The organism is Micromonospora sp. NPDC002717 (genome assembly GCF_040295705.1).
Taxonomy (GTDB): Bacteria; Actinomycetota; Actinomycetes; order Mycobacteriales; family Micromonosporaceae; genus Micromonospora.
The window spans coordinates 561,542-618,432 of the sequence record NZ_JBEOVW010000001.1; the positions used below are offsets into that span (position 1 = coordinate 561,542).

The window sequence follows — 56,891 nt, forward strand, 5'->3', positions numbered from 1 at the left end:
CTCGACGCCCCCGACATCGACTCGGTGGTCGACGCCAACCGGGCCCTGGCCGGCCAACTCCTGGCCGCCGCCGACCTCTGGCTCTTCGTCACCACCGCCGCCCGCTACGCCGACGCGGTCCCCTGGGAGCTGTTGCGCGGCGCCCGGGCCCGGGGCGCGGTGATCGCCATGGTGCTGGACCGGGTGCCCCCGGAGGCGGCCGACGAGATCGCCGCCCACCTGTCGGAGATGCTCGCCGCGCAGGATCTCGGCGCGGCCCCGCTGTTCGTGCTGCCGGAGACCTGGGTCGACGGGCAGGGCCTGCTGCCCGACCGGGTGACCGCGCCGCTCTCCGCCTGGTTCGCCCGGCTGGCCGCCGACGCCGACGTCCGGGCGGCCGTGGTCCGGCAGACCCTCGACGGCGCACTCGCCGCGCTGCGCCCGGCGGTCGAGGGTCTCGCCGACGCCGCCGACGAGCAGGTGACCGCCGCCGACGCGCTCGACGAGCGGGTGCGGGCGGCGTACCGGGGGGCGCACCGGACCGTCGAGCAGGGGCTGAAGGACGGTCGGCTGCTCCGTGGCGAGGTGCTCGCCCGCTGGCAGGAGTTCGTCGGCACCGGGGAGTTCTTCCGCACGCTGGAGGCCCGGATCGGGCGGCTCCGCGACCGGATGGTGGCCGCCGTCACCGGCCGTCCCGCGCCCGCCTCCGAGCTGCGCGAGGCGATCGAGTCCCAGCTGGTGACCCTGCTGCGCGGCGTCGCCGCCGAGGCGGCGGAGAACGCGTACACCGGGTGGAAGGCGCATCCCGCCGGGGCGGCGCTGCTCGAACCGGAGCTCGCCCACCCCGCCGGCGACCTGCCCGAGCGGGCCGAGCGCCTGGTCCGGGAGTGGCAGCGCGGCGTGCTGGAGCTGGTGCGGGTCGAGGGCGGCGACCGGCGCTTCGTGGCCCGCACGGCCGCGTACGCCGTCAACGCCACCGGGCTCGCCGTGATGATCGCCGTGTTCGCCTCGACCGCGTTCATCCCGACCGGGCTGGAGGTCGCCACCGGGGCCGGCACCACGGTCGCCGCGCAGACCGTGCTCCAGGCGGTCTTCGGCGACCAGGCCGTGCGTACGCTCGCCGCCAAGGCCCGGGCCGACCTGCTGGAGCGGGTGCGGGCCCTGCTGGACGACGAGGCCGCCCGCTACCTGGCCCGGACGACGGAGGCCCGGCCCGCCGCGGACACCGCGGAGGCCCTGCGCCGGGCCGGCAACGGGGTGGAGATGGCCCGGCACCGCAGCGGCCTCGCCGACGCGGACGCCGCGCGCCTCCCCGGCACCGAGGGCGGAGGATCATGACGAACATCGTCGGGCGGATGCGCGAGGCGCTCCGTGGTGACCGACAGGTGGACGCCGACGCGCTGATCGCCCGCCTCGACGCCGTACGCCGGTTCCTCGCGGTCGTCGACGGCCACCTGCCGGATTCGCGACTCGTGCCGGCGCACACCCTGGTCGAGCGGGCCGGCACCCGGCTGGCGCTCTCCCGCGACCACACCGTGGTGGCCCTCGCCGGCGCGACCGGCAGCGGCAAGTCCAGCCTGTTCAACGCGCTCGCCCGGATGGAGCTCTCCCCGGTCGGGGTGCGCCGCCCCACCACCGGAGTCACGCACGCCTGCGTCTGGGGGCCGCTCGACGGCGGCAACCGGCTGCTCGACTGGGTCGGCGTGCTGCCCCGGCACCGGTTCGTCCGGGAGAGCGTGCTCGACGGCGACGACGAGTCCGCCCTGCACGGGCTGATCCTGCTCGACCTGCCCGACTTCGACTCGGTGCAGCGGTCCCACCGGCTGGAGGTGGACCGCCTGCTCGGCCTGGTCGACCTCGTGGTCTGGGTGGTCGACCCGCAGAAGTACGCCGACCGCGTCATCCACACCAGCTACCTGCGCGAGTTCCACCGGCACAGGGACGTCACGCTGGTCGTGCTCAACCAGGCCGACCGGCTGCCCCCGGCCGAGCTGCCCCGGGTGCTGGCCGACCTGCGCCGCCTGCTCGACGCGGACGGCCTGGCCGGCGTCCCGCTGCAGGCCACCACCGCCGTGGAACCGGCGGGCATGGTCGGGCTCCGGGAGGCGCTGGAACGGACGGTGGCCGGGCGGCAGGCCGCGCTGCGCCGGCTCCAGGGTGACGTGGACACGGTGGTGGCCGGGCTCGACGAGCTGGTCGGGGGCGGGTCGCCGGCCGCCGGGCCGGACGACGCCGCCGTCGCCGCGCTGCACCGGGCGCTGGCCGGCGCCGCCGGGGTGCCGACGGTCGCCGAGGCGGTCGAGCAGGCGTACCGGCACCGGGGCGCCGCCGCCACCGGCTGGCCGCTGGTCCGGGGCTGGCGGCGGCTGCGGCCCGACCCGCTGCGCCGGCTGCACCTGGCCGGCCCGGCCGGCGAGCGCGACGAGCCGGCGGAGAGCCTGGTCGCCGCGACCTCGGTGCCCGACCCCACCGCCGCGCAACGCTCCGCGCTCGGGCTGGCGATCCGGTCCGTGGCCGACCGGGCCGGGGCGGAACTGCCCGCCTCCTGGCCCGCCGCGGTGACCGCCGCCGCCCGGTCCCGCCTCGGCGACCTGCCGGACGCGCTGGACCGCGCGGTCGCCGGCACCGACCTCGGCATGGACCGGCGGCCGCTCTGGTGGCGGATCGTCGGCGGCCTCCAGTGGCTGGTGACCCTGGCCGCGCTGGCCGGGCTCGCCTGGCTGGCGCTCGGCTACGGGCTGCGCGCGCTGGGCCTGCCGGAGTTGGCCGACCCGACCGTCGGCGAGGTGCCGCTGCCCACCCTGCTGTTCCTCGGCGGCCTGCTCGCCGGGCTGCTGGTGGCGGCCCTGACCAGGCCGGCCGTCCGGTGGGCGGCCCGCCGTGCCCGCCGCCGCGCCGAGCACCGGCTCACCGAGCGGGTGACGACGGTCGGCGAGGAGCAGGTGCTGGCCCCGGTGCGGGCGGTGCTCGCCTCCTACGCCGAGGCCCGGGCCGCCCTGCGGGACGCAGCCGGCCGCTGACCCGGGCACACGTCGGCGGCAGCCGCAGGTCGGCGGTGGTGGGTGTCCACGACGCGGGCGATGCTCGGGTCGCTCGTGCCGTCCGGAGCCGGGCGGCAGCGTAGGGTCGGTGGATGGGAACGCCTCAGACCCCGTACGACGCGGTGCTGCACGCCGCCCGCGACGTGGCCAAGCTGGAGAACGCCCTCGACGCGGAGATGCTCGGCGCGGCCCTGCTCGGCAGCGTCTACGCGGTCGCGGAGACCGACCGCGACAGCGCGGTGCGGGAGTTCGTGGCCGGCTTCCTGGCCGCCACCTCCCGTCGCCGCTCGGCCGCCGCGACCACCGTCCGCTCGGTCTTCGCCGCGCTGGTGCCCGACGCCGAGGGTGCCGCCCGGGTCCGCCCCGGCGCCGCCACCCCCGCCTGGGCCGCCCACCTCGGCCGGGTCCACCTCACCGGCTGCTGGTCCTACGGCGACGTGTACGGCGACCAGACCTCCTACCTGGCGACCTTCGCGTACGACGACCCGGCCGGCGGGCCGGCGCACGCGGTGGTGACGCTGCTCGACCACAACATCGGCATCACCAAGGACGTCTTCGTCGGCGGGCCGCCCGACCGGATCCTCGACCAGGTGCGGCAGATGTGCGCCGGGGACGAGCTGACCTGGTTCCGCGACGAGGAGCCGGCCCGGATGCACGCCGAGGTGGGCCGGCACCTGACGATCACCGACGGCCTGAGCGAGCTGCCCGGGGAGGGCTCGCTGGCCACCGATCGCGCCCTGCTCGGCGCCCGGCTGGCGCGGTTGCCCCACCCCATCCGCGCCGTGCCCGCGCCCGCCGTCGAGCCGCTCTCCGCCGCCGAGCGTACGGAGTTGGTCCGCCGGTTCCTCGCCTCGCCGGAGGCGGCCCGGTTCGGCCTGGACGCCGTCGACGGGGCGGAGCTGGCCTCGCTGCACTTCTGCCTCAGCCTGCTGCTGGACCACGCGGCCAGCTTCCCGGACGCCGACCCGATGCGGTGGAGCCCGACCGTGTCCGGGCTGTTCCTGCTGGACTGGGTGCACCGGCGGGCGGTGCTGGACATGGACGACGCCGCCCTGCTGCCCCGGGTGCTGCGCGGCTGGGCCGCGTACGCCGCCCGCAAGCGCGGTCTGCCGAAGCGGGCGGCGGCGCAGACCGACACGGCGATCGAGGAGATGGTGCCGGAGTTCGCCCGCCTCTACAGCACGGGTGAGCGGCGCAGCCCCGCCACCGCCGCCGTGGCGCAGTTGATGGCCGACGGCGTCGACCCGGACGACCCGGCCGCCCTGGACGCCTGGATCGAGGCCAACCGCCACCGCCTGGCCGACGAGGGCGCCTGACCGATTCCGCGCAAAGTCCGCGTTGATCGTGAGGTCGGCGGCGGTCGGGACGATTCACCCCGCCACCGACATCGTGGCGGACGGCCGGGTGGGGGCCGGGCGGTGGGCGGAGGACGGGTCAGCGGAGGGGCGCGAAGACGATGCCCGCGATCAGGGCGCCGAGCAGGGCTCCCGCGACCACCTGGGGCACGGTGTGGTCGCGCAGGCGGACCCGGGACCAGCCGACGAGCGCGAGCAGCGGCGCGGTCGCCAGCAGCGTGGCGCCGAACGTCAGCACCAGCACCACCACCGTGCCGGCGGCCACCGCCGAGTGGATCGACATCTTCCACCAGTGACTGACGGCCACGGCGACCACCAGGCCGAGCAGCCCGGCGGCGGCCAGGGCCAGCACCGGACGGGGCGCGCCGAGGACCGCGAGCAGGGCCAGGCCGGCAGCGACCGAGCAGAGGCCGAACAGCAGCGGGACGCGGCGCTGCTCGCGGACGCCCACGTGGTGGTCGGTGAACCGGCCCCGGCGCACCCCGCCGACGATGTACGCGAACGGGATGCCGCTGACGAAGAGCGTGGCGAGCAGCCCCCAGGCCAGCCCGTGCGCGCCCCGGGTGCTGTGCCAGCCGACCGCCACGGTCAGTAGGGAGACCAGCACCGCGGGCGCGGTCAGCTCGGTGACGAGCCGGGCGAGCCGCAGTGTGGGGCCGGGACGCGGCACGGCGTCCGGGCGGGTCGAGGGCCCTGCGCCCGTGCCGTCCGCTCCGCTCAGCGCTCCGCCTCTGCTCCGCCCCGGGCCGCGCCCGGAGCCACCCCGTCCACCCACCGGCGGCCCGACCCGCGCTGCGCCGTCGGGCGGCTCACCTGCCGTCGGCCGTCACCGTACCCGTGGCCGCCCGGCGCCGGCCCGCACTCCGGCGGGCTCGACCGTAAGGCGGGAAGCCACGCCGGTCGGGGACGAGGTCGGCGTGGGACCGGGGGTCGGCGTGGGGTCGGTGGGCGGCGGCGAGCCCGTGCTCGTGGGCGCCGTCGACGGTCCCGGGGTCGGCGAGCCGGTCGCCGTGATCACCGGGGACGGACTCGGCGAGAGGGTCGGCTCGGGCGAGGGCGACGTGGACGGGGAAGGGGACGGGCTCGGTGAGGGCAGCGGAACCGGCCGGCCGCCCGGCGGGCGCGACGGGACCACCGCGGGCGGGGGCGCGGGCCGCACCACCGACCCCGGGCCCGGCGCCGCCACGACCGGCGTACGCGGGGCCGGCGCGGCGGGCCGCCAGGTGCTCGGGGTCGCCACCGCGGGGGACGGGGTCGGCGGGGCGACCGCCGGCTGGTTCGTCGCCGGCACCGGGATCACCACCGGGCCCACGGAGGGCGTGGGCAGGAACGGGGTGCCGCTGTCGGGCAGGGCGCTGCTGCCGACCGTGGCGGAGCCGGTGCTGATCGCGGCGAGGATCGGCATCGACGCGGTGCCGGCGAGCAGCGCCACGGTGAACAGGTAGCCCCGGGGCGGCCCGCCGGACCCGGGCGCCCGGTGGGCGCCCACCAGTCGGCGGTAGCCACCGGCCGCACGGTGCCGACCGAGGAACGGGGCACCGGGGCCTTCGACTGGATCGGACACCGCGCACTCCTCCTCGTTGGCCTCCCGCCGACCGGGCCAGCGGCCGCCCCGCTCCGCCCGCGACCACGGCCGCATCGTCGACTCCGGCACCCACGACGACCTGCTGGACGACCGTCGGCTTCGCGACCGTTCGCCGGCCCGACGATCAGCGGGACACCGCGACGGCGTCCGACCCGATCCGCCCGGCGGCACCCACATCGCCGAGAGGAACCGGCAAACCGCCCGACCTGGGCCATCCTCCCGCCAATCAGCCTGCCCAGTGACGCACCGTCAGCCAACCCCCTACCGCGTGTCGACACGCGTATCTGCCCGAACGGTGACGAACCATCGCCGGATCGGCCGCGCGCCAATGGAACGGACACCCGGCGCTCCGTGTAACGAAGCGGGCCGCCCTCGCGGTGCGGGGCGGGCGTACTGTGGGCGCGCTCACGTGTGATGCGAATATGGACCACGACGGCAACGCAGCCTCGACCTCCGCGCACCCCCGCGGCAGGCGCGGCTGGGCGCCGGCGCTCCCGAACCGGGTTCGGCCAAGAATCCGGCTTCACGCCGCGCGGCAACCCCCACCGGGGCTAGGCGCGGCCGCCAGGAACCGGTCCGGCACCAGCCGGACAGGCGCACGAGTTGCGCGGCCGGGTGACCCCCCGGTGCCGACGCAGACAGACAGGGAGAGACGGATGGCAAAGGGCGACCCCGGGGTCTCCAGCCGCGGCCGGCGGGCCGCACCCCGCTCCAGGAAGGGCGCGACCGGCGACCCGCAGCTGGTGCAGTTGCTCACCCCGGAGGGTGAGCGGATCGAGAGCGCGACCGGCCCGGACGGGACGGAGTACCGCGTCGACTTCACCGACGAGGAGTACCGCGGGCTCTACCGCGACCTCGTGCTGGTCCGCAAGCTCGACGCCGAGGCCACCGCGCTGCAGCGCCAGGGCGAGCTGGGCCTGTGGGCCAGCCTGCTGGGCCAGGAGGCCGCTCAGGTCGGCTCGGGGCGTGCGCTGCGCACCCAGGACATGGCCTTCCCGACCTACCGGGAGCACGGCGTCCTCTACTGCCGGGGCATCGACCCGATCATGCCGCTCGGCCTGTTCCGGGGCGTCGACCAGGGCGGCTGGGACCCGAACGAGTTCAAGTTCAACATGTACACGATCGTGATCGGGGCACAGACCCTGCACGCGACCGGGTACGCCATGGGCGTCAGCATGGACGGCAAGACCGGGACCGAGGACGGCGAGGCGGTGATCGCCTACTTCGGCGACGGCGCCACCAGCCAGGGCGACGTCAACGAGTCGTTCGTCTGGGCCAGCGTCTTCAACGCCCCCCTGGTGTTCTTCTGCCAGAACAACCAGTACGCCATCTCCGAGCCGCTGGAGCGGCAGACCCGTGTCCCGCTCTACCAGCGGGCGGGCGGCTTCGGCTTCCCCGGGGTGCGGGTGGACGGCAACGACGTGCTCGCGTCGTACGCGGTCACCCGGCACGCGCTGGACAACGCCCGGCTCGGCCAGGGCCCCAGCCTGATCGAGGCCTACACCTACCGGATGGGCGCCCACACCACCTCCGACGACCCGACTCGCTACCGGATCGCCAGCGAGGTCGAGGCCTGGCAGGCCAAGGACCCGATCGCCCGGATGAAGGCGTTCCTGACCCGGCAGCAGATCGCCGACGCGGACTTCTTCGCCGACGTCGACGAGCAGGCCCGCACCGAGTCGGTGCACCTGCGCGAGCGGGTGCTCGCCATGCCCAACCCGGAGCCCGTGACGATGTTCGACCACGTCTACCCCACCGGGTCCCCCGAGCTCGACGAGCAGCGGGCGCAGTTCAGCAGGTACATGGAGTCGTTCGAGGGGAGCGCCCACTGATGGCCACGGAGACGCTCACCCTCGGCAAGGCCCTCAACACCGGCCTGCGCAAGGCCCTGGAGAACGACCCGAAGGTCGTCATCATGGGCGAGGACGTCGGCAAGCTCGGCGGCGTCTTCCGGATCACCGACGGCCTCCAGAAGGACTTCGGCGAGCAGCGGGTGATCGACACCCCGCTCGCCGAGTCCGGCATCATCGGCACCGCGGTCGGCCTCGCCATCCGCGGCTACCGCCCGGTCTGCGAGATCCAGTTCGACGGCTTCGTCTACCCCGCGTACGACCAGATCGTGTCGCAGGTGGCGAAGATGCACTACCGCTCGCAGGGCAAGGTCAAGATCCCGATGGTCATCCGGATCCCCTTCGGCGGCGGTATCGGCGCGGTCGAGCACCACTCGGAGTCGCCGGAGGCGTACTTCGCCCACACCGCCGGCCTCAAGGTGGTGAGCTGCGCCAGCCCGCAGGACGCGTACACGATGATCCAGCAGGCCATCGCCTCGGACGACCCGATCGTGTTCATGGAGCCGAAGCGGCGCTACTGGGAGAAGGGTCCGGTCGAGCTGGACGCCCCGCTGGCCGAGGCGTACCCGCTGCACTCCGCCCGGGTCGCCCGGGCCGGCACCGACGCCACCCTGCTGGCGTACGGGCCGATGGTGCGGACCTGCCTGGACGCGGCGACGGCCGCGGCCGAGGACGGCCGCGAACTGGAGGTCATCGACCTGCGCACGATCTCCCCGCTGGACCTGACCGCCGCGTACGAGTCGGTGAAGCGCACGGGCCGCTGCGTGGTCGTGCACGAGGCCCCGGGCAACCTGGGCCTGGGCTCGGAGATCGCGGCCCGGATCACCGAGGAGTGCTTCTACTCCCTGGAGTCCCCGGTGTTGCGGGTGACGGGCTTCGACACTCCCTACCCGGCCTCGCGGGTGGAGGAGGAGTACCTTCCCGACCTCGACCGGGTGCTCGACGCCGTCGACCGCACCTTCGGCTGGTGAGCGGCATGTCGCGGATCAAGGAGTTCAACCTTCCCGACCTGGGCGAGGGCCTGACCGAGGGCGAGATCCTCGCCTGGCTGGTCAAGGTCGGCGACGTCATCGAGCTGAACCAGCCGATCGTCGAGGTGGAGACGGCCAAGGCGGCCGTCGAGATCCCGGCGAAGTGGGCCGGCCAGGTGCAGGCGATCTTCCACCCGGAGGGGACCACGGTCGAGGTCGGCACGCCGATCATCGCGATCGACACCGACCCGGGCGCCGGGCCGATCGAGGCGTCTACGACCGGTGCGCCGGCCGCCGACCTGCCCGCCCCGTCGGCGGCGTCGCTGGCCGCGGTCGAAGTGGCGCCGGCCGAGGGCGCGGTCGAGCCGGGCCTGATCGGCGGTCCGGCCCCGGGTGGGCGTACCGCCGTGCTGGTGGGCTACGGCCCGCGGACCACGGCCGCCAAGCGGCGCCCGCGCAAGGGCGGCACCCCGGTGCCGGCGCAGGCGGCGGCCCCGGCCGCTCCGCCGGCTCCGGCCGCTCCGGTGGCTCCGGCCGCCCCGGTCGCGCCGACGCCGATCGCGCCGACGAACGGCCACGGCCGGGCCGGCGGCCCGGTGCTGGCCAAGCCTCCGGTCCGCAAGCTCGCCAAGGACCTCGGCGTCGACCTGTCCGCGCTGACCGGCTCGGGCCCGCTGGGCTCGATCACCCGGGAGGACGTGCAGCGGGCGGCGAGTGGGACCCCGGCGGCGGCCGAGCCGCTGACGGTGGCGGCCCCGGCCACGGCGGCGGCGAGCTTCGGCGCGGACCGCGAGCAGCGCATCCCGGTCAAGGGGGTACGCAAGCTCACCGCTGAGAACATGTCCCGCTCGGCGTTCACCGCCCCGCACGTGACGGAGTTCCTGACCGTCGACGTGACCCGGGCGATGAAGGCCCTGGACCGGCTCCGCGGCCGGCGGGAGTGGCGCGACGTGCGGGTCTCCCCGCTGCTGCTGGTCGCCAAGGCGGTGCTGTTGGCGGTCAGGCGCCACCCGATGGTCAACTCGACCTGGGCCGGCGACGAGATCGTGGTCAAGGACTACGTCAACCTGGGCATCGCGGCGGCCACCGAACGGGGGCTGATCGTGCCGAACATCAAGGACGCCGGCCGGCTCTCGCTGCGCGAGTTGGCGGACGCGATGACCGACCTGGTGCAGACGGCCAAGGCGGGGAAGACCTCCCCGGCCGACATGTCCGGCGGCACGCTGACGATCACCAACGTGGGTGTCTTCGGCGTGGACACGGGCACGCCGATCCTGCCCCCGGGTGAGTCGGCGATCCTGGCCTTCGGCGCCGTACGCGAGATGCCCTGGGTGCACAAGGGCAAGGTCCGCCCGCGCCAGGTCACCACGCTGGGCCTGTCGTTCGACCACCGGATCATCGACGGCGAGTTGGGCTCGAAGTTCCTGCGTGACATCGGGGACTTCCTGGCCGACCCGGAGGCGGCGCTGCTCGCCTGGACCTGACGGGTCTCGACACCAGCCACGGCCGGTGTGCCTCGGGTGAACGCCCGGCACACCGGCCGTGTCCGTTGGGATACAGAAACATCGGCTCCCGGGGCGGTTTGACCTTCGATTGTTCGGCTCGTGTCCCAGCTCACCTAATAATCGATGGAAGTTGGGGCCGTTCTGAGGTTCAATAGAGACATCAAGGGGCTGACAACCGAATAGCCAGGAGGAGAGACCACCATGAGCATGATCGAGCGAATCCGTAACCGCCGCGACGCCAACCGCCGCGCCCGTGCCATCGAGCACGCGCTGCGCTCCGCCAACTCGCCCGCGGTCCGCGAAGAGATCCTCGCCATCGCCCAGCGTCACATGAGCTGACGCCCAGATCGTTCCTCACCTCCTCCAGATCGATGGCCCGCCCGGTCCGCCCGGGCGGGCCATCGGCGTTTCACACCCATTGACACCGGGATTCCACCCCGCCGCAGCGCCCGGTACGGTGGGCTTCGGTCGTCGTCCGCCGACCGGGAGCAGGTCGAGTCGATAGAAGCCGCTCGACACCGCCCGGCCACAGGGAGTGACGGCCGGTGCTCCCCGGAAGCCCTCGGGCAGTCACCGGATACGGTGCGGGGAGCCGGCACGGTCGGCACACCGGCGACGCCGGCCACCATGCCGAGCAGACCGATCGGCAGCGGCGGCCGACAGGTGATGGAGGAGGCGCACACGCATGACGTCCGAGGGCACGCACCACCCCGGCCAGCAGCCGGACGAGGTGTCGCCGGGCGCCGGCGGACCGGCGCCGTACGGCGACCGCCCGGCGCAGCAGGGCAACGGCTACGGCGGTGCCCCCGACCTGGGCTGGGCGCCCCCGCCACCGTCTGGGCAGCCGAACCCTCCCGCCTGGGCCAACCAGAACGAGCAGCAGGCGGCCCCCGCCTGGGGCACCGGCCAGGCTCCGCAGCAGGCCGACCCCGCCCCGCCCGCCTCCTGGGGACCCCCCGGCGGGTCCCCACAGCCGGCGTGGGCCGGCGCGCCGGGAGAGCAGCCCGGTCCCGCATGGGCCGCCGCCGCCCCGCCGCATGCCGCCCCCGACCAGCCCGCCTGGGCCCAGGCCGAGCAGCCCTCCCCGGCGTGGGCGCAGCCCGAGTCCGCCGCGCGCGGCGCCGCCCAGGTCCCGCAGGCCGCCCCGGCCCCGCAGCCCTGGCCCGCCCAGGACGACCCCGCCCGCTCCGGCGGCTGGAACACCGAGCCCCCGCAGGACCCCACCCGCTCCGGCGGCTGGGCCGCCGGGCAGCAGCAGGACGACCCGAACCGCTCCGGCGGCTGGACGGCCGGACAGCAGGACGACCAGGCCCGCTCCAGCGGCTGGGCCGACGACGCCACCCCCGACGACCGGCCCCGGCAGGACGGCTGGGCCGCCCAGCAGGATGACCCGAACCGTTCCGGTGGCTGGGTGGGTGGCGTCCCGCAGGACGAGCAGGCGTCCCCGGCGTGGGCGCAGCCCGAGCCCGCCGCGCGCGGCGCCGCCCAGGTCCCGCAGGCCGCCCCGGCCCCGCAGCCCTGGCCCGCCCAGGACGACCCCGCCCGCTCCGGCGGCTGGAACACCGAACCCCCGCAGGACCCCACCCGCTCCGGCGGCTGGACCGCCGGGCAGCAGCAGGGCGACGAGTGGCCGGGCCGGGACGAGCCGGCCTCGACCCGAGGCGCGGCCTCGGTGCCGCAGCAGCCCGAGGACCCGAACGGCTGGGGCACCTCCGCACCGACCTCCACCCCACCCGGCCGGGCGGGCGTTCCCGCGTCCGGCGACGGCGGGACGCCGCCGTGGGGCCCCGCGGCCGAGAGCCTGCCGCAGCGGGTCGGCGGCCCGGCCGTACCGGACGTCGAGCCGTGGTCGGCGGACGAGGCGTGGGGCCGCGCCGGGGCGGGCGAGCCCGCCGCCAACCGGGCCGGCAACGGCTGGGAGACGGACCGCGCCGAGGAGCCGCCGATCTACCAGCCCCCTCCGGGCCCCGGTATCTCGCCGGCCAACGCGGTGCCGCTGCCGCCCCAGGAGCAGCGGGTGCCCGGCGCCAGCCTGGCCGCCGCCCCGCCGGCCGACTACGTTCCGCCGGCCCAGTTCGCGCCCGAGCAGTCCGCCCGGGAGGGCGGTGTGCCGGCGTACGGGCAGGAGCAGCCGGGCTGGGCGCAGGCCGGCTCCCGGCACGAGGAGCCGCAGTCCACCGCCGGGCCGGTGGTGCCCGCTCCGCGTACCTCGCCGGAGGGTGCCGAGGGGGCGGCCGGCAGCGTCTCGGCGAGCGCCGCGGTGCCGCTGGCCAGCCGGGTGATGCCGCCGGCCGACCAGCCCCTGCAGTCGGGTGGCACCCCCGCGCCGCAGCCCCGGGTGTACGGCCGGCCGGCTCGCCCGGAGCCAGCGGACGAACCGGCGCAGGACGAGCCGCACGGGCACCGGCCGGAGCAGGCGCCGCCGCCGCGGTTCGACCAGGGGCCCGAGATGCGGTTCGACCAGGGCACGCGGTTCGGCCAGGGCCCGGACGCCCGGTTCGACCAGGACACGCGATTCGGCCAGGGCCCGGACGCCCGGTTCGACCAGGGTCCCGACGGCCGGTTCGACCAGGACACGCGGTTCGACCGGGCTCCGGAGCCGCGCTTCGACCAGGGGCCGGAGCCCCGCTTCGACGACCGGGACCAGGGAACTGCCGCCTTCGGCGCCGCCACTCCCGTCGCGCCCGCGTCGCCGGCCGCGCCCCCGGCCTTCCCGCCGGGCGTGCCGTCCTTCGTCGACGCGCCGGCCAACGGCCGGCCCGTCAACGGGGTCCGGCCGCACGATGGCGCGGACCGCCCCGCCGAGCACTTCGGCACCCCGGCCGCCGGCGCCGCTGGCGGCGCGGCACCCGGCTACGGGCCCGCCCCGATGGCCGACTCCGCACCAGGCGACGCCTTCCCGCCGGCGTTCCCGCCGCCCGGGCAGCAGCCCGGCCCGTCCTCCTGGGACCAGGGCGCTCCGGAACAGGACCAGGGCCGGTTCGACTCGTTCAAGCCCATCGCGGAGCCGAAGACCGAGGCGCCCACGCCCAAGGTACGCAACGGGCGGGTGCTCGCCGCGGTGCTCGTCGCCGCGGTGCTGATCCTGGCGGTGCCGCTGGGCCTGCTCATGCTGCTCGGCAAGGTCGGCGGCACGGAGGAGGCCCCGGCCTTCGACCCGGCGGTCGGCAGCTGCGTCAAGCAGTCGGGCGAGGGCGCGGCGGCGGCGAACTGCGGTGAGGCGGGTGCCTTCACCGTGGTCTCCAAGGTGGACGCGAAGGACAAGTGCGCCGACCCGGCCCAGCCGCACGTGGTGCTCCCCGGCGACGGGGCGAACCGGGTGCTCTGCCTGAAGCCGGCCGGCAAGTAGCCACAGCACGGGGGCGGGGCCACGGGAGACCGTGGTCCCGCCCCCGTTCCGCCGGTGGGATGTGATCGAGCCCGCGCGGGGTGCCGCCCGGCCCGACCCGCCGCGTCCGGCAGACTGGGCTCATGAGCGCACGAGTACGGGCCCCCGAGCTGCGCGGTCGAGGCTGGCTGAACACCGGCGGGCGGGACCTGAGGCTGTCCGATCTGCGCGGCAAGATCGTGATCGCCGACTTCTGGACCTTCTGCTGCATCAACTGCCTGCACGTGCTCGACGAGTTGCGCCCGCTCGAGGAGAAGTACGGCGACGTGCTCGTCGTGATCGGCGTGCACTCGCCCAAGTTCGAGCACGAGAAGGACCCGGACGCGCTGGCCGCCGCCGTGGAGCGGTACGGCGTCCACCACCCGGTGCTCGACGACCCCGAGCTGGACATGTGGCAGCAGTACGCGGCCCGCGCCTGGCCCACCCTGTCGGTGATCGACCCCGAGGGCTACGTGGTGGCGACCATGGCCGGCGAGGGCCACGCCGAAGGGCTCGCACGCCTCATCGACGACCTGATCGCCACCCACGAGGCGAAGGGCACCCTGCACCGGGGCGACGGCCCGTACGTGCCGCCGGCCGAGCCGGAGACCACGCTGCGCTTCCCCGGCAAGGCGGTGCTGCTGGAGAACGGCAACCTGCTGGTGTCGGACTCGGCCCGGCACTCGCTGGCCGAGCTGGCCCCGGACGGGGAGACGCTGGTCCGCCGGATCGGCGCCGGCACCCGGGGGCGGGCCGACGGTCCGGCCGGGGCGGCCACCTTCTCCGAACCGCAGGGGCTCTGCCTGCTGCCCGCGCACGCCGCCGAGGTGGCCGGCTACGACCTGGTCGTCGCCGACACGGTCAACCACCTGCTGCGGGGCGTACGCCTGGCGGACGGGGAGGTGGTCACGGTCGCGGGCACCGGTCGGCAGTGGCGCTCCACGGTCGACGACCACGCGCACGACGCGCTCTCGGTCGACCTCTCCTCCCCCTGGGACCTGGCCTGGTACGACGACAGGGTCGTCATCGCGATGGCCGGCATCCACCAGCTCTGGTGGTTCGACCCGGTGAAGCGCACCGCCGGCATGTACGCGGGCACGACGGTGGAGGCGCTGCGCGACGGCCCGCTGGCCGAGGCGTGGATGGCGCAGCCGTCCGGCCTCTCGGTCTCGGCCGACGGCGCGCGGCTCTGGATCGCCGACAGCGAGACCAGCGCGATCCGGTACGTCGAGAACGACGTCATGGGCACCGCCGTCGGGCAGGGGCTCTTCGACTTCGGCCACGTGGACGGGCCGGCGCCCTCGGCGCTGCTCCAGCACCCGCTGGGCGTGTGCGCGCTGCCGGACGGCTCCGTGCTGATCGCCGACACGTACAACGGGGCGGTCCGCCGCTACGACCCGGAGGACGACCGGGTCTCGACGGTCGCCGACGGGCTCGCCGAGCCGAGCGACCTCGTGCTGACGCCGGCCGGCGAGGTGCTGGTGGTGGAGTCCGCCGCGCACCGGCTGACCCGGCTGGCGCCGGGCGCGCTCTCCGCCGCGGGGGCGAGCACCGTGGACGGCCCTCGGCACCGCACCGAGCGCAAGCCCACCGACCTGGCCGCCGGCGAGGTGACGCTGGACGTCGTCTTCACCCCCGCGCCGGGGCAGAAGCTGGACGAGACGTACGGCCCGTCGACGCGGCTGGTGGTCTCCGCGTCCCCGCCCGAGCTGCTGTTGGAGGGCGGCGGCACCGGCACGGAGCTGTCCCGCCGCCTGGTGGTGAACGGCGACGTGGCCGGCGGCGTGCTCCAGGTGACCGCCCAGGCGGCGACCTGCGACGCGGACGTCGAGCACGCGGCCTGCCACCTGACCCGCCAGGACTGGGGTGTCCCGGTCCGCGTGGTCGACGGCGCCGCCGCCCGGCTCCCGCTGGTCCTCCGCGGCCTCGACGCCTGACCGGTCGCGCTCGGCGTCAGGACGGCCTTCCCGCCGAGGCAGGCGTACGGCTGCTACGCGAACGGAGTGAGCGGCACCCCCGCGTCGATCAGGGCGGCGCGGACCAGCTCGGCGCAGCGGACCGCGCCGGGGGCGTCGCCGTGCAGGCAGATCGACTCGACCGGGCACGGAACGACGCTGCCGTCGACGGCGACGACGGTCCGCTCGGTGGCCATCCGGACGGCCCGGGCGGCCACCTCCTCCGGGTCGGTGACCAGCGCGCCGGGGGCGGTGCGCGGCACCAGCGAGCCGTTGGGCAGGTAGCCCCGGTCGGCGAAGCCCTCGGCGACCACCCGCAGGCCCGCCCCGGCGGCGAGTTGGGCGAGGACCGAGCCGGGCGAGCAGAGCAGCGGCAACCGGTCGTCGTAGTCGCCGACCGCCGCGACCAGCGCCGCCGCCTGGGCCTCGTCGCAGGCGGCGGCGTGGTAGAGCGCCCCGTGCGGCTTGAGGTAACGGACCCGGCTGCGGAACACCCGGCAGAACGCGTCGAGGGCGCCGAGCTGGTAGGTGACCTCGTCGCGCAGCTCCGCGAAGGCGTACGCGATGTGTCGCCGGCCGAAGCCGGCAAGGTCGCGGTAGCCGACCTGGGCGCCGACGGCGACCCCGCGTCCGGTGGCGGCCTCGCAGACCCGGCGCATCGTGGACGCGTCGCCGGCGTGGAATCCGCAGGCGACGTTGGCGGAGGTGACCAGGTCCAGCAGCGCGGTGTCGTCGCCGAGCCGCCAGATGCCGAATCCCTCGCCGAGGTCAGCGTTGAGGTCCATGGAACCTGACCGTAGTCCCTGGGCGCGCCTGCGCGAGGGGGGTCACGTCGTCCACCACCCCGACGACGGGGTACCCGCCGGTGGTCGGATGGTCGGCGAGGAAGATCAGCGGCTGGCCGTCCGCCGGCACCTGCACCGCGCCGAGCACGATTCCCTCGCTGGGCAGTTCCCCGGCCACCGCGCGGGGCAGCACCGCGCCGGTGAGTCGCGCGCCGACCCGGTTGCTCACCGGGCTCACCGCGTACGCGGTGCGGAACAGCCGGTCCAGCGCCGCCGGGGTGAACCAGTCGTCGCGGGGGCCGAGCCGCAGCGTCAGCCGCAGCTCGGTCGGCGCCGGCGCCACGACGGTGATGTCGACCGGGGCGGGTGGCCCGGTCGGCGCGCCCAGGGGCAGCAGGTCGCCGTCGCGCAGCGGCGGCGGGCCGAGCCCGGAGAGCGTGTCGGTGGCCCGGCTGCCGAGCACCGGCTCGACGGCGATCCCGCCGCCGACCGCGAGCCAGTTGCGCAGGCCGTCGCGGGGCGGGTCGATCCGCAGCACGGCGCCCGCCGGCACCGACAGCGGCCGTCCCACGTCCCCGAAACGGCGGCCGACCCGGACGGCGGTGGCCGTCCCCGTCACCGCGACCGTCGCGGCGCGGGGGAACCGCAGCTCGCAGCCGGTCAACGTAATCTCCAGGCCGGCGGCGGACTCCGGGTTGCCGACGAGGCGGTTGGCCAGCCGCAGCGCCGCCGGGTCGAGCGCGCCCGACCGGGGCACGCCCAGGTGCGCCCACCCGGCCCGGCCGAGGTCCTGGACGGTGGTCAGCGCCCCGGCGCGGAGCACCTCGACCGCCGGCCCGGTCACGCGGCCACCAGGCGCACCTCGGTGCCGGGGGTGAGCCGGGCCGGCGGGTCCGCGTGCACGTCGAAGAGGGCCGCGCCGGTCCGCCCGACCAGCAGCCAGCCGCCGGGCGAGGCCGCCGGATAGATCCCCGCGTACGGGCCGGCCAGGGCGACGGAGCCGGCCGGCACCCGGGGGCGCGGGGTGGGCAGCCGGGGCACCGCCAGCGCGGCGGGGAGCCCGGTGAGGTAGGCGAACCCGGGGGCGAAGCCGCAGAAGGCCACCCGGAAGGCGGTACGTGTCAGCCGCTCGACCACCGCCGGCACGTCCACGCTCCAGTGGCCGGCGACGACGGACAGGTCCTCCCCGTCGTACGTGACGGGGACCTCGACCGTTTCGGCGGCGGCCGTGCCGGCGGGGGCGGGTGGGCGGGGTGTCCAGGTGGCGATTCGCGCGGCGGTCGCGGCGGGGTCGGGCACGCCGTCGAGCAGGACGGTGGTGGCCGCCGGCACGATCTCGACGGCGCTCAGCTCGCCGCGTTCGCGCCGCCGCCACAGCGTTGCCCGCCATCCCTCCACCTGGTCGGCGTCGTCACAGTCGATCAGCAGGGCGTGCGCCCCGACGGGTCGGATCCGCATCCCGCCATACTCCACGACCGACCCGGGGCACCAGGGTCGACGGTCGCCGTCTCGCGTGACCGGACGCACTACTTACAGGTAACCTACGGTGCCGTAACCTGATGTCGTGACCACCTCCGCCCCGCTTCGACTCAAGCCGGTCGACATCGGTAAGCCCCGGATGCGGGGCTGGCTCCACACGTACGCGTTCTTTGTCGCCCTGGTCTGCGGGATCGTGCTCAGCGCGATCGCCGCCTCCCGGCCCGGCTGGGCACCCCTGGTGAGCTGCGTGATCTACAGCCTGACGGTGTGCGGGCTGTTCGGCACCAGCGCCCTCTACCACCGGCGGGTGTGGTCCGAGCGCGGCTACCAGGTCATGCGCCGGATGGACCATTCGATGATCTTCGTGTTCATCGCCGGCACGTACACGCCGTTCTGCGTACTGCTGCTGGAGCCCCGGCCGGCCACGATCATGCTGTCGCTGGTCTGGGGCGGCGCGCTCGCCGGGGTGGCGCTCAAGCTGGTCTGGCCGCACGCCCCGCGCTGGGTCTCCGCGCCGCTCTACCTGGCGCTCGGCTGGGTCTCGGTCGCGATGCTGCCCGACATCCTGCACCAGGGTGGCGTCACCGCCCTGGTGCTGCTCATCGTGGGCGGGGCGATCTACAGCGTCGGCGCGTTCTTCTACGCACTACGCCGGCCCAACCCGTGGCCCACGGTCTTCGGCCACCACGAGTTCTTCCACGCCTGCACGCTGGTGGCGGCGCTCTGCCACCACATCGCCATCTACTTCGCCCTCTTCGCCTGACCCACCGATCGACGCACCACCCGCGCTCCCGGCTGCGCACACGACGACGGGGCCCCGCCACGCCGCGGAGCCCCTCGATCGGCGTCGGGACGTCAGACCGTGCGGCGCGGCCGACGCACCTCGCGGTACTCCTCGACGACCCGGTCGTCCTGCACCGGCACGACCCGCTCGGCGACGACCCGGTCCTCGGCCACCGGGCGGGCGACGACGGTACGCCGGCGCGTGTTCCAGAAGTGGAGGGTGACCAGCAGGCCGGCCAGGCCGGCGAGCATCAGCACCCAGCCGACGACCGCCAGGTTGAGCCAACCCAGATCCGCCTCCACGGCGAACGCGAAGATCGCACCCAGCGCGATCAGGAAGATGCTGCCACCAAAACCCATGTCGTCGCCTCCTCGGCTGTCCCTGGCGTTTGCCTCCGCCGCGGCCATCGGTGAGGGTGCGGCATCCATCGACTTACCCAGGCGCTCTGATCGCCAATCGGGCAAGCTGGGGCCATGACGGACGCTCACGCCGCAGGACGGACACTGGTGCTGCTCCGGCACGCCAAGGCCGAGCAGCCGGGGGATGTGCCGGACGAACGCCGCCCACTGGCCGCCCGGGGGCACGCCGACGCGGCGGCGGCCGGCGCCTGGCTCGCCAAGCACGCCCTGCTGCCGGACGTCGTCATCTGCTCGACCGCCCGGCGCACGCGGGAGACCTGGCACGGCGTGGCGATGGGCATGACCGGGTCACCTCCCGAGGGCGGCTCGGCCGGCCCCGCCCCGGTCGTACGCTACGAGGCGGAGGCGTACGAGGCGCACATGGAGGACCTGTTGACGCTGGTCAGGCGGGTCGATCCGGCCGCCCGCACGGTCCTGCTGGTCGCCCACAACCCGGGCATCTCGCTGCTCTCCGCCCTTCTGGACCCGTTACGCGCGGACCAGGACGGCATGCGTACCAGCGACGTCGTCGTGCACCGGCCCGAGGTCGGGTGGGCCGACCTCGACCGGGGACGGGCTCCGATCACCGACCACCACACCGCACGCGGCTGAGCCATCCGCCGGTGCTGGCGGATGGCTGAGGGGCCGCTCTAGGTGCCGGTCGTGCCGCCGGTCGTCGTACCGCCGCTCCAGGTTGGCGGCACGACGGCGTCGGCTCAGGACGACGGTGCCGGCTCATGACGACGGTGCCGGCTCAGGACGGTGGCGCCGTCGGCGGCGGCGGATCGGGCGGCGGTGGCATCATCGCGGTCGGATGCGAGAGCCGGTTCTCCTCCACGATCAGGGTCCGCGCCCGCTTGCGGCGGTCCTGCCAGAACCAGAGCGTGGTCAGCAGTACGGCGAGCCCGGCCAGGATGAACACCCAGCCGACCGCGCGCAGGTCGACCCACCAGACGTTGGCCCTGATGGCGAAGGTGAGGATCGCGCCGATCGCGATCAGGAAGATCCCGCTACCAATGCCCATGTGCGCTGCACTCCCCCGTGCGATGGCTTCTGGGCGTTCTCTGCCGTGGTCCTGCGACGGTTACCCGCCACACCGCCCGGCTACCTGACTGAGGCCACCGAATAGCCGAGGCGCCCCCTCTTCCGGAAGCTTCTTCGGGCGGGGGCTCGCCCTTCCCAGTGGCAATCGCCATCCGGACACCCGGGCATGCCGCCCCAGCTCGCCCATGACGTCGAGGCCGACCACGTCGCGCCCGAGTGCGGAGCGTGACGGACCCGGAAGAATTTGAGAGCTTCACGGAGAGTCATGATCAGGCCGCCCGTCACCCAACCCGAGGCCGGCACGAATCGGAATAACAGGACGAGACCGGCACAGCTCGCCGCCGCCAGCCCCAGGCCTCCGCGTCGCCTTTGCTCTGCATCCACGGACGCGACGGACACCGAGAGTGTCTGGCGCCTCCGTGGGCGCAGAGCAAAGGGCGGAGGAGGGCGTCCCTCGTCGGCACGCTGACCGCAACGCTGCGTGATCGATGTGGTGACCGCGGGCCGATCGGCGGGCACGGCACCTCCGGGGACACCGACGGCCGGCGGGCTGCTGCCCGCCGGCCGTCGTGCTGACCTCTGCCGGGTCGTCACCCGGCCCCATCGCCGCGCCGCAGCGCGGGCGTGGCGTGACTCAGAAGGCCTCCTCCGGAATGTCCATGATGTCCAGGTCGGTGCCCTCGATGATCCGCCGGTCGGCGCCGATGCGGGGCAGCACCTCGCGGGCGAAGAACCGGGCGGCGGCCACCTTGCCGGTGTAGAACGCCTTGTCGGCGGCGGAGACCTCGCCCACCAGGGCCTTGAGGGCCACGTCGGCCTGCTTCTGCAGCAGCCAGGCGACGACCAGGTCGCCGACCGCCAGCAGGAACCGGCGGCTGGCCAGTCCGACCTTGTAGAGCGCCCGGGCGTCGCCGCCCTGCGCCTCGCCGAGCCAGCCGGTCAGCACCCCGAGCATGTTCTGGATCTCGACGAGCGCCTTGCCGAGCGCCTGCCGCTCCTCCTTGAGCTGGCCGTTGCCGCCCTCGGTGGCGATGAACTCCTGGATCTCACCGGCGACGACCATCAGGGCCTTGCCGTTGTCCCGGACGATCTTCCGGAAGATCAGGTCGAGGCTCTGGATCGCGGTGGTGCCCTCGTAAAGGGTGTCGATCTTCGCGTCGCGGACGTACTGCTCCAGCGGGTAGTCCTGGAGGAAGCCGGAACCACCGAAGGTCTGCAGCGACTCGTGCCCGAGCAGCTCGTACGCGCGCTCCGAGCCGACGCCCTTGACCAGCGGCAGAAGCAGGTCGTTGACCCGCTTGGCCGTCTTGGCGGCCTTCTCGTCACCGGCCGTCTCGGCCAGGATGATCTTGTCCTGCCAGCTCGCCGTGTAGCAGACGAGCGCGCGCAGGCCCTCGGCGTACGACTTCTGCAGCATCAGCGAGCGGCGCACGTCCGGGTGGTGGGTGATGGTGACCCGCGGCGCGGTCTTGTCCGCCATCTGGGTCAGGTCGGCGCCCTGCACCCGGCTCTTGGCGTACTCGAGGGCGTTGAGGTAGCCGGTCGACAGGGTGGCGATCGCCTTGGTGCCGACCATCATCCGGGCATTCTCGATGATCATGAACATCTGCCGGATGCCCTCGTGCTTCTCGCCCAGCAGCCAGCCCTTGGCCGGCACGCCGTGCTCACCGAAGGTCACCTCGCAGGTGTTCGAGACCTTGAGGCCCATCTTGTGCTCGACGTTGGTGGCGAAGACGCCGTTGCGCTCGCCCAGCTCGCCGGTGTTCTCGTCGAAGTGGTACTTCGGCACCACGAACAGCGACAGGCCCTTAGTGCCCGGGCCGCCGACACCCTCGACGCCGACCGGGCGGGCCAGCACGTAGTGGATGATGTTGTCGCTCAGGTCGTGCTCGGCCGAGGTGATGAAGCGCTTCACGCCCTCGATGTGCCAGGAGCCGTCGGGCTGCGGGATGGCACGGGCCCGGCCGGCGCCCACGTCCGAGCCGGCGTCCGGCTCGGTGAGCACCATCGTGGAGCCCCACTGCTTGTCGGCGAAGAGCTTGGCCCACTTCTTCTGCTGCTCGGTGCCCTCGACGTGCAGCACGTGCGCGAAGGACGGGCCGGAGGAGTACATCCAGACCGCGGCGTTGGCGCCGAGCACCAGTTCGGCGAGGGACCAGACCAGCGCCCGCGGCGCGTTGCTGCCGTCCAGCTCCGCCGGGAGCTCCAGCCGCCAGAACTCGGAGTTCATGAACGCCTGGTACGACTTCTTGAACGACTCGGGCAGCGGCGCGGTGTGCGTGGCCGGGTCGAAGACCGGCGGGTTGCGGTCGCTGTCCAGGTAGCTGGCGGCCAGGTCCTCCCGGGCGAGGCGGTCGACCTCGGCGAGGATGTCGCGCGCGGTGTCGACGTCCAGCTCCGTGTACGGCTCCTGGCCGAACGCCCGGTCCGCCCCGAAGACCTCGAAGAGGTTGAACTCGAGGTCCCGAAGATTGCTCTTGTAGTGGGTCATGCTCGCTGGCCCCGCTTCCGGACAGGTGTTACCGATCAGTAACCCCGACTCTATTACTCGCGGGTAGGAAGCGACAAGCCGATCTCGGAAGTGACAGCGATTACACAGGTCCCGTTCTGGTTGCCGCGACCACCCCGACACCCTCCCGCGACGGCCGCCGGCCTCAGCTCTCGGCCGCGCCGACCTCCCAGCTCGGCACGGCCGCGGTCGCGGTCGTGCCGCCGCGCGAGCCCGTGTACTCCATCAGGACCAGGGCGATGTCGTCGTCGAGCCGGCCGTGCACCCATTCCTTCAGAGCGGTCTCCAGCGAGGCGAGCCCGTCGGCGACGGTGCCGTGGCCGAGCAGCCGCCAGGCCCGGTCGGCGGTCGGGAAGAACTCCCCGTCCCGGCGCGCCTCGCCGAGCCCGTCGGTGAAGAGCAGCAGCCGGTCGCCGGGCTCCAGCCGCTCGACCCGGGGCCGGACCACCGGCATGAAGCCCAGCGGCGGGGCCGGGGCCGGCGGTTCGAGCGGGATGACGGCGCCTCGGCGCAGCAGCAGCGGCGGCGGGTGACCGCAGTTGACGATGGTGAGCGTGCCGCCCCGCTCCTCGACCAACGCGGCGGTGACGAAGTCCTCGTCGCCCACGCTCCGGGCCACCGCCCGGTCCAGGTCGGTCACGATCGCCCGTAGGTCGGCCCGCTCGTACGCCACGTGCCGGTACGAACCCAGCACGATGCTTGCCAGCCGGACGGCGTCCAGTCCCTTGCCGCGCACGTCGCCGATGATCATCCGCACCCCGTACGGCGTGTCGATCGCCTCGTACAGGTCCCCGCCGATCTCGGCGGTGGCGGTGGAGGAGATGTAGCGGGCGGCGACCGAGAGACTGCCGACCTGCGGCCCGAGCGGGCGCAGCACGGCCTGCTGCGCCACCGCCGCCAGCCGGGACAACTCGGCGATCTGCTCGGCCTGCCGTTGCCGTACGGCCGCCGTGGCCGCCGCGATCCCGGTGCCCAGCGCGATGCACGTGACGGCTACCGCGGTGGAGAGCGACACGGTCTGCTCGCCGAGGGCGAAGCCCGCCCCGAGCGCCGTGGCGGCGGCACCCACCCCGAGCACGATCCGCCACGACGCCAGCGCGGCGGCCAGGAAGGGCGCGGCGACCATGAGCGCGATGTAGTTCGCCGACCGCCCGTCGGCCAGCTCGACCGCCGAGACGATCGCGAGCAGGACGACGGCCGCGCCGAGGCCGGCGCGGGATCCGGGGCTCAGTGGGCCGCGGCCCGACTGGAAGGGTTTCGTGCGTACGAGGGACAGCATGCCTGATGGACGTGAACGGGTGAATGAAGCTGGCCCGTCGTCCGAGGATGTTCTGGCCGCGCGGATCACCCCGGCGGGCCGATCGCGGCCCGGCGAGGGCTCAGCCGAGCACCTCGTAACGGACCTCGACGTGACCCGCGTCCAACGAGGCGATCTCGGCGAACGCGGCCCGGGACAGGTCCAGGCAGCGCCCCTCGACGAACGGGCCGCGGTCGTTGATCCGCACCGTCACGGACTTGCCGTTCGCCGGGTTGGTGACCCGGACCCTCGTGTCGAACGGCAGGGTCTTGTGGGCGGCGGTCAGCTCCGACGGGTCGAAGGTCTCGCCGTTGGCGGTGAGCTGCCCCTCGGAGTAGAAGGAGGCGCCGCACGAGCCGCTGCCCACCACCGGCCGGGCGGTGCTGGTCTTCTTCGTCGCCGTGGGCTTCGGCGCGGCGGTGCGCGGCTTGCTCCGGGATGGAGCCTGGGGCGACCGGGTCGCCGTCGGGCTGGCGGCCACGCTCGGCGACGCGCTGGCGCTCGGCGAGGCGGCCGGCGAGCTGGGGGCCACGCTGCTCGGCACGCCGGTGGGTGACAGGTCCACGGCGGCCGGCCGCGCGGACTCCGAACCGGAGGTCAGCTGGACAGCGCCGACCGTGCCGCCGACGGCGAGGGCCAGCCCGACCGCCGCGGTGGCCGCGATGGCGGCCGGCGAGGAGAACCTGCGGGTACGGGAGTGCCTGCCAGCCACCGGTCCGGTCCTTTCGTCATCTGACAAACCGGGTCGGACCATAACGAGAGAAACACTTCCGAAGTCAACGTGATCATATGGGTTTGCCCGCAATTATGGCGATACGTGTAGCCGATCATCCGACCCGAGGTGGGCCGGGCGGCCCGGGCGAGCCACGGCCTGCGCGGGCCGCGTCGGTTGCCGCAGGATGGGTGGCATGCCCCCCGAGCTGAGCGGACGCCTCGCCGAGTTGGTCCGGTGGATCGATCCCGGCCCCGGCGCCAGTCACCTGGTCAGCGACGTCTCCGGCTGGTGGCGCGACCCCGAGGTGCTCGCCCGGCTCGGGCCGGCCCTGGTGGAGCCGTTCCGGGCCGCACGGCCCACGGTGGTCGTCGCGCCGGCGGTGACGGGGTTCCTGCTCGGTCCGCTCGCCGCCACGGCGCTCGGGGTCGGCTTCGTGCCGGCCCACAAACCGGGCGACGGCCGGCTGCCCGCCGGGCCGCTCACCTGGGCGCAGAGCCCGCCGGACTTCCGCGGCAGGCGGGTGGACCTGGCCGTCCGGGACCACGGCCTCGACCGCGGCGACCGGGTGCTGGTGGTGGACGACTGGGTCGCCACCGGAGCCCAGGTCCGTGCGCTCTACGAGATCTGCGCCGCGCGCGGCGCCGAACCGGTCGGCACCGCCACCGTCGTGCTCGACTGCCCGCCAGCGGTCGCCGCCGAGCTGCGGATCCGGGGGCTGGTCAGCGGCGACGACCTGACGTGACCCGGACGAACTCCTCGACCACCGCGCGGACCCGGCCGAGCACCTCCGCCGAGCGGGCCATCGGGCCGGGCACCGTCAGCGCGTGACCGGCCTGCTCGCTCTCCAGCACGTGCGGGTGAACCGGCGGGCGACGGAGCCCTCCCCAGGATCGGTCGCCCGTGCCGTCCACCAGCAGCAACGGCACGGTGGCGCCGACCGTACCGGCCAAGGTCGCCGGCAGGCGACAAATGCGCACGCACGAGATCAACGACGGCGGTAGCGTCGGCAGGATGTGGCCTCGGATCGGTGAACTGCGCACCCTCGCCCTCGGCACCCCCGGCGACCTGCGGAGGCGACTGAACACCCTCGTGCTCGGCGGGGTGAAGACGGCGACCGCCGGCCTGCTCACCGAGTACGCCGAGGAGGGCGAGGAACTGGAGCGCGTCGGCGAGCGGCTGGCCCTCGTGGACGACGGGGACTCGCTGGTCGGCGTCGTCGAGGTCACCGGCGTCGAGGTGGTCCGCTTCGCCGAGGTGACCTGGGACTTCGCCCGGTCCGAGGGCGAGGGTGACCGCTCGATCGAGGAGTGGCGCGAGGGGCACGCCGCCTACTGGGCGCGGGCCGGCACCCCCGTCACCGACGACAGCGAGGTCGTCTGCATCCGGTTCCGGCTGGTCTCGACCGGCGACGGCGGCGTCCCCACCGGGGACCTCGGCACCTGAACGGGCGCGCCGGGGACGTCAGCCCCGGCGCAGCTCGGGCAGCAGGCGGGTGGCCACGTCCACCAGGACGGCCTCGTCACCGGCGTACCAACTGCTGGCCCGGGGCCAGTGCGTGACCACGTCGGTGAAGCCGAGGGCGGCGGCCCGGCCGACCTGGTCGGCGAAGAACTCGGCGCTGTGCAGCGAGAAGACGGGCGCCGAGTCCAGTAACAGGTAGCGGTCCAGGGTGCCCGGGTCGCGGCCGGCCGCGGCGAGCGTCTTGTCCATCCGGGCGCAGAGCTCGGCCACCCCGTCCCACCAGCTCTCCAGGTCGTCCCCGCCGGGGCCGGTGGTGACCCAGCCCTGACCGAACCGGGCCGTCAGCCGCATCGACCGGGGCCCGTTGGCGGCCACCACGAAGGGCACCCGGGGCGTCTGGACGCAGCCCGGGTTGTTGCGCGCGTCGACCGCCGTGAACCAGTCCCCGCGCCAGGTGGTGCCGTCCTCGCGCAGGATGAGGTCGAGCAGCTCGGTGAACTCGGCGAACCGGTCGACGCGCTGGCGCGGCGGCAGCGTCTCCCCGCCGAGCACGGCCGAGTCGAAGCCGATCCCGCCCGCGCCGAGGCCGAGCAGCAGCCGCCCGCCGGAGACGTCGTCGAGCGCGGTGACCTGCCGGGCGAACGCCGCCGGATGCCGGAAGTTCGGCGAGGCGACCAGCGTCCCGAGCCGGATGCGGGTGGTCACCGTCGCGGCGGCGGTCAGCGTGGTCATCGAGTCGAACCACGGCCCGTCGACCAGGTCCCGCCAGCCCAGGTGGTCGTACGTCCAGGCGTGGTCGAAGCCCCACTCGTCCGCCTGCCGCCAACGGCGCTGCGAGTCGGACCAGCGCTGGTCGGGAAGGATCACGATGCCAATCCGCATGATCGCCAGCCTAACGGCCGGCGCCGGCCCGGCCCGCACCACGCGGGGCGCTTGCCATGTATCGATGATCTGAATATAGTACGCCCGTGACCGCGATGCGCGAGCCGACGTTCCTGATCCTCACCGCGCTCGCCGGTGGCCCCCGGCACGGCTACGGCATCATCCGGGACGTCACCGCCCTCTCCGCGCAGCGCGTCACCCTGCTGCCCGGCACCCTCTACGCCGCGCTCGACCGGCTGCACGCGCAGGGGCTCGTCGCGCCCGACCGCGAGGAGACCGTCGACGGCCGGCTCCGCCGCTACTACCGCCTCACCCCGGACGGCGTCCACGCCCTCGACGCCGAGACCGCCCGGCTGCGCCAGCTCGCCGCCGCCGCCGAGACCCGGCTGCGCGCCCTGCGCCCCAGAACCGCCTGACGGCCCGCACGCCTTCGACACCACCGCACCGCCTCCGCACGCCTCCGCACCCCAGCACCGCCGCCGAGCCAGCTCCACACCACCGCGCCAGCTCCGCACCACCGCACCGCCGCTCCCACCCGAACCGCTCGCGCGATCGCACCGCCGGATCCGCGCGTACCGACGAAAGGACGGCCATGCCGACGAACGGCGACCCGCTCGCCCGCCGCTACCGGCGGCTGCTGTTCTGCCATCCGCGCGCCTACCGGCGTGACCGGGCCGACGAGATGGTCGGGGTCCTGCTGGACGCGGCGCCGGCCGGCCGCACCCGGCCCACCGCCCGGGAGGCCGGGAACCTGATCCGACACGGCCTGCGCTGCCGGCTGGGACGGCCGGCAAGCCGCACGGTCGGCGTCTGGGCCACCCTCGCCGCCGTCGTCTGCGGGCTGTTCACCGCCGCCCTCGCCACCCGGGGCGCGTGGGAGACCTCCCGGCCGCTGCCGGACCGGGCCGAGACCGCCGCCGTCGTCGCCGCCGTGCTGCCCGGCCACGACCTCGGCGACGTCGACCTGGCGCCCGCGCTCTTCACCTTCTACACCCAGCGGCTCACCGCGCGGAACATCGACAACCTGGTCTTCGGGGACGGCGGCGAGTACCAGGCGAGCAGCGTCGTGGCCGAGGTGACCGCGTCACCGCCGATGTCCGCCGACGAGACGCTCGCGCTCGCGCAGCGGCGCCTGCGCGAGACCGGCTGGCAGCTGTACGAGCCGACGGTCGGCCGGTACTCCGGTTGCGCCGACAAGTTCTGCTCCCGGATCACGGACACCACCGAGACGGCGGTGCCGGCCCGGCGCGGCGACACCGAACTCACCCTCGAGGTCCGCGCCGAGTCCCCCGGCGACACCGTCCAACTCTGGCTGAATCTGCGCCGGACGACCCCGCCGGCCGTGCTGCCGGCCGGCGTCGTCGGCGGCCTGCTCGGCGCGGGCCTCGGCTGGCTGGCGTTCGGCTGGGCCAGTCGCCGCACCGAGGCGTCGCACCCGGCCCGGGGCGCGGTCACCGTGCTGTACGCGCTCACCATGGTCCTGTGGTGGGCACCCGTCCTGCTGACCGTGCCGACCCTCCTCCGCCACCACCTCGACGAACCGCACCCGACGTGGCACCCGCTGTGGGAGTGGCTGGGCCAGCCGGCGGCCCTGCTGTTGTTCCTGGCCGGTACGGCGACCGCACTGCTCGGGCTGGCGCTGGCCGCCGCGCCCCGCCGCGACCCCCTGCCCACGACCGCCGTCGGCTGACCGGCGCCGGCCCGGCGCCACCGCCGGTGGAGGGCGCAGCCTCATTCCGTGCCGGCCCGCTGGGTCGGGGCCGCCCTCAGTCCCACCAGAACGACCAGGAGTGCGCGCCCAGGATTCCCTCGGCGTAGGCAGTCAGCGTGCCGGCGCCCTGCCAGATGTTGTCAGGGCAGAAGGCGAAGTGCTCGGCCGCCACCTGGCAGGCGTGCTCGATCGAGGTCGGCGGGGCGGCGACGCTGAGGTGGAGGGTGTCGAATCCGACGCCGACAACTCGTACCCCGAATCGATCCTCCCAGCTCCGGACCACCGCCGAGATTTCTCCGGTGTCGCTTGTGTGGTTCAAGGGACCGGACCAGCCGCTGACGGCGAGTGTGTCCGCGCCACGAGCGGCCGGCACGAGCCCGAGACGTGCCGGCTTGAACAGGAGGAACTCCGCGTACTGGTCGGCGAAGTCATCGGGTGGCGCGGAGGCGTCACCGGGCACGGCGAGGCCGGGCCAGCGCTCACCGAAGGGGGCGGTGACGGCGGCGTGTTCGGCCGCTGCCCGCATGTCGTCCTCGTCGATCCTCGTGTGCGCGGTCCACCATCGGGCCAGCAACTCGGCTGCGTCATGGCGGTCCGGCGAGGACATGCCGGCCGGGAACACCTCTCCGTCAGCCCACGGACGAGTCTCCTCGCTCGACAGCCCACTCAGCAGCAGCGGCCACAGCCCGGATTGCCGGTGCTGTGACCGCAGCCGCGACCAGAGCGCAACTCCGACCGGGGCCTCGCTCAACCAGTACGGCGGCGATCCGCCGTCTCCTGGCTCGACGAGGCGGCCGGGCGGCAACGTCCTCGGTGGGAACGATCCGAGCAGGCGCGGCAGGTCCGTGATCATGGCGGGAGCGTAGGAGGCCCGTACGACGAACTTCCGACCCGCCGAGTCGGGCGACGCGGGCCGGGGTCGGAGTTGCCGCCCGCACGGCACGGGATCCGTAGTGGATGGGGCCGTCCCGGCGCCGCTTCGACTGCTAAGCTCCCGCCACTTGTCTGGGGTTGCCGGCCGGCGCGGATTGCTGATGTGTGACCTGCCACCGCATCGATGCGCCGCAGGAACAGCCTCCCGGCGAGACGTCGCCCGGCCGTGGCCGGCACCCCTTCATCCTCTGTCTTGCAGGGAGGACGAGCGTGGTCCGAGGCTCGCTCATCCGCGCCGGCATCGCGGCCGCCGTGTCGTTCACGCTCGCCGTGGGCCTGACCCCGTTGTCAGCCGGCAGCGCGCGGGCCGAACCGGTCGCGGGAGAGGTGGTCATCCCGGCCTCCTACGTCCTGGCCCCCCGGACAGAACTGTTCAGCGCGGGACCCTCGGGCTTCCTCCGTCACGAGTCCACGCTCGGCTACCTGTGGACGAGCTACGCCGGCGTCGACACGAAGCTCGACGGGTTCGCCCCGGACACGAGCCTGGTCCCGGGCCTCGGTGCCGGCTCGGACGTCATCGCGGAACTCGACCACCCTAGGACCGTCACGCTCCGGGACATGGCGACCGGCCGATCGCGTACGGTCACGATTCCCGTCGGCCACACCTACGTCAGCACGCTGGGGTCGACGGTCGTGACCAAGGCGCAAGACGGGTCCGACGGCGACTACACGTGGCACCTCTTCGACTCCCACGACGACGGATCCGTCAGCCGGCGCACCGTCGCGGGCGTCCCCGACGGGGTCGTGGTGCCGGGCGAGGCCGAGGCACCGCTGGGCGACGCGCGCGGACAGGTCGTGCAGTACCGGGAGAACAACACGTTCCGCACCGGATTCCTCGACGTCGCACAGGGCCGCCTGATCCCGCTTCCGTATACCAACTGGATCGGCAACGGCGGCGTCGTCGTGCTCACCTCCACCCACCTGCTGTGGACGCGCGACGGCACCGTCTTCGTCCACTCGCGCGACGACCTGACCGCCACCCCGCGGACCGTGCCACTGCCCGGCGACGCGCAGGTGCTGGGGATGGTCGGCGAAACGCTCGTGGTGGGCCGGCACGACCCCTCGCTGGGCCCCCGGAACTTCCTGGAGCCGGTCTGGCGGGTCGAGGCGGTGGGCCTCGACGGTCGTACGGTGAGGACGCTGCTGGCCAGGACGATGGGGCTTGCCATGCCGACCCCGGACGGCAGGCTCCTGGTGCAGGGCGGCCCCGACACGGACCGGTGGGGGGTCTCCCTCGTCGAGGCCGCGGCCGGCGGCGACGTGACGATCCGCAAGATCGCCGAGGCGTACCCGCAGAAGATCCAGACGGTGTCCGGGCTGACCTTCACCCAGGGGCGGCTCACCACCCTGGACGACAACGCGGCGCAGAGCCGCCGCTACCTCCACACCCGGGAGATCGGCGTCACCGGCTCCCTCACGATCGGGCCGCGTACCGCCCGGGGTCCCGCACCCGCCAGCTGCGACACCACGGCCTGCCCCGACCTCCACGACACCGGTGACGGCCGGACGGTCGTCTCGGGCCTCAGCTACGGGCGTACGGACGACGACCGGCAGCCCCACCTGCTGGCGCCGAACCAGCCCATGCCCGGAACCCGGATCGACAGCTCCCGCACCTACCACTCCGTCGCGGCTGTCGGCGGCCGCTTCGCGGCACTCACGACGGCCGGCGACACCGGTACGGCGACCCGGGTCGTCGATCTCGACACCGGGAAGGCGGTGTTCACGACCACGGCCGGTGTCGAGGCGCTGTGGGGCACCACCCTGTGGGTGCGGGACGGCAATAACGCCGTGGCCCCCGTCGACGTGCTGACCGGGCAGCGGGGCGCTCAGGTGTGGTTCGGCCAGGGGTGCCTCCTGGAGGACCTCCAGGCCGTCGGGCGGTGGCTGCTGTGGACCTGCGTGGGCTCGGCGTCGGGTCAGGGCGTCTACGACACCGTCAAGCGGACGAACCTGCGACTCGTGTCCGGAGACGACTGGTCGAGGGCCAAGCTCGGCGACGGCTTCGTCGCGTCCGAGGTGGACGGGCAACTGAAGGTGACCGACGTCCGCGACGGGACGCCGAGGTCGCACACCGCCGGGGCGTTCGCGTCGTGGCGGCCCTGGGACGTCGACCCGTACACCGGCGTCATCGCCCACCTCGGCGCCGACGACGGCATCCACCTGGTCCCCAGCGGCGTCCCGGTCTCGCCCCTCGCCCAGCTCGACGCCACCGTCGCCACGTCGGCACACGTCAAGGACGCCACCGGGCACTGGAGCCCGAAGTGGTGGCTGTCCAAGCCGGCCGTCTCCTGGACGCTGGTGATCAGGAGTCAGACCAGCGGCGCCGTCGTCCGTACCCTCTCCGGCGGGCTGACGCGCGGTATGGTGGCCACGGCATGGAACGGCAAGGACGACCGCCGCCGCGTGATGCCCAACGGCACCTACACGTGGACTCTGACCGCCACGCCGGCCGACGGGCAGGGCGCGGCCCTCACCAGGTCGGGGACCGTGCGGCTCAGCCACGAGTGCCACATCGGCGACCGCCCGCAGCTGGTCGTGATCAGGTGCTCCTGACATGACCGCGCCGGACGATGCTGTCCCCGGGCGTTCCGCCCGGTTCGCCGCCCAGCTCGTGGCCACCGTCGCCGCTCCGCTCGACCCCGCGTCGGCGGACGCCCCGCAGGTGCTGCACTGGCCGGGGCGCAGGCTGCTGGTGCAGCGCGGGGACACCGAGCTGGCCGTCCGCGACCTGGACGGAGAGGGGACGGAGATCCACTTCCCCGCGCCCTGGCCCCGCCGGTACGGCTCGACGGCGGTCTCTCCCACGGGCGACGTCGCCGTGTTCGTCGGCGTTCACGCGTTGCGAGCGGTGGATCCGGCCGGCGCCGTGCGGTGGGAGATCCGGCACGGTTGTTGGTCCGCCGCCGTGTGCACCGAGGCCCACGCCTCCTTCTCCGAGTACGCCGACGACCACCACCACGGCCACGCGGACAGCGGCTCGGCGGCCTTCTCCTCGGACGGCAGGCTCCTCTGGGCCCACATCCGCAACAACGCGGAGGGCGACATCCAGGAGGAATGGCTGATCCTCGATCCCGCCGACGGCACGGTGCTGACCCGGGCCGAGACGACGACCGTGGCATCGGGCTCCTACCACTTCCCCCATCCGGACCCGGCGTACATGGGGCTGACTGTCGCCGAGGGCGATGAGGACTCGCCCGTGCTGTGGGGGCACTGGAATGGCGCGACGCTCACGGTCCAGCAGTTCGCCGAGGAGGTCTTCCTCGCCGTGAGCCCGTCCGGGGAACACTTCCTGACCACGGATCCGGGGCAGTGGTCCCTCTACCTGCACCGGGCGGAGGACGGCACGGAACTGCGGCGGCTGTACGCCGAGGAAGCGGTGCCCCCTCCGTCAAGCAAGGACAACGACCGCGCATGTTGGGACTACGAGGCGGCATTCCCGTACGACGACAGCGCCGTGGTCGGCACCGAGTACCACGCGGAGGAGCCCCGCCACTGGCTGGTCGACACACGCACGATGGCCCTGCGCGGCCGTGTCGCCTACCCCTTCCCCGTCTCGGGATCTCCCCGCTCGGCGGGGCAGGGCGCCTGGTACACGGTCTCCAGGGACGGGACCGCCGTCCATCTGTGGAGCCTGCCGCACGGCGAATGAGCCAGCGGCACCTCATCCCCGGTTGGTCACCCGGCCCGGGGTTCAGGCATTGACGGACTCCTCGTCGGGCTTCGGGGGCCGTGCGTGGGATGTGTGCCTCCGTCGCCACCACCGGCGCAGCAACGGGAACAACCTCTTCACGGACTCCGGCAGCAGGAACGGTCCGTCAGCAGTCACGGCGCTGACCGCTGCCTTGATCGCTGACGCCCGGGAGGCGGCTATCGAGGTCCTCACCCTGGACGCCCGTGGCGACAACACCAATGCCCTGCACCTCTACCGGTCGCTGGGCTTCACCGAATACGGCCGCCTGCCCGGCTTCGTCGCCGTCGGCGAACGCCGCTACGACAAGGTCTTCTACATGCTGGACTTCCGCCTGCAAGGCTGACCGCTGCGTTACCGACCCACGCTCCTCAGGCGGTCGACGGCTCCGTCCATGGTGTGGACCGCATCGCGACCGGCTGATAGGCGCTGGCTCGATCGACAACCTCGGCCGGCGTCAAATCCGGCGTAACCGTGAAGATCAGATCCGAGATGTCCGGATAGCCCAGGTCGCGTTCGAGCTGGTCAGCCAGTCGTTCAACTCGGCGTCGTCTGCGTAGTCGAGCCGCATGATCCGGTCAACGAGGTGGATCGCCTCGTCCCGGGTCAGCTTCGCAGGCAAGCCGCCCCCCCTCCGACCGGGGCCAGTGGCACGCCGCATGATCCTTGACCTTGGAACATCGAAGGCCCCGACCGGGACTCACGTCCTGGCCAGGGCCTTCGAGTTGGAGCGGGTGACGGGAATCGAACCCGCACTGTCAGCTTGGGAAGCTGATGTTCTGCCATTGAACTACACCCGCAGGCGGCACCACTGTACCTGAGACGTCACGCCGGTGCACCCAGGCACCCCCTCCGATGCCGCACCGTGTCGCGCGGCGGGCCCCCGGATGACTCGCGGCCACCGCCCGGGAGCTGGCCCCGCCACGGCGGCCATGATCTGTTCTGTGCCGTGGCCGGCACCCACCGGCGGACCGGTACCCGAAGATCGACGCCAACGCGCCGTCGGGCGGCGCGAGTCGCTACCGAGAATCACCGTTTCATCGCCAATTGTCGATCACGAGCCGGCGCCGGCCAGGAAAAAGTTTCATCCCTGCAATACATGGCCGTTCTCAAATTCGTCGATCGGTTGTAACGTCTGCCCAACGTTCTCAGCCACTGCGTGACATACCCCCTGTCGCGCCGGCCAGAAAGAGGTGGGCCCATGGGACTCCGTCCCAACCTGCTGACCCGGCGTACGGCCGGCGTCGCGTCGACGACCCTCGCGCTGCTGCTCAGCACCGCCGCCGTGGGCGTCGTACCGGCCGCGTCGGCCTTCTCCGCCGCCCCGAGCGAGGTCTGCGTCGAGCCGGCCGACGTCCACTCGGACTCCCGCATCAAGGCGGGCGGCGCGGCCAAGCACGAGCCGAACGAGCTGACCCTGGCGGAGACCCGCGAGCGCGAGGCCGACCTGGCCGCCGCCCTGCGCGAGCGCGCCCGGTTCCGCACCGGCGCCGGCGCCTCCGTCACGGCCACCGTCACCGTCCCCGTCGTGGTGCACGTGATCCAGCGGGACGGCACCCGGGCCGGCGGCAACATCCCGGACTCGATGATCGCCTCGCAGATCAACGTGCTGAACCAGTCATACAGCGGGGCGACCGGCGGCGCGGCCACCGCGTTCAGCTTCCAGCTCCAGAAGATCAACCGGGTGACGAACCCCTCGTGGTACCCGATCGTGCAGGGCTCCTCGGCCGAGCGGCAGATGAAGACCTCGCTGCGCGAGGGTGGCAAGAACACCCTCAACGTCTACCTGGGCGAGCTGAGCAACGACCTGCTCGGCTGGGCGACCTTCCCGACCCGGAAGCTGAGCAGCATGGACGGCGTCGTCGTGCTGAGCGAGTCGCTGCCGGGCGGCACGGCCACCAACTACAACCAGGGCGACACCGGCACCCACGAGGTCGGCCACTGGCTGAACCTCTACCACACCTTCCAGGGCGGCTGCTCCGGCTCGGGTGACAGCGTCAGCGACACCGCGCCCGAGGCATCCCCGGCGTTCCAGTGCCCGACCGGCCGGGACACCTGCACCGCCCCGGGCGTCGACCCGATCACCAACTTCATGGACTACACCTACGACTCCTGCATGTACCAGTTCACCGCCGGGCAGGCCAGCCGCATGCTGACCGCCTGGAACGCGTACCGCGCGGCATAGTTCCCCCCGCACGACCGGTGCCGGCTCCGCTCGACGGGGCCGGCACCGTCGTCTTCGGGGCGGGGTGGGGGGCGGTGCGGCGCCCCGGACGGGGACGGCCCGGGGCGCCGCACCGCGTCTCAGGCGGCCGGGCGGGCGGCGAGGCTGTCGCCGCTCCCCGACCGCGCCTCGGGAACCGCGGCGGTGCCGGCGGCGGTCGCGCCGGGGTCGAGCCAGACCTGGACGGCGGGCCGGCCGTGCCCCTCGCCGGCGCCGCCTGCGACGCCCGGCTCCCGACGGGCGAGCATCGCCACGTCGACGGTGAACTCGAACAGCCGCCAGTCGACCTGCGGCGCGGCCCGGTGGCTGCGGGCCAGCCGGGCGACCCGGGCCGGGTCGGTGACCGGCCGGGCGTGGCCGGCGACGTAGGCCTCGTCGTCACTCTCCTCCGGCGGGAAGGAGTGCAGGGCGTAGCGGCCGTCGCGTTCCAGGTCGCGCCGCTTCGGCGAGTCGACCACGAAGCAGAAGAGCCCCTCGTCGGTGATCACCGGAGAGACGGGATGGACCCGGGGCCCGCCGTCGGCGCGGACGGTGGCCAGGTAGCCGAAGCCCGGCCCGTACTGCTGCATGAGGGAGCGGATCCCGTCGGCGAGGCGGGGCTCGTCGGCGGCGAATTCGGACCAGGAAGCCATGCCGACATTCTATCGAACACGTGTACGAACAGGTAGTCCGACACGCAGGTCACGCACATCGCTCGCTAAGGTGGTGCGATGCTGCTCTCCGACCGCGACCTGGTCTCCGAGATCAAGGCGGGCACGCTCGCGCTGGAGCCGTTCGAGCCCACGCTGGTGCAACCGTCCAGCATCGACGTCCGCCTGGACAAGCTCTTCCGCGTCTTCAACAACCATCTCTACACCCACATCGACCCGGCGATGCAGCAGGACGACCTGACGTCGATGGTCGAGGTGCCCGAGGGCGAGCCGTTCGTGCTGCACCCGGGCGAGTTCGTGCTCGCCTCGACGCTGGAGGTGATCTCCCTCGGCGACCAGCTCGCCGGGCGGCTGGAGGGCAAGTCGAGCCTGGGACGGCTCGGCCTGCTCACCCACTCCACCGCGGGCTTCATCGACCCGGGCTTCTCCGGCCACGTGACGCTGGAGCTGTCCAACGTGGCCAACCTGCCCATCACCCTCTGGCCGGGCATGAAAATCGGTCAGCTCTGCATCTTCCGGCTCTCGTCGCCGGCCGAGCACCCGTACGGCTCGGCCGTCTACGGCTCGCGCTACCAGGGGCAGCGCGGCCCGACCCCGAGCCGCTCCTGGCAGCACTGGCGCACCTGGCCGACCCGCTGACCCGACAGTCGCCGTGAGGACGGGCCCTTCCGCGCCAGGAAGGGCCCGTTCCTCACCCACTCAGCCGGGGCGGCCGTAACTGTGGATCGGGCCGTCGTCGACCTTCTTCATCTTCACCGGCACCCCGGCTCGGGAGGCGTGCACCACCCAGCCCCCGCCGACGTACATGCCGACGTGGTGCAGGTCGCTGTAGTAGAAGACCAGGTCTCCCGGGCGCAGCTCGCCCCCGGGTGACGGTCGCGGTGACGCGGCGCTGCTGCGCGGCGTTGTGCGGCAGCGAAACCCCGGCCTTCGCCCAGGCGGCGAGCATCAGGCCCGAGCAGTCGTACGCGTTCGGGCCCTCGGCGCCCCAGACGTAGGGCTTGCCGATCTGGGCGCAGGCGAACTTGACCGCAGTGCCGGCCCCGCCACCCGGGTAGCTGGCCGGGCAGGGGGCGGGGCGCAGCGAACCGCCGCCGCCGCTGCCGTAGATCCGCAGCCGCAGCTTCTGCAGCCGGTCGATCTCGGCGTTGATCTGCTTCTTCTTCGCGGCGAGCTGGGCCTCCGTCCGGCCGAGCTGGACGACCATCTCGTCGAGCGGGGCCTTCTTCTCGGCCAGCCGGTCGCGCAGCTCGGCGACCTGCCGCACGTCCTGCTGCTGGTGCTGGGCGAACCGGTCGAGCAGTTCGAGTTGGCCGACCATCTGGTCGGGCGAGCGGCTGCCCAGCAGGGCGTTGACGGCGGAGACGTTCTCGCCCTTGTAGGCGCGGACGGCCAGCGCGCTGACCTCCTCCATCGCCTGCTCGACCTGCCGTTCCAAGGGCTTGATCTGCTTGGCGAGGGCGTCGGCCTGCCTGCGTTTGGCGGCCAGGTCCTGGCGGGTGGCGTTGTGCCGTTCGATGATCGGTTCGAGTTTGTTCCAGTCCTCGTCGATCTGGCGCTCGATCTCGGCGACCGTCGGTTCGGCGTGGGCCGCCGTGGCGCCGCCGGTCAGGACGACGGCGAACGCGGCCAGGGCGGCGAGGGCGGTGGTGCAGCGGTACCAGCGTGGGCGCGGCGCAGCCGTCGTCGGGCCGGCGGGTGCCGACCGTGGCGACGGTGGCCGCGGGGCATGGTGTGCCACCGGGCTCCGTACTCCTTCTTCCCGTACCGCCTACCGGGTTAGCTGACGGGTTCGGGCGGGAAGGGGACGCCCTACCGCAGGTGCTGCGGATTCACCCCGGGGTACCTGGGTCCCCGGCTCGCTCGGGAGCGACTCGGCGGTGTCGGACCGTTACCGCCCCGGATGGGCGGACTGTCGCCGGCCGACGAATGACCAGAGTAGAGACGGTCGTTATCGATCCGCAACCCATCGCACCGTGACACACCGTATTCGTACGGACCGGTGGGAGCGCGCAACTCCGGTCGACGAAATTTTCCTTCTTCAGTAAGTGACGCATGGAAAGGTATTGACCGGAGGTGGCGCCCGGGGCGAAGGTGGCCCCACATTCGCCCGTCCGACCTGGGGGTCTGATGCACCTGTCAGCGACATCGAGGAGCAGACGCGTCCTGCTGGCCGCCGCCGTGGCGGCCGCCCTGGCGGCGACGCCGCTCACCGCCGCCGGAACCGCCGCCGCCGCGCCGACGACCGACCGGCAGCAGCAGTACGCCGCCGCGGCCGCGGAGTACGGCGTGCCGGAGAGCGTCCTGCTCGGAGTCTCCTACCTGCAGTCCCGCTGGGACACCAACGCCGGAACGCCGAGCACCAGCGGCGGCTTCGGACCGATGCACCTCACCGACGCCGAGTACGTCGCCGCACTGCCCGGGGGCACCCACCACGACGAGGGCACCGAGGACCCGCGGGGCGACGACTCCCGCCTGTCCCTGGCCGGGGCGCACGAGCCGCCGGCCGCCCAGCCCCCCGCCGAAGCCTCGCTGCGGACGCTCGACGCCGCCGCCGGGCTGACCGGAGCCAGCGAGGAGGCGCTGCGCACGGACGTCACGGCCAACATCCGGGGTGGCGCGGCGCTGCTGGCCGCGTACCAGAAGGAGATCGGCGCCCCGGTCGGCGCCGACACGGACCCGGCGGCCTGGTACGGCGCGGTGGCCCGCTACTCCGGCGCGGACAGCGCCGACGCCGCGGCGGCCTTCGCCAACGAGGTGTACGCCACCATCGCCGCCGGCGACAGCCGGCTGACCGACGACGGGCAGCAGGTCACCCTCGCCGCCCGCGCGGTGCAGCCGGAACGCTCCTGGCTGGACCGGCTGGGCCTGCGCAAGGTCGCCCGGCCCGACGGGCTGGAGTGCCCCGACACGATCTCCTGCGAGTGGATCCCGGCGCCCTACGCGCAGTACGGCCCGACCGTGGGTGACTACGGCAACCACGACCTCGCCGACCGGCCGACCCAGCAGAAGATCGAGTACATCGTCATCCACGACACCGAGGGCTACTTCGGGCCCAGCGTCAACCTGGTCAAGGACCCGAGGCGGGTGGGCTGGCACTACACCCTGCGCTCGGTGGACGGCCACATCGCCCAGCACATCAAGACCAAGAACGTCGGCTGGCACGCCGGCAACTGGTACGTGAACGCCAAGTCCATCGGCCTGGAGCACGAGGGCTTCGCGGGGCACGGCACCTGGTACACCGAGGCGATGTACCGCACCTCCGCCAAGCTGGTCCGCCACCTGGCGCTGCGGTACAACATCCCGTTGGACCGGCAGCACATCATCGGTCACGACAACGTCCCCGGCACCGTCGCCTCGACCGTGCGCGGCATGCACTGGGACCCGGGCCCGTACTGGGACTGGTCGCACTACTTCGACCTGCTCAAGGCGCCGTTCACGTCGACCGGCACGCCGCACACGGGGCTGGTCACCATCGACCCGGACTTCGCCACCAACCAGCCGCAGTTCACCGGCTGCAACCGGCAGCCGCCCGGCGTGCCGAACCCGCCCCCGCCGGTGGCTCCCTGCCCGCTGCGCGGCTCGTCCGCGGTGATCCTGCACAGCGCGCCGAGCCACGACGCGCCACTGGTCAACGACATCGCGCTGCGGCCCGACGGCACCCCGAACACCATGTACATCTCCGACCACGGCGCCCGGGCCTCCGCCGGGCAGACGTACGCCCTGGCCGAGGTGCAGGGGGACTGGACCGCGATCTGGTACCTCGGCCAGAAGGCGTGGTTCCACAACCCCGCCTCGAAGCCGACCGCGAAGTGGTCCGTGGGCTTCGTGGTGACCCCGAAGGACGGCAGGGCCACCATCCCGGTCTACGGCCGGGCGTACCCGGAGCAGGCCGCCTACCCGGCCGGCGTGCCGTACCAGCCGATCTCCCCGCTCCAGTACACCCTCTCGGCCGGCCAGCGGTACGCCGTCGGCACGGTGCTCCCCGGCGAGTACTACCGGGCCGTCACGTTCGACGGGTCGTCGCCGGGTGACTGGACGGTGATCCGCGGCGAGAACCGGTACGTGCAGATCCAGTTCGGCCACCGGGTCATGTACGTCAACCTGGACGACGTGAACGTGCTGCCCTCCGCGCTGGGGGCGCCCCGCTGACCCACCGCTCGCCCGGACCGGCGCAGGCCGTTCCCGAGCACGACGAGGGCCCCCGGTCTACTCGACCGGGGGCCCCTTCCGTGCGTGGGGCGGGATCAGCCGGGCCTGCGGAACCCGGCCACCGGCATCGTGTTGATGCTGGAGACGTTGACCGGCTTGCCGGCCCGGGGCGCGTGCACCATCTTGTCGTTGCCGAGGTAGAGGCCGACGTGGTGCAGGTCGCTGAAGAAGAACACCAGGTCACCCGGGCGCGCCTCGGAGCGCGGGATGGCCTTGCCCTCGTTCCACTGCGCGCCGGTGAAGTGCGTCAGGTGGATGCCCGCCGCCTTGTAGGCGTACTGGGTCAGGCCCGAGCAGTCGAACGAGTTGGGGCCGGTGGCGCCCCAGACGTACGGGTCGCCGACCTGGGCGCAGGCGGTCTTGATGGCGGTCCGGGCCGCCTCGCTGACCACGCCGTTGATGGTCGGGCACTTCTCCGTCTTGACCGTGGTCACCGGCAGCGACGCCTCTAGCTTCTTGATGTCGGCGTCGATCTGCTTCTTCTTCGCCGCCAGGTCGTTCTGCTGCTTGGTCTGCGCCACGATCAGCGCGTCGAGCTTCTGCTTCTCCGCGTCGAACTTGTCGCGGACCTTGGTGACGCCCTCGAGCTGCTTGCGCTCCTGAGCGGCCAGCCGGTCCAGGAGGGTCAGCTGCTCGGTGAGCGTGTCCGGCTTGGCGCTGACCAGCAGCGCGCCGATCTCCTGCGACGGCCCGGAGATGTAGTAACGGGCGGCGAGGTCACCGACCCGGTCCATCGCCAGCTCGGTCTCCAGCGCCAACGGCTGGATCTTCTTCTGCAGGTCCGCCGACTTCTTGCGGTTGACCTTCAGCTGCGCCCGCACCTTGTTGTACTGCTCGATGGTGGGCTCGAGCTGCTCCCACTTCTTGTCGATCGCGGCCTCGATTTCGTCGACCGAGGGCTCGGCGTACGCGGGCGCGGCGAGCACACCGACGCCGACGACCGCGGCGGCGACAAGGGTGAGCAGACGGTGGGCGGCCCGGCGCAGGCCACCCGGACGAGCAGACCGTCCCGGTGCGTGACGATGAGGGGGCATGGTTGCCACCGGCACCGACTCCTTTTGCAACCCGACCGCCGGGCGCCTCGCGCGAGGAAAGAGGGGCGAGACAGACGACCCACACAGCGGCCGGTGCCCAACACTAGGGAAGGCGCGGAGCGGAATCAAGGCGACCATCGTCCACATCACGCCTGCGCGACCGCTTGCGTACCAAGGGTGTCGGCCCGGTGGCCGACGATGGCGGTCAGTACGTCGTCCAACGTCACCACGCCGAGCGGGCGGCGGCCGTCGCTGACCAGCACCATGTGCCGCCGCTCGCGGCGCATCGACAGCAGCAGGTCGGCGAGCGTACGGTCCGGCGGCACCACCGCCAACGGCCGGTAGACCTCCGCCGGCACCGGGGCGCGCCGGCTCAACCCGGCGTACCCGAGGACATCCTTGACGTGCACGAAGCCGAGCACCCGGCGGGTGGACCGCTGCACCACCGGGAAGCGGGACCGACCCGTCCGGGTGGCCAGCACCTCCAGCGAGGCGGGCGAGACGTCCTCGGCGACGGTGGTCACCGTCGACCAGGGTTGCAGGGCGTCGGCGGCGGTCCGGCTGTGCAGGGCCAGCGCGCCGGTGATCCGGGCGTGCTCCTGGGCGTCGAGCAGCCCCTCCGTACGCGCCTGCGCCACCAGTCCGGCCAGCTCCTCCGCCGTGAAGACCGTCTTCACCGCCTCGGTGGCCTCGATCCGCCACAGCCCCAGCACCCGGCGGGCCGCCCACTTCATCGCCAGCAGCAGCGGCTTGGTGGCCAGGCAGAACGCCAGCATCGCCGGCCCCAGCCAGAGCGCCGACGGCTCCGGCCCGGCCAGCGTGATGTTCTTCGGCACCATCTCGCCGACCACCGTGTGCAGGAAGACCACCACGCCGAGGGCGAGCACGAAGGCCACCGGGTGGACCGCCCGGTCGGGCAGCCCGGCGGCGTGGAAGGCCGGCTCCAACAGGTGCGCCAGGGCCGGCTCGGCGATCGCGCCCAGCCCCAGCGAGCAGACGGTGATGCCGAGCTGCGCCCCGGCGATCATCAGCGGGATCTGGTTCATCGCCGACAGCGCCCAGCGGGCCCGCTTCGAGGTGGCCGCCAACGGCTCGACCACCGTGCGCCGGGACGCGATCAGCGCGAACTCACTGCCCACGAAGAACGCGTTGCCGAGCAGCAGCGCCATCGTGACCAGCAGCTCAGGCATCGTCGCCCGGCTCCTCGGGGCGAACCACCCGGACCTGCTCGATCCGGTGCCGTTCGACCTCGACGACGGTGAACTCGTAGCCGGACTCCTCGACCGTCTCGCCGGCCACCGGGATGTGCCCCAGCCGGGCCATCAGGAAACCGGCGAGCGTCTCGTACGGCCCCTCGGAGAGCCGGAAACCGGTCTGCTCGGCCAGCTCGTCGGAGCGCAGCACCCCGTCGACGAGGACGGTCCGCTCCCCACCCGGCACGGTCAGCTCGACCGGGCCGGCGTCGTCCACCGCGTCCGGGTCGAACTCGTCGGCGATCTCCCCGACGAGTTCCTCCACCAGGTCCTCGGTGGTGACCACCCCGTCGGTGCCGCCGTACTCGTCGACGACGATGGCGAGGTCGGCGCCGGCCACCCGGAGCGCGGCGAGCACCCCGTCGAGGTCCAGGCTCTCCGGGACGTACACCGGCTCGCGGGCCACCGACCCGACCGTGGTCGAGCCCCGCCTGGCCGGCGGCACACCCAGCGCGTCGGGCACCCCGGCGACGCCGGTCACGAGGTCGAGGGTCTCCTCGTACACCGGGAAGCGGGTGCGCCCGGTCTGCCGGGACAGCGCCAGCAGCTCGGCCACCGTGGCGGTGGCGCGCAGCGCGACGACGTCCACCCGCGGGGTCATCGCCTCGGCGGCCCGCTTGTCGCCGAAGCGGATGGTCCGGCGCAGCAGCATCGCGGTGTCCGGCGGCAGCGCGCCGGCCCGTGCCGAGATGGCAGCCAGCAGGCCCAGTTCCTCCGGCGAGCGGGCGCTGGCCAGCTCCTCCTGCGGCTCCACCCCCAGCACGCGGACCAGGCGGTTCGCCGAGTCGTTGAGCGCCCTGATCAGCCAGCCGAAGGTGCGGGAGAACGCACGCATCGGGCCGGCGGTGGCCAGCGCGGTGGGCATCGGCCGGGCCAGCGCGAGGTTCTTCGGGACCAGCTCGCCGAAGAGCATGGAGAGCAGGGTGGCCAGGGCCAGGGCGAGGAGCGGGGTGAACCGGCCGGCGGCGTCCCCGGCGACCGGCCGCAGCAGCGGGGTGAACAGCCGGGCCAGCGCCGGCTCGGCCAGGTAGCCGGTGAGCAGGGCGGTGAGGGTGATGCCGAGCTGCGCCCCGGAAAGCTGGAAGGAGAGCTCCCGCAGCGCCCGGCGTACGGTCGCGGCCCGGCCCTCGCCCGAGGTCGCGCGGCGCTCGATCTCGGGCCGGTCCACGGTGACCAGGGCGAATTCGGCCGCGACGAAGAACGCGTTGCCGCCGGTCAGCAGCACGAACCCGACCAGGGGCAGCAGCGTGGTCAGCAGCAGGCCATCGATGCTCGTCTCACCTCGGCGCGATTCTCGCACGTCGAGCGCCGGCTGGCCGAGATCGCCGCCGTCTCCTGAACGACGTCGGCGGCGGCACCGCGAGGTGCCGCCGCCGACGGGCGTTTCAGGGGGTACGCGTCAGCCGGCGACCGGCGCGGTCTCCCTGTCGCCCGGCGCCTGCTCGGGCTTCACCGAGCGGAGCAGCACACTGGCCACGTCGACGACCTCGACCTGCTCGCCGGCGCCCTTGCCGTTCACCCCGTCGTTGAGCATCGTCGAGCAGAACGGGCAGCCGACGGCGACCGTCCGCGCCCCGGTGGACATGGCCTCCTCGACCCGGTCCACGTTGATCCGCTTGCCGATCTTCTCCTCCATCCACATCCGGGCGCCGCCGGCGCCGCAGCAGAAGGAGCGCTCGCTGTTGCGCGGCATCTCGGTGAGCTCGCCGGCGATGGCGGTTCCCAGCACCTCGCGCGGCGGGGCGAACACCCGGTTGTGCCGGCCCAGGTAGCAGGGGTCGTGGTAGGTCACGCCGCCGTCGACCGGCTGCACCGGGGTGAGCTTGCCGGTGGCGACCAGGTGCGCCAGGAGCTGGGTGTGGTGGACCACCTCGAACTCGCCGCCGAGCTGGCCGTACTCGTTGCCCAGGGTGTTGAAGCAGTGCGGGCAGGTAGCGACGATCTTGCGCTTGCTCTTCTCCCGGCCCTCGAACGCCTCGTTGAGGGTCTCGACGTTCTGCTGGGCGAGCATCTGGAAGACGAACTCGTTGCCGATCCGGCGGGCCGGGTCGCCGGAGCAGGTCTCGCCCTCGCCGAGGATCGCGAACTTGACGCCCGCCTCGTTGAGCAGCGTGGCGACCGCCCGGGTGGTCTTCTTGGCCCGGTCCTCGAACGCGCCGGCGCAGCCGACCCAGAAGAGGTACTCGAAGTCGTCGACCTCGCCGACCCGCGGCACCTCGAAGTCCAGGCCCTTGGTCCAGTCCTCGCGGGTGTTCGGCGGGGCACCCCACGGGTTGCCCTTGTTCTCCAGGTTGCGCAGCATCACGCCGGCCTCCGACGGGAAGCTCGACTCGATGAGCACCTGGTAGCGGCGCATGTCGACGATGTGGTCGACGTGCTCGATGTCGACCGGGCACTGCTCGACGCAGGCACCGCAGGTGGTGCAGGACCAGAGCACGTCCGGGTCGATGACGCCGCCTTCCTCGGCCGTGCCGATCAGCGGTTTGTCGCCCTCGGCCAGGGCGAGCACGTCGACGTGGGCGAGCTGCGCGGCGGTGGCCTTCTCCTCGCCGGTCAGGTCCTTGCCGCCGCCGGCCAGCAGGTACGGCGCCTTGGCGTACGCGTGGTCGCGCAGGCTCAGCACCAGCAACTTCGGCGACAGCGGCTTGCCCGTGTTCCAGGCGGGGCACTGCGACTGGCAGCGGCCACACTCGGTGCAGGTGCTGAAGTCCAGCAGGCCCTTCCAGCTGAACTGCTCGACCTGGGCGACGCCGAACTGGTCCTTCTCCGGGTCGGCCTCCTCGAAGTCGAGCGGCTTGCCCTGGCTCGTCATGGGGCGCAGCGCGCCGAGTCCGGAGCCGGCGCGGCCCGGGTCGCGCTTGAAGAAGATGTTGAAGAAGGCGAGGAAGCGGTGCCAGGCCACGCCCATGGTGACGTTGAGCGCGATCACGATGAGCCAGGTCATCGAGATGGCGATCTTGACCAGGGCGGCGATGCTGACGCCCGCGTCCCAGTTCGGCAGCACCGCGCCCACCGCGTGGCTGAGCGGGGCGGCCCAGACCGGGTACTCGAAGTGGTCGGTGGCGACCTTGAAGCCCCGGATGACGAAGCCCATGATCAGCACCGCGAGGACCACGGCCTCGACGAAGTACCCCTGCCACATGGTGGAGCCGGTGAACCGGGAGCGACCGCCCGGCCGGGTCGGCCGGTTGCGGACCCGGATCCCGATCAGCACCAGGATGCTGACGATGCCCAGGATGCCGATCAGCTCGGTCACCGCACCGTAGAGCGCCCAGCCGCCCACCAGGGGCAGCCCGCCGGTCGGGGAGACGACCTCGAAGTACGCCTCCAGCACCAGCAGCGACAGCACGATGAAGCCGACCATCACGAACCAGTGCGCCGCGCCCACCACGCTCCAGCGGAGCATGCGGGTGTGGCCGGCGGTCTCCGCCAGCATGGTCTTCGTGCGGGTGCCCTTGTCGCCGAACCGGGTCGGGTCCGGCTGACCCAGCCGGATGACGGCCACCATCTTCATGACCGCGCGTACCGCAAGCCACACCGCCACGGCGGTGATGGCGAACGCGAGGATCGTGGTGACGATCTGGACGCTGCCCATCGAGTTGGCCTCCCGGTCTGCTGCCTGTCGAGCGGCTCGGCGACCGGGGCCGGATCAGGGGGCGGTCGGCGAGCCGCCGCCACCGCACCCTCGACCGGACCGGTCGATGACCTCGCTCCGCTCGGTCATGCAATGCAGCCTACGCGCAAGGTTACCCATCGGTAACGTGAGTCATCTCGCACTCCGGCCGCGCCGCCCTGCGCACACCATAGGTGGCCCGACCCGAAACCGCCGGGCAGGGTCTCCGCCGAGTGACACGCTCACCCGCGGCCCCGCCCGGGCGGCCCCGACGAGGCCGCTCAGCGCCAGCGGGAGAGCAGGATCAGGGAGGCGACCATCGCGCCGAAGCCCACCGCGAGGTTCCAGTAACCCCACGACATGACCGGGTACTCCTGCTCGGAGAGGTAGTAGACCACCAGCCAGCCGATGCCGAAGACGATGAGGCTGACCGCCGAGATCGGCAGCCACACCGGGCTAGGCTTGCGCGTCGCCGCCGTCGCCGTCGGGCGGACGTCCGTCGGCGGGGTGTACACCTTCTTCTTGCGGACCTGAGACTTGGGCACGACGCTCTCCAGAGGGGGTGACGACCTCGTCCGGCCTGACAACCGGGCGCGGGGGCGACGGTCCATGGCCAATAATGTTCGACAGCTAGCGTAGTCCCGAAGACCCGTCCAAGCCACGAATGGGGTCAGGCCGGTGCTCGGAGTGACCGAAAAAGGCGGGACTGTTCGGGTCGCCGCACCGGCCCGCCACCTCGCGGGCTGAACCAGACGACGGGGAAGGAACGCTCGGTGGAGTACACATCCGGCGCGGCATCCTGGCAGAAGGTGCTCCGGCGGGTGGTCGCCGGCCTCCTGCCACGGCGACCGCGGCAGCGCCGACCGGGCTGGTCGATCGGGGTGCCGCTGATCGCCGCCGCGGCCGGGCTGCTCTTCACCACCACGGCGACCACCGCCGGCGGCACCGCCCTACGCGAGGACCGGCGCCCCCAGCTCAACCAGCTCATCGAGGACCGCCGCGCGGAGGTGGCGGCCGGCGAGCAACGCGCCGCCGCGCTGCGCGGGGAGGTCGAGGACCGCACCACGGCGTTGGCCAGCTCGGACGGCCCCATCAAGGAGCAGCAGGACCGGGCGGCCGCCAGCCGGGAGGCCGCCGGATTCACCGCGCTCAGCGGCCCCGGGGTGACGGTGGAACTCAACGACGCGCCCCGCCGCAACGACGGGACCCTGCCCGCCGGGGCCACCAACGACGACCTGGTCGTCCACCAGGGGGACGTGCAGGCCGTGGTGAACGCTCTCTGGGCGGGTGGCGCCGAGGCCATGTCCATCATGAACGTCCGCGTGCTGTCGACCAGCGCGGTACGCTGCGTCGGTAACACCCTGCTGCTGCACGGCCGGGTGTACTCCCCTCCATTCAAGATCGTAGCAATCGGCGATCCCGCCGCCCTTCAGCGGGCCCTCGCCGACTCCGAGGGAGTCCGGTTGTTCAGGGACCTGGTCGACGACTACAAGCTCGGCTACAAGGAGACCGTCTCCACCGTCGCCGTGCCGGCGTTCGAGGATTCGACAACGCTCCGGTCGGCGGCGGTGCCACGGTGACCCGCGACGACTGGCCGGAGGAGCCCGACGGCCGGCACCGCGACCACGGTGACGGCCCGACGGAGTTCCTGCCCAAGGTCAATCGTCCCGCCCCGGCCGGAGCCTGGCCGGAGCCGGCACTGCCGCCCCGCTCCCCGGCGTCGCGCCCGGGCGGTCCCGGCCCGTCGGTCGGCGACGGCCGCCCGGCCGGCGGCCCACCCGCCGAATGGGCGCGCGCCGCGTCCGACCCCGCCCGTTTCGGCGGGCCCGCCCGCCCCGCCGATTCCGCCCGGCCCGGCGACCCGGCGCGCCCGGGCGGCCCCGCGCAGGAGCCCGGTCGTCCCGCGAACCCCGGCCGGTTCGTCCCCGGCGCCGACCAGGCCCGCACCACCGTCAACCCGGCCCGGCCCGCCGACCCGGACCGCCCCGGGCCCGGTCGCCCCGGCCCCGCCGACCACGGCCCCGCCGGCTTCGGCCGCCCCGGCCCCGTGGACTTCGGTCCCACCTACTTCGGCCGCCCTGGCCCCGCCGAATTCGGCCGCCCTGGCCCCACCGACCACGGCCGCCCCGGTCCCGCCGGCGACAGCCCTGCCGGCTTCGGCCGCCCCGGGCCCCCCGACCACGGCCGACCCGGTCTCGGCGACTTCGGCCCACCCACCGGCCGCTCAGACGTCGACTCGCCGGCCCGTCCCCTGGACTTCGGCCCGCCCACCGGCGCCGCCGGCCGTGGCGCCCCCGCCCCACCACCGTGGTCGGGCGCCGGCCAACTCCGGCCGGCCGCCCCGCCGCACCCGGCGCCGCCGGCCGGCCCCGTCGGGCAGCCGGACGCCACCCGGGCGTCCGGGCAGGGCGGCGAACGGCCGCTCCGTCCGCCCGTGGACCGCGCCGCCGCCCAGGGCGACCGGCCGGCCACCGACGGGCCGACCGCCTTCCTCCCGAAGAGCGGCGCGCCTGTCGGGGGGCCGTCCACCCCGGCTTCGCCGACCGCCCCCGACCGCTCGGCCGACCCCGGCGCCACCGCCGTGATCCCGGCCGTCTCCGGGCGTACGCCGGCTGGCTCGGCAGCCTTGTTCGAGTCGACCGCCCTGATGGGGGCCGTGCCGCGCCCCCCGAAGACGGACGAACCCGACCTCCCCGACGCCAGCGCCGAGCAGCCCCGGCCACGCCGGGGCGAACGGGTCGTCCAGCTCCGGCCGGAGCAGACCGGCGAGGGCTACAAGAGCGTCTACTCGGAGCTGACCCGGCCGTCGCTGGGCTCCCGGCTGCGCGCCGGCATCCGGATCACCGGCGAGGTGCTGATCACCTTCGGCATGGTGGTGCTGCTCTTCGCCGGCTACGAGGTGTGGGGCAAGTCGGCGATCGTCGACGCCCACCAGACCGACCTCAGCCAGCAGTTGGCGCAGGCGTGGGGGCCGGAGGGCGACCCGACCGTGGCGCCGTCGGCCAGCACGTCCACCAAGCCGAATCCGCCCGTGCAGGGCAAGCCGATGGCGGGGCTCTACATCCCCAAGCTGGACAAGAACTGGGTCGTGGTCGAGGGCGTGACCCAGAAGGACATCCGGTACGCGCCCGGCCACTACCCGTCCAGCGCCCTGCCGGGCCAGGTGGGCAACTTCTCCGTCGCCGGGCACCGCAACCGCGCCACCTTCTGGCGACTGGACGAGCTGAACGACGGCGACGCCATCGTGGTGGAGAGCAAGACCGACTGGTACGTCTACAAGGTGAGCCAGAGCCGGATCGTCCGGCCCACCCAGGTCGAGGTGGTGGCGCCCGTGCCGGGCAAGCCGGGGGTAAAGCCGACCAAGTCGATGCTCACCCTGACCACGTGCAACCCGAAGTTCGACAACTACCAGCGCCTGATCATCCACGCCGAGTTGGCGCGTACCCAGCCGAAGTCGGCGGGTCGCCCGGCGGAACTGGGAGGCTAGGCGGTGTACGGCTGGATCTGGCGCAAGCTCCCCTTCGGGCTGCCCGGCAAGCTCGTCGGCAGCCTGCTGATCGCCAGCGCGATGGTGGCCCTGCTCTGGTACGTGGTCTTCCCCTGGGCCGAGCCCCTGCTGCCCTTCGACGACGTGCAGGTCACCCAGGAGTCCGGCGAACCCGGCGACGTCGGCGTGGTGCCCGGCGACGGGGAGGCAACGCCCGGCGACGGGCACGACCTGCCGTACGACACCGAACGGAACAACACCCCGCCCCCCTCCCCGGACGAGTGAGCCCCCTGATGCGTGTCCTGGTGATCGACAACTACGACTCGTTCGTGTTCAACCTCGTGCAGTATCTTGGCCAGCTCGGCGTGGACTGCGAGGTCCGGCGCAACGACGAGATCGAGGTCGCCGAGGTGGGCAGGGCCGGCGCGGCCGGCGTCCTGTTGTCGCCCGGTCCGGGCAGCCCCGACCGGGCCGGCATCTGCCTCGACGTCATCCGCCGGTACGCGGGCGAGCTGCCGATCTTCGGCGTCTGCCTGGGGCACCAGGCGATCGGCGAGGCGTTCGGCGCCACGGTGACCCGCGCCCCCGAGCTGCTGCACGGCAAGACCTCCGAGGTCCGCCACCAGGGCGTCGGAGTGCTCGCCGGCCTGCCGGACCCGTTCACCGCCACCCGCTACCACTCGCTCGCGGTGCTGCCCGAGACGCTGCCCGAGGAGCTGGAGGTCACCGGCTGGACCGGCTCCGGGGTGGTGATGGCGATGCGCCACCGGACGCTGCCGATCGAGGGCGTCCAGTTCCACCCCGAGTCCGTACTCACCGAGGGCGGCCACCTGATGCTGGCGAACTGGCTCGCCGCCTGCGGTCACCCGGAGGCGCTGGAGCGGGCCCCTGAGCTGGCCGCCGAGGTTGACGCGCGCCGCCGCGCCGCCTTCGCCGCCGGCTGAGCCGGCAGGACTGTCCGCGCCGAGCCCGACCCCGACGGGAACCCGCGAAGGGCGCGGTCAGCCCTTCAGCGCGTCCCGCACCGCCGGGTCCGCCGGTGAGCGGACCGCGGGCGGCCTGTGTCGCACCGCGTCCCATGCCGCCTTGCCGCTGGCGAAGTAGTCCCGGACCGTCTTCCCGACGAGCAGGGCGGGCCCGCAGCCGGGGCAGCGAGCTGTCACTCCCTCGGCGTCGAGGCCGAGGTGTCGGCACAGCGTGACCGCCCGGGACAGGTGGTAGGACTGGGTCACGATCAGGGCCCGCTCGATCCCGTACACGTCGCGCGCCCGGGCGCAGCTGTCGTAGGTGTCCAACCCGAACGGGTCGGCCACGACGTGGCGCGGATCGACACCCAGCCGCTCGGTCAGGTAGGAGGTCATCACCGCCGGCTCGTCACCGGAGGCGCCACCCCCGTCGCCCGACACGAGGATCACCCGTGCCCGCCCGCTGTGCACCAGCTCGGCGGCGGTTTCCAGGCGGCCGGTGAGCCGCTCACCCGGCTGGCGTCGGTCCGCCGCCACCGCGGTACCCAGGACGATCACGACGTCGGCGGCCGGCGCCCCGGCCTCGTCGTACACGTGGCCGCGGGCGGCGACCGTGGTCCACAGCCACGGAAGACTGGCGAGCAGCAGGGCGGCCAGAGCGAGAACCGCCGCGCGGGTCAGGCGTCGCCGCCACCGGTTCGCCCGACCCGCCGGGTCCGTCGCCCCTCTCACGAGTAACGTCCGGCGGAAACCCTCGCATCCACCGCGTTGTTCGCCCTCTCTGTGCGCCGCACGGCCCGTACCGGGCGGGTACCTGCCCGGCCGGCGGACCTGGCCCGCAAACGCCCGGCCGGCGGATCCCGGCGGGGCGTCACCCGCCGGGGGTCACTGCTCGGAGAGCCGAGCCGGTGGGGTGGTCGGGAACAGCGGGAAGCCGCCGCCACTGCCAGAGGGCGTGTTGCTGGGCGTGGGGCTCGGCGTGTCGGACGGCGTCGGCTCGACCTGCGGCACGCTGACCACGATCGTCACCGTCTTGCCCTTCGCGAGGTTGCGCCCGGGTTGTGGGTCCTGCGAGAGGACGCGCCCGGCCTCGGCCGCCGGCACCTCCCGGCCCTGCTCGACGTCGACGTCGTAGCCGGCGGCCTTCAGCTCCTCCTTGGCCTCCTTCTCGGTGGAGTTGACCACGTTCGGCACCCGGCCGACGTTGCCCTTGGAGACGGTCAGGGTGACCTCGGCGCCCTCGGCCACCCGCGTCCCCTCGGCCGGCGACACGCCGAGGACGATGCCCTCCTGGGAAGCGCTGTCCTTATCGACCTTCTTGACCTCGAAGCCCGCAGCCTCCAGTTGCTGCTTCGCGTTCTCGTAGGTGGCGCCCTCCAGATTGGCCGGGATAGCCTTCGTGGCCGGGCCGCCGCAGACCTGGACGACGACCTCCTGGTTGGGCTCCAGGGCCGAGTTGGCCGCCGGCGACTGGTTGACCACCTGGCCCTTCTTGCAGGTGGCGTCGAAGTGCTGCTCGCCCTCCCTGGGCACCAGGTTGGCCTGCTGGATCCGGGTGAACGCCTCCTGCTGCGTCAGGCCGGTCACGGTGGGAACGGTGACCTTGTCGTCGCCCTGGTTCAGCAGGGCGGCGACGAGGGCGATCACCGCGAGCACGCCCACCGCGGCGAAAGTCGCGATCAGCCAGGACGACGCCCTGCGCCGGCGGGGGTCGCCGACCCGGGCCGGGGTCTGCCGGGTCTGCGGTGCGCCGGGCGCGGCCGGATAGCCGGCACCGGCCGGGACGACCCGCGTGGTCTCGTCCTGGGGCAGCACGGGGGTGGCCAACACCGGGCGGCCGGCGGCGGCGCGGAGCAGGTCGGCCCGCATCTCGCCGGCGCTCTGGTAGCGGTTGAGCGGGTTCTTCGACAGCGCCTTGAGCACGATCGCGTCGACGGCCGGGTTGACGTCCGGGTTGATGTCGCTCGGCGTCGGCGGGGCCTCCCGCACGTGCTGGTAGGCCACGCTGACCGGGCTGTCGCCGACGAACGGCGGGTGGCCGCAGAGCAGCTCGAAGAGCACGCAGCCGGCGGCGTAGACGTCGGACCGGGCGTCGACCGCCTCGCCGCGCGCCTGCTCGGGCGACAGGTACTGCGCCGTGCCGATCACCGCGCTGGTCTGGGTCATCGTGGTGGCGCCGCTGGCCAGCGCCCGCGCGATGCCGAAGTCCATCACCTTGACCTGGCCGGTCTGGGTGAGCATCACGTTGCCGGGCTTGATGTCCCGGTGGATGATGCCGTGCCGGTGGCTGAACTCCAGCGCCGCGCACATGTCGGCGCAGATCTCCAGTGCCCGGCGCGGCTGGAGCCGCCCCTCGACGCCGAGGACCTCCTTGAGGGTCCGCCCGTTGACGAACTCCATCACGATGAACGGCAGCGTCTCGCCGGTCGGCGCGGTCTCCTCGCCGGTGTCGTAGACGGCCACGATCGCCGGGTGGTTGAGGGACGCCGCGTTCTGTGCCTCGCGGCGGAACCGCATCTGGAAGGTGGCGTCCCGGGCGAGGTCGGTCCGGAGCATCTTGATCGCGACGTCCCGACCGAGCCGGAGATCGCGACCGCGGTGCACCTCGGCCATGCCGCCGTAGCCGAGCAGCTCGCCGACCTGGTACCTGCCACCGAGCAGGCGGGCCTGCGCTGTCATCGCGTCTGTCGTCCTTCGCTCGTCGTCTCGTCGCCGCCCGGCCGGGGCAGTTCCTGTCGACGGTACGACGTCCGGGCCGGATCGTCGCGTCCGTCGGGCCGCAGCGCGCCGGACGTCACCGTCTGCGGGGTGACCGCGCCGGCTGCGCCGGACTTCTGCGACTGCTCCCGCAGCTTGTAGGAAATCACGCCGGAGCAGACGAGGACCAGTACGGCCAGGAGGATGGCGAGTAACACCATCCCCGGCCGGGACCCTCGGCCGCCGGGCTGGGGCGTCGGAGGGGCGGCCTGCCCCGCGTACGCCATCGGACGGGCCGGCGGCACGGGTGCCGCGCCGCGCGGGTAGCCGGGCGGGGCCACGGGTGGGCGGGGCACCGACGCGGCGGGCGCGACGGTCGTGGGGCGGTGCGGCACGACGGCCGGGCGGGGTGCCGCCACGGGCGGGCGCTGCGGCTGCGGGACGACGGTCGGCGGCCGGTGCGGGGCGACCCGCGGGTGCGCCGCCGGTGCCGGCACCTGGGCGCGGCCGGGCGGGGCGGCGGGCGACGCCGGGGCCGCGGAGATCGGCTGACCACCGCCGCGGGCCTGCTGGGAGAGCTGGGCCTTCAGCTGCCGGGCCACCCCGGCCAGCGCGGCGGCGCTGGGCCAGCGGGCCGCCGGGTCCTTCGCCAGGGCCCGCTCCACCACGGCCCGGACCTGCGGCGGGATGTCGGCGGGCAGCGGGCGGGGGGCCTCCCGGACGTGCCGCATGGCGATCTCGAGGGGATTGTCGCCCTCGAACGGCCGCCGGCCGGCCAGGCACTGGTACGCGACCACGCCGAGCGCGTAGACGTCGGACGCGGACGTGGCGACGCCGCCGGTGGCCTGCTCGGGGGAGATGTACGAGGCGGTGCCGAGCACCGAGCCGGCCGCGGTGAGCTGGGCGACCAGGTCCGACCGGGCGATTCCGAAGTCGGTGAGCACCAGGGTGCCGTTGGGCCGGACCAGCAGGTTGCCCGGCTTCACGTCCCGGTGCACGATGCCCTTCACGTGCGCCGCGTGCAGCGCGTCGGCCGCCTGGGCGACCAGCGCCATCGTGCGGGCCGGGGTGAGCCGGCCCACCCGGGCCAGGGTGGCCGACAGCGCGTCGCCCTCGACGTACTCCATGATCAGGAAGGCGATCTGCTGGTCGTTGCCGAAGTCGTAGACGTCGACCACGCCGGGGTGGTTGATCGTCGCCATGGTGCGGGCCTCGCCGCGGAACCGCTCGGCGAAGTCGGGGTCGTCGAGCAGCGCGGGGAGCAGGCTCTTGACGGCGACCGTCCGGCCGAGCACCTGGTCGGTGCCGCGCCAGACGTCGCCCATGCCACCGCTGGCGATCCGCTCGTCGAGGCGGTAGCGGTTGCCGAGCTGCACCCCGGGGCTGAGCATGTCAGCGACCCCCGGGATCCGCGATGGCGGCACGCATGATCTGCCCGGCGATCCGGGCCGCCTCGGCGCTGCCGCCCGGGCCGGCCTGCTCCAGCATGACGCAGACTGCGGAGACCGGGTTCCCGTTCTTGTCGAGCGCGAAACCGATGAACCAGCCGTGGTCGGGCCGGTCCGGCGCGGACTGGGCGGTGCCGGTCTTGCCGCCGACCGTGTAGCCGTTGATCCGCGCGCTCTCGCCGGTGCCGTTCTCGACGACGCTGACCATCATCTCCCGCAGGTCGCCGGCGACCTGGCCGCTGACCGGCTGGCGCAGCTCCCGCGGGTTGGCGGTGTAGTAGCTGGTGGTGCGGTCCGGGCCGAGGAGCTGGCGGACCAGGTACGGCCGCATCTGGCTGCCGCCGTTCGCGACCGAGGCGGCGATCAGGGCCCCCTGCAGCGGAGTCATCCGGACGTCGCGCTGGCCGATGGAGGACTGGGCGAGCGCGGCGGGGTCGTCGCCGCCGTCGGCGTTCTCCATGCTGCCGGTGCGGCTGGCCGCCACCGGGTGGCCGCCCTCCCCGAGCTGGCCGACCGTGAGGTCCTCCTGCTCGAAGCCGAACTGCCGGGCCTTCTCCTTGATCTTGTCCGCGCCGAGCCGGACGCCGAGCTGCGCGAAGCCCGTGTTGCACGACTCGGTGACCGCGTTCATCAGGGTGACCTCGTCCTCGGGGCAGATCGACGACGCCGCGTTGCGGATCGGCGTGCCCGAGGTCGGCGGGGTGTAGCTGGAACCGGCCGGGATCCTGGTGTCCTGCCCGATGCCGTTCTCCAGCGCCGCGGCGGCCACCACGATCTTGAAGGTGGAGCCCGGGGGCAGCACCTCGCCGATGGCCCGGTTCTTCAGCGGGCCGTTCGGGTTCTGCTCCAGCGCGTTGTACGCGGCCGTCGCCTCGTTGGTGTTGTGACCGGTCAGCGGGTTCGGGTCGAAGCTGGGCATGGAGACCAGCGCCTGCACCGCCCCGGTACGCGGGTCGATGGCGATCGCCGCGCCCTTCGGGACGTCGTTGCGGTTGTTGCGCAACTGCTCGTACGCGACGTCCTGGGCCCGCTTGGAGAGGGTGAGCAGCACGTTGCCGCCACCGGTCTTGTCGCCGGTGAACATGTCCTTGAACCGGTCGATGAAGAGCTGGTCGCTGGTGCCGGCGAGGAAGTCGTTCTCGACCTTCTCGATGCCGGTGTCGGCGAGGTTGACCGGCTTGTAGCCGAGCACGTGCGCGTACTTGGCGCCGCCCGGGTAGGTGCGCAGGTACTTCAGCTCGCCGGTGGTCTCCTTGCTGGTGGCGAGGGCCGTGCCGCCGGCCTCGATGTTGCCGCGCTTGCGCTCGTACTCGGCGACCTGGACCCGGCCGTTGTAGTCGCTGGTGCGGTATTCGTCGGCCTTGTAGGCCTGGATCCAGTTCAGGTTGGCGAAGAGCAAACCGAAGAGGACCATCACGACGACGCCCACGCGGCGCAGGGGTGCGTTCACGGCCTGATCACCTCCGTGGGGGCACCGTGCAGCTGCTCCGGCGGGCCGCCGGACGGTCGGGCCGCCTTGCCGCCCCCGCCGGCGACGGGGCGGCGAGCCCCGTCGGAGACCCGGAGCAGGACCGCGATGAGCAGCCAGTTGGCCATCAGCGAGGAGCCACCGGCGGAGAGGAACGGGGTGGTCTGGCCGGTCAGCGGGATGAGCTTGCTGATCCCGCCGACGATCACGAAGACCTGGAGCCCGAGCGTGAACGCCAGGCCGCCGGCCAGCAGCTTGCCGAACGAGTCGCGGACCGCCAGCGCCGCCCGCAGCCCCCGCTCGACGATCAGCAGGTAGACGACGAGCAGCGCGGAGAGGCCGAACAGCCCGATCTCCTCGCCGAGGCCGGCGAAGATGAAGTCGTTCTGCACCTCGGGCAGCAGGCCGGGCTGGCCGCCGCCCGGGCCGGCGCCGAACAGGCCGCCGGTGCCGAGCGCGAGCAGACCCTGGACCAACTGGTAGCCGTCCTCGTAGGGGTCGGCGAACGGGTCCAGCCAGATCTGCGCCCGCAGGTAGAAGTTGGCG

The 56,891-nt window shown here is 73.6% G+C and carries 51 protein-coding genes, 1 tRNA gene and 1 riboswitch (2 of these 53 running past the window's edge); of the genes, 26 read left to right on the forward strand and 26 right to left on the reverse strand.

Going from position 1 to position 56,891, the window contains the following annotated elements; genetic code table 11:
• The 3 genes from ABT006_RS02790 to ABT006_RS02800 all read left to right on the forward strand — a co-directional run.
• Positions 1-1,317 carry the 3' portion of an ABC transporter gene (locus ABT006_RS02790; RefSeq protein ID WP_350702242.1) on the forward strand. It extends 525 nt beyond the left edge of the window, so the window shows 1,317 of its 1,842 coding nt (coding positions 526-1,842); its start codon lies beyond the left edge, outside the window; the stop codon is at positions 1,315-1,317.
• Positions 1,314-2,999 (forward strand): GTPase, encoded by a 1,686-nt coding sequence (locus ABT006_RS02795; RefSeq protein WP_350702244.1) that lies wholly within the window; start codon positions 1,314-1,316, stop codon positions 2,997-2,999. Before ABT006_RS02790 ends, ABT006_RS02795 begins: the two co-directional genes overlap by 4 nt.
• A 113-nt stretch (positions 3,000-3,112) precedes the next feature.
• Positions 3,113-4,336 carry a hypothetical protein gene (locus tag ABT006_RS02800; protein WP_350702246.1) on the forward strand — a complete coding sequence of 408 codons (1,224 nt, stop codon included), beginning with the start codon at positions 3,113-3,115 and terminating at the stop codon, positions 4,334-4,336.
• Between the two features lie 118 nt (positions 4,337-4,454).
• Here the strand turns inward: ABT006_RS02800 and ABT006_RS02805 are convergent, their stop codons facing one another.
• Entirely contained in the window at positions 4,455-5,045 is a 591-nt protein-coding gene (locus ABT006_RS02805) for a phosphatase PAP2 family protein (RefSeq protein ID WP_350702248.1), read from the reverse strand.
• Between the two features lie 247 nt (positions 5,046-5,292).
• On the opposite strand from ABT006_RS02805, the gene ABT006_RS02810 reads away from it, so the two are divergent.
• From ABT006_RS02810 to ABT006_RS02840, 7 genes are all read left to right on the forward strand, one after another.
• Positions 5,293-5,820, forward strand: a complete 528-nt coding sequence (locus ABT006_RS02810) for a hypothetical protein (RefSeq protein WP_350702250.1) — start codon at positions 5,293-5,295, stop codon at positions 5,818-5,820.
• Positions 5,821-6,616: 796 nt separating this feature from the next.
• Complete coding sequence (gene pdhA, locus ABT006_RS02815) at positions 6,617-7,792, forward strand: pyruvate dehydrogenase (acetyl-transferring) E1 component subunit alpha (RefSeq protein ID WP_350702252.1); 1,176 nt, start codon at positions 6,617-6,619, stop codon at positions 7,790-7,792.
• Entirely contained in the window at positions 7,792-8,781 is a 990-nt protein-coding gene (locus ABT006_RS02820) for an alpha-ketoacid dehydrogenase subunit beta (RefSeq protein WP_350702254.1), read from the forward strand. Before pdhA ends, ABT006_RS02820 begins: the two co-directional genes overlap by 1 nt.
• 5 nt (positions 8,782-8,786) lie before the next feature.
• Positions 8,787-10,265, forward strand: coding sequence for a dihydrolipoamide acetyltransferase family protein (locus tag ABT006_RS02825; protein ID WP_350702706.1), 1,479 nt, complete (start codon positions 8,787-8,789; stop codon positions 10,263-10,265).
• A gap of 222 nt (positions 10,266-10,487) precedes the next feature.
• Positions 10,488-10,625, forward strand: coding sequence for a hypothetical protein (locus ABT006_RS02830; protein WP_165947779.1), 138 nt, complete (start codon positions 10,488-10,490; stop codon positions 10,623-10,625).
• Positions 10,626-10,971: 346 nt separating this feature from the next.
• Positions 10,972-13,635, forward strand: a complete 2,664-nt coding sequence (locus tag ABT006_RS02835) for an LppU/SCO3897 family protein (protein WP_350702256.1) — start codon at positions 10,972-10,974, stop codon at positions 13,633-13,635.
• Positions 13,636-13,757: 122 nt separating this feature from the next.
• Positions 13,758-15,590: an NHL domain-containing thioredoxin family protein gene (locus ABT006_RS02840; protein WP_350702258.1), complete on the forward strand. Its 1,833-nt coding sequence runs from the start codon at positions 13,758-13,760 to the stop codon at positions 15,588-15,590.
• Positions 15,591-15,643: 53 nt separating this feature from the next.
• On the opposite strand, the gene ABT006_RS02845 is transcribed toward ABT006_RS02840, so the two are convergent.
• Genes ABT006_RS02845 through ABT006_RS02855 form a run of 3 tightly spaced genes read right to left on the reverse strand, consistent with a single transcriptional unit; the run spans position 15,644 to position 17,851 of the window.
• Positions 15,644-16,393: a LamB/YcsF family protein gene (locus ABT006_RS02845; RefSeq protein WP_350702260.1), complete on the reverse strand. Its 750-nt coding sequence runs from the start codon at positions 16,391-16,393 to the stop codon at positions 15,644-15,646.
• Positions 16,377-17,237: a 5-oxoprolinase subunit C family protein gene (locus tag ABT006_RS02850; protein ID WP_350702262.1), complete on the reverse strand. Its 861-nt coding sequence runs from the start codon at positions 17,235-17,237 to the stop codon at positions 16,377-16,379. The genes ABT006_RS02845 and ABT006_RS02850 overlap by 17 nt, the downstream gene beginning before the upstream one ends.
• The gene (locus ABT006_RS02855) at positions 17,234-17,851 is read right to left on the reverse strand and encodes a 5-oxoprolinase subunit B family protein (RefSeq protein ID WP_350702264.1); all 618 of its coding nucleotides are present in this window, start codon (positions 17,849-17,851) and stop codon (positions 17,234-17,236) included. The genes ABT006_RS02850 and ABT006_RS02855 overlap by 4 nt, the downstream gene beginning before the upstream one ends.
• A gap of 106 nt (positions 17,852-17,957) precedes the next feature.
• Between ABT006_RS02855 and trhA the strand changes: the two genes are divergently transcribed.
• Entirely contained in the window at positions 17,958-18,635 is a 678-nt protein-coding gene (gene trhA, locus ABT006_RS02860) for a PAQR family membrane homeostasis protein TrhA (RefSeq protein WP_350702265.1), read from the forward strand.
• Between the two features lie 92 nt (positions 18,636-18,727).
• Here trhA and ABT006_RS02865 read toward each other — a convergent pair whose 3' ends face one another.
• On the reverse strand, positions 18,728-19,015 hold the full coding sequence (locus tag ABT006_RS02865; RefSeq protein ID WP_350702267.1) for a DUF6458 family protein: 288 nt from the start codon (positions 19,013-19,015) through the stop codon (positions 18,728-18,730).
• A 114-nt stretch (positions 19,016-19,129) separates the two neighbouring features.
• Here ABT006_RS02865 and ABT006_RS02870 point away from each other — a divergent pair, with 114 nt between their 5' ends.
• Positions 19,130-19,666 carry a SixA phosphatase family protein gene (locus ABT006_RS02870; RefSeq protein WP_350702269.1) on the forward strand — a complete coding sequence of 179 codons (537 nt, stop codon included), beginning with the start codon at positions 19,130-19,132 and terminating at the stop codon, positions 19,664-19,666.
• Between the two features lie 142 nt (positions 19,667-19,808).
• On the opposite strand, the gene ABT006_RS02875 is transcribed toward ABT006_RS02870, so the two are convergent.
• The 4 genes from ABT006_RS02875 to ABT006_RS02890 form a co-directional block, all read right to left on the reverse strand.
• Positions 19,809-20,078, reverse strand: coding sequence for a DUF6458 family protein (locus ABT006_RS02875; protein WP_043961115.1), 270 nt, complete (start codon positions 20,076-20,078; stop codon positions 19,809-19,811).
• A 654-nt stretch (positions 20,079-20,732) separates the two neighbouring features.
• Positions 20,733-22,589, reverse strand: a complete 1,857-nt coding sequence (locus tag ABT006_RS02880; RefSeq protein WP_350702271.1) for an acyl-CoA dehydrogenase — start codon at positions 22,587-22,589, stop codon at positions 20,733-20,735.
• A 163-nt stretch (positions 22,590-22,752) separates the two neighbouring features.
• Complete coding sequence (locus tag ABT006_RS02885; protein WP_350702273.1) at positions 22,753-23,886, reverse strand: PP2C family protein-serine/threonine phosphatase; 1,134 nt, start codon at positions 23,884-23,886, stop codon at positions 22,753-22,755.
• 100 nt (positions 23,887-23,986) lie between these two features.
• Entirely contained in the window at positions 23,987-24,616 is a 630-nt protein-coding gene (locus ABT006_RS02890) for a septal ring lytic transglycosylase RlpA family protein (RefSeq protein ID WP_350702275.1), read from the reverse strand.
• A 196-nt stretch (positions 24,617-24,812) separates the two neighbouring features.
• Between ABT006_RS02890 and ABT006_RS02895 the strand changes: the two genes are divergently transcribed.
• Positions 24,813-25,361, forward strand: a complete 549-nt coding sequence (locus tag ABT006_RS02895; RefSeq protein WP_350702277.1) for a phosphoribosyltransferase family protein — start codon at positions 24,813-24,815, stop codon at positions 25,359-25,361.
• On the opposite strand, the gene ABT006_RS02900 is transcribed toward ABT006_RS02895, so the two are convergent.
• On the reverse strand, positions 25,339-25,569 hold the full coding sequence (locus ABT006_RS02900; protein ID WP_350702279.1) for a hypothetical protein: 231 nt from the start codon (positions 25,567-25,569) through the stop codon (positions 25,339-25,341). The genes ABT006_RS02895 and ABT006_RS02900 overlap by 23 nt on opposite strands.
• A 61-nt stretch (positions 25,570-25,630) precedes the next feature.
• On the opposite strand from ABT006_RS02900, the gene ABT006_RS02905 reads away from it, so the two are divergent.
• Positions 25,631-26,062: an ASCH domain-containing protein gene (locus ABT006_RS02905; RefSeq protein WP_350702281.1), complete on the forward strand. Its 432-nt coding sequence runs from the start codon at positions 25,631-25,633 to the stop codon at positions 26,060-26,062.
• An 18-nt stretch (positions 26,063-26,080) separates the two neighbouring features.
• Here the strand turns inward: ABT006_RS02905 and ABT006_RS02910 are convergent, their stop codons facing one another.
• Positions 26,081-26,962, reverse strand: a complete 882-nt coding sequence (locus ABT006_RS02910; RefSeq protein WP_350702283.1) for an LLM class flavin-dependent oxidoreductase — start codon at positions 26,960-26,962, stop codon at positions 26,081-26,083.
• A 95-nt stretch (positions 26,963-27,057) separates the two neighbouring features.
• Here ABT006_RS02910 and ABT006_RS02915 point away from each other — a divergent pair, with 95 nt between their 5' ends.
• Positions 27,058-27,378: a PadR family transcriptional regulator gene (locus ABT006_RS02915; protein ID WP_350702708.1), complete on the forward strand. Its 321-nt coding sequence runs from the start codon at positions 27,058-27,060 to the stop codon at positions 27,376-27,378.
• A gap of 176 nt (positions 27,379-27,554) precedes the next feature.
• A complete protein-coding gene (locus ABT006_RS02920) occupies positions 27,555-28,652 on the forward strand; it encodes a hypothetical protein (protein WP_350702284.1) in 1,098 nt (365 codons plus the stop codon).
• Positions 28,653-28,728: 76 nt separating this feature from the next.
• Here the strand turns inward: ABT006_RS02920 and ABT006_RS02925 are convergent, their stop codons facing one another.
• Positions 28,729-29,526, reverse strand: coding sequence for a DUF4253 domain-containing protein (locus ABT006_RS02925; RefSeq protein WP_350702286.1), 798 nt, complete (start codon positions 29,524-29,526; stop codon positions 28,729-28,731).
• Positions 29,527-29,816: 290 nt separating this feature from the next.
• Between ABT006_RS02925 and ABT006_RS02930 the strand changes: the two genes are divergently transcribed.
• Genes ABT006_RS02930 through ABT006_RS02940 form a run of 3 tightly spaced genes read left to right on the forward strand, consistent with a single transcriptional unit; the run spans position 29,817 to position 33,640 of the window.
• Positions 29,817-32,159, forward strand: a complete 2,343-nt coding sequence (locus tag ABT006_RS02930) for a FlgD immunoglobulin-like domain containing protein (RefSeq protein WP_350702288.1) — start codon at positions 29,817-29,819, stop codon at positions 32,157-32,159.
• Position 32,160: 1 nt separating this feature from the next.
• On the forward strand, positions 32,161-33,255 hold the full coding sequence (locus tag ABT006_RS02935; RefSeq protein WP_350702290.1) for a hypothetical protein: 1,095 nt from the start codon (positions 32,161-32,163) through the stop codon (positions 33,253-33,255).
• 49 nt (positions 33,256-33,304) lie between these two features.
• Positions 33,305-33,640, forward strand: a complete 336-nt coding sequence (locus ABT006_RS02940; protein WP_350702291.1) for a GNAT family N-acetyltransferase — start codon at positions 33,305-33,307, stop codon at positions 33,638-33,640.
• 135 nt (positions 33,641-33,775) lie between these two features.
• Here ABT006_RS02940 and ABT006_RS02945 read toward each other — a convergent pair whose 3' ends face one another.
• Both ABT006_RS02945 and ABT006_RS02950 read right to left on the reverse strand, forming a co-directional pair.
• Complete coding sequence (locus ABT006_RS02945) at positions 33,776-33,916, reverse strand: hypothetical protein (protein WP_350702293.1); 141 nt, start codon at positions 33,914-33,916, stop codon at positions 33,776-33,778.
• Positions 33,917-34,020: 104 nt separating this feature from the next.
• A tRNA-Gly gene (locus tag ABT006_RS02950) sits at positions 34,021-34,094 on the reverse strand.
• 401 nt (positions 34,095-34,495) lie between these two features.
• Between ABT006_RS02950 and ABT006_RS02955 the strand changes: the two genes are divergently transcribed.
• Positions 34,496-35,479 carry a zinc metalloprotease gene (locus ABT006_RS02955; protein WP_350702295.1) on the forward strand — a complete coding sequence of 328 codons (984 nt, stop codon included), beginning with the start codon at positions 34,496-34,498 and terminating at the stop codon, positions 35,477-35,479.
• A 119-nt stretch (positions 35,480-35,598) separates the two neighbouring features.
• On the opposite strand, the gene ABT006_RS02960 is transcribed toward ABT006_RS02955, so the two are convergent.
• Positions 35,599-36,150, reverse strand: a complete 552-nt coding sequence (locus tag ABT006_RS02960) for a pyridoxamine 5'-phosphate oxidase family protein (protein ID WP_350702297.1) — start codon at positions 36,148-36,150, stop codon at positions 35,599-35,601.
• A gap of 78 nt (positions 36,151-36,228) precedes the next feature.
• On the opposite strand from ABT006_RS02960, the gene dcd reads away from it, so the two are divergent.
• Positions 36,229-36,807 carry a dCTP deaminase gene (gene dcd, locus ABT006_RS02965; RefSeq protein ID WP_350683119.1) on the forward strand — a complete coding sequence of 193 codons (579 nt, stop codon included), beginning with the start codon at positions 36,229-36,231 and terminating at the stop codon, positions 36,805-36,807.
• A 52-nt stretch (positions 36,808-36,859) separates the two neighbouring features.
• On the opposite strand, the gene ABT006_RS35060 is transcribed toward dcd, so the two are convergent.
• Positions 36,860-37,909: a C40 family peptidase gene (locus tag ABT006_RS35060; protein ID WP_502890829.1), complete on the reverse strand. Its 1,050-nt coding sequence runs from the start codon at positions 37,907-37,909 to the stop codon at positions 36,860-36,862.
• A 12-nt stretch (positions 37,910-37,921) separates the two neighbouring features.
• Positions 37,922-38,058: riboswitch (cyclic di-AMP (ydaO/yuaA leader) on the reverse strand.
• 240 nt (positions 38,059-38,298) lie between these two features.
• Between ABT006_RS35060 and ABT006_RS02980 the strand changes: the two genes are divergently transcribed.
• A complete protein-coding gene (locus tag ABT006_RS02980) occupies positions 38,299-40,320 on the forward strand; it encodes an N-acetylmuramoyl-L-alanine amidase (RefSeq protein ID WP_350702299.1) in 2,022 nt (673 codons plus the stop codon).
• A gap of 95 nt (positions 40,321-40,415) precedes the next feature.
• On the opposite strand, the gene ABT006_RS02985 is transcribed toward ABT006_RS02980, so the two are convergent.
• From ABT006_RS02985 to ABT006_RS03005, 5 genes are all read right to left on the reverse strand, one after another.
• On the reverse strand, positions 40,416-41,429 hold the full coding sequence (locus tag ABT006_RS02985) for a C40 family peptidase (RefSeq protein ID WP_350702301.1): 1,014 nt from the start codon (positions 41,427-41,429) through the stop codon (positions 40,416-40,418).
• A 131-nt stretch (positions 41,430-41,560) separates the two neighbouring features.
• Positions 41,561-42,604 (reverse strand): hemolysin family protein, encoded by a 1,044-nt coding sequence (locus ABT006_RS02990; RefSeq protein ID WP_350702303.1) that lies wholly within the window; start codon positions 42,602-42,604, stop codon positions 41,561-41,563.
• Entirely contained in the window at positions 42,597-43,910 is a 1,314-nt protein-coding gene (locus ABT006_RS02995; RefSeq protein WP_350702712.1) for a hemolysin family protein, read from the reverse strand. The genes ABT006_RS02990 and ABT006_RS02995 overlap by 8 nt, the downstream gene beginning before the upstream one ends.
• 156 nt (positions 43,911-44,066) lie before the next feature.
• On the reverse strand, positions 44,067-46,262 hold the full coding sequence (locus ABT006_RS03000) for a (Fe-S)-binding protein (RefSeq protein ID WP_350702305.1): 2,196 nt from the start codon (positions 46,260-46,262) through the stop codon (positions 44,067-44,069).
• Between the two features lie 299 nt (positions 46,263-46,561).
• Positions 46,562-46,825 carry a cell division protein CrgA gene (locus tag ABT006_RS03005; protein WP_350702307.1) on the reverse strand — a complete coding sequence of 88 codons (264 nt, stop codon included), beginning with the start codon at positions 46,823-46,825 and terminating at the stop codon, positions 46,562-46,564.
• A 228-nt stretch (positions 46,826-47,053) separates the two neighbouring features.
• Between ABT006_RS03005 and ABT006_RS03010 the strand changes: the two genes are divergently transcribed.
• The 4 genes from ABT006_RS03010 to ABT006_RS03025 are packed head-to-tail and all read left to right on the forward strand — an operon-like array spanning position 47,054 to position 50,711.
• On the forward strand, positions 47,054-47,860 hold the full coding sequence (locus ABT006_RS03010) for a DUF881 domain-containing protein (protein ID WP_350702308.1): 807 nt from the start codon (positions 47,054-47,056) through the stop codon (positions 47,858-47,860).
• On the forward strand, positions 47,857-49,767 hold the full coding sequence (locus ABT006_RS03015; RefSeq protein WP_350702309.1) for a class E sortase: 1,911 nt from the start codon (positions 47,857-47,859) through the stop codon (positions 49,765-49,767). The genes ABT006_RS03010 and ABT006_RS03015 overlap by 4 nt, the downstream gene beginning before the upstream one ends.
• A 3-nt stretch (positions 49,768-49,770) precedes the next feature.
• A complete protein-coding gene (locus ABT006_RS03020) occupies positions 49,771-50,052 on the forward strand; it encodes a hypothetical protein (RefSeq protein WP_350702311.1) in 282 nt (93 codons plus the stop codon).
• A gap of 8 nt (positions 50,053-50,060) precedes the next feature.
• The gene (locus ABT006_RS03025; protein ID WP_350702313.1) at positions 50,061-50,711 is read left to right on the forward strand and encodes an aminodeoxychorismate/anthranilate synthase component II; all 651 of its coding nucleotides are present in this window, start codon (positions 50,061-50,063) and stop codon (positions 50,709-50,711) included.
• 57 nt (positions 50,712-50,768) lie between these two features.
• Here the strand turns inward: ABT006_RS03025 and ABT006_RS03030 are convergent, their stop codons facing one another.
• From ABT006_RS03030 to ABT006_RS03050, 5 genes are all read right to left on the reverse strand, one after another.
• On the reverse strand, positions 50,769-51,464 hold the full coding sequence (locus tag ABT006_RS03030) for a SanA/YdcF family protein (RefSeq protein ID WP_350702315.1): 696 nt from the start codon (positions 51,462-51,464) through the stop codon (positions 50,769-50,771).
• 153 nt (positions 51,465-51,617) lie between these two features.
• Positions 51,618-53,411 (reverse strand): Stk1 family PASTA domain-containing Ser/Thr kinase, encoded by a 1,794-nt coding sequence (pknB, locus tag ABT006_RS03035; protein ID WP_350702317.1) that lies wholly within the window; start codon positions 53,409-53,411, stop codon positions 51,618-51,620.
• Positions 53,408-54,820, reverse strand: a complete 1,413-nt coding sequence (locus ABT006_RS03040; RefSeq protein ID WP_350702319.1) for a protein kinase domain-containing protein — start codon at positions 54,818-54,820, stop codon at positions 53,408-53,410. The genes pknB and ABT006_RS03040 overlap by 4 nt, the downstream gene beginning before the upstream one ends.
• 1 nt (position 54,821) lies before the next feature.
• A complete protein-coding gene (locus tag ABT006_RS03045; protein ID WP_350702321.1) occupies positions 54,822-56,327 on the reverse strand; it encodes a peptidoglycan D,D-transpeptidase FtsI family protein in 1,506 nt (501 codons plus the stop codon).
• On the reverse strand, positions 56,324-56,891 hold the final stretch of the coding sequence (locus ABT006_RS03050) for an FtsW/RodA/SpoVE family cell cycle protein (RefSeq protein WP_466022536.1). Its footprint extends 923 nt past the window's final position; 568 of the gene's 1,491 nt are visible here — the last part of the coding sequence; its start codon lies off the right edge, out of view; it ends in the stop codon at positions 56,324-56,326. Before ABT006_RS03050 ends, ABT006_RS03045 begins: the two co-directional genes overlap by 4 nt.

Excerpts from the sequence above, each read along its gene's own strand:
- ABT006_RS02885 (WP_350702273.1), bottom strand. The coding sequence starts at position 23,886 with ATGCTGTCCCTCGTACGCACGAAACCCTTCCAGTCGGGCCGCGGCCCA.
- ABT006_RS02800 (WP_350702246.1), top strand. The coding sequence starts at position 3,113 with ATGGGAACGCCTCAGACCCCGTACGACGCGGTGCTGCACGCCGCCCGC.
- ABT006_RS02820 (WP_350702254.1), top strand. The coding sequence starts at position 7,792 with ATGGCCACGGAGACGCTCACCCTCGGCAAGGCCCTCAACACCGGCCTG.
- ABT006_RS02915 (WP_350702708.1), top strand. The coding sequence starts at position 27,058 with ATGCGCGAGCCGACGTTCCTGATCCTCACCGCGCTCGCCGGTGGCCCC.
- ABT006_RS02955 (WP_350702295.1), top strand. The coding sequence starts at position 34,496 with ATGGGACTCCGTCCCAACCTGCTGACCCGGCGTACGGCCGGCGTCGCG.
- ABT006_RS02920 (WP_350702284.1), top strand. The coding sequence starts at position 27,555 with ATGCCGACGAACGGCGACCCGCTCGCCCGCCGCTACCGGCGGCTGCTG.
- ABT006_RS03000 (WP_350702305.1), bottom strand. The coding sequence starts at position 46,262 with ATGGGCAGCGTCCAGATCGTCACCACGATCCTCGCGTTCGCCATCACC.
- ABT006_RS02960 (WP_350702297.1), bottom strand. The coding sequence starts at position 36,150 with ATGGCTTCCTGGTCCGAATTCGCCGCCGACGAGCCCCGCCTCGCCGAC.
- ABT006_RS02905 (WP_350702281.1), top strand. The coding sequence starts at position 25,631 with ATGTGGCCTCGGATCGGTGAACTGCGCACCCTCGCCCTCGGCACCCCC.
- ABT006_RS02925 (WP_350702286.1), bottom strand. The coding sequence starts at position 29,526 with ATGATCACGGACCTGCCGCGCCTGCTCGGATCGTTCCCACCGAGGACG.
- ABT006_RS02910 (WP_350702283.1), bottom strand. The coding sequence starts at position 26,962 with ATGCGGATTGGCATCGTGATCCTTCCCGACCAGCGCTGGTCCGACTCG.
- ABT006_RS03025 (WP_350702313.1), top strand. The coding sequence starts at position 50,061 with ATGCGTGTCCTGGTGATCGACAACTACGACTCGTTCGTGTTCAACCTC.
- ABT006_RS03040 (WP_350702319.1), bottom strand. The coding sequence starts at position 54,820 with ATGCTCAGCCCCGGGGTGCAGCTCGGCAACCGCTACCGCCTCGACGAG.
- ABT006_RS02935 (WP_350702290.1), top strand. The coding sequence starts at position 32,161 with ATGACCGCGCCGGACGATGCTGTCCCCGGGCGTTCCGCCCGGTTCGCC.
- ABT006_RS02870 (WP_350702269.1), top strand. The coding sequence starts at position 19,130 with ATGACGGACGCTCACGCCGCAGGACGGACACTGGTGCTGCTCCGGCAC.
- ABT006_RS02865 (WP_350702267.1), bottom strand. The coding sequence starts at position 19,015 with ATGGGTTTTGGTGGCAGCATCTTCCTGATCGCGCTGGGTGCGATCTTC.
- ABT006_RS02835 (WP_350702256.1), top strand. The coding sequence starts at position 10,972 with ATGACGTCCGAGGGCACGCACCACCCCGGCCAGCAGCCGGACGAGGTG.
- ABT006_RS02990 (WP_350702303.1), bottom strand. The coding sequence starts at position 42,604 with ATGCCTGAGCTGCTGGTCACGATGGCGCTGCTGCTCGGCAACGCGTTC.
- ABT006_RS02875 (WP_043961115.1), bottom strand. The coding sequence starts at position 20,078 with ATGGGCATTGGTAGCGGGATCTTCCTGATCGCGATCGGCGCGATCCTC.
- ABT006_RS02845 (WP_350702260.1), bottom strand. The coding sequence starts at position 16,393 with ATGGACCTCAACGCTGACCTCGGCGAGGGATTCGGCATCTGGCGGCTC.
- pdhA (WP_350702252.1), top strand. The coding sequence starts at position 6,617 with ATGGCAAAGGGCGACCCCGGGGTCTCCAGCCGCGGCCGGCGGGCCGCA.
- dcd (WP_350683119.1), top strand. The coding sequence starts at position 36,229 with ATGCTGCTCTCCGACCGCGACCTGGTCTCCGAGATCAAGGCGGGCACG.
- ABT006_RS02825 (WP_350702706.1), top strand. The coding sequence starts at position 8,787 with ATGTCGCGGATCAAGGAGTTCAACCTTCCCGACCTGGGCGAGGGCCTG.
- ABT006_RS02880 (WP_350702271.1), bottom strand. The coding sequence starts at position 22,589 with ATGACCCACTACAAGAGCAATCTTCGGGACCTCGAGTTCAACCTCTTC.
- ABT006_RS02840 (WP_350702258.1), top strand. The coding sequence starts at position 13,758 with ATGAGCGCACGAGTACGGGCCCCCGAGCTGCGCGGTCGAGGCTGGCTG.
- ABT006_RS02895 (WP_350702277.1), top strand. The coding sequence starts at position 24,813 with ATGCCCCCCGAGCTGAGCGGACGCCTCGCCGAGTTGGTCCGGTGGATC.
- ABT006_RS02830 (WP_165947779.1), top strand. The coding sequence starts at position 10,488 with ATGAGCATGATCGAGCGAATCCGTAACCGCCGCGACGCCAACCGCCGC.
- pknB (WP_350702317.1), bottom strand. The coding sequence starts at position 53,411 with ATGACAGCGCAGGCCCGCCTGCTCGGTGGCAGGTACCAGGTCGGCGAG.
- ABT006_RS02795 (WP_350702244.1), top strand. The coding sequence starts at position 1,314 with ATGACGAACATCGTCGGGCGGATGCGCGAGGCGCTCCGTGGTGACCGA.
- ABT006_RS02855 (WP_350702264.1), bottom strand. The coding sequence starts at position 17,851 with ATGCGGATCCGACCCGTCGGGGCGCACGCCCTGCTGATCGACTGTGAC.
- ABT006_RS02980 (WP_350702299.1), top strand. The coding sequence starts at position 38,299 with ATGCACCTGTCAGCGACATCGAGGAGCAGACGCGTCCTGCTGGCCGCC.